The organism is Mucilaginibacter sp. SG564 (assembly GCF_013149275.1).
Taxonomy (GTDB): domain Bacteria; phylum Bacteroidota; class Bacteroidia; order Sphingobacteriales; family Sphingobacteriaceae; genus Mucilaginibacter.
This window is the reverse complement of sequence record NZ_JABGNA010000006.1, coordinates 403,699-461,369: the sequence shown is the minus strand read 5'-3', so window position 1 is coordinate 461,369 and position 57,671 is coordinate 403,699. Positions and strand designations below refer to the sequence as shown.

Annotated in this window: 44 protein-coding genes (1 of these 44 running past the window's edge); 16 read left to right on the top strand and 28 right to left on the bottom strand. The window is 43.0% G+C overall.

Translation table 11 applies throughout. The features are described from left to right. From FHW89_RS16470 to FHW89_RS16445, 6 genes are all read right to left on the bottom strand, one after another. Positions 1–412: the 5' portion of a carotenoid biosynthesis protein gene (locus FHW89_RS16470; RefSeq protein WP_172336145.1), read on the bottom strand. The gene continues 263 nt to the left of window position 1, outside the view; only the first 412 of its 675 coding nucleotides appear in the window; its start codon is at positions 410–412; the stop codon falls past the left edge of the window. Then, entirely contained in the window at positions 391–1,479 is a 1,089-nt protein-coding gene (locus FHW89_RS16465) for a glycosyltransferase (RefSeq protein ID WP_172336144.1), read from the bottom strand. Before FHW89_RS16465 ends, FHW89_RS16470 begins: the two co-directional genes overlap by 22 nt. Before the next feature lies 1 nt (position 1,480). Continuing rightward, the gene (locus FHW89_RS16460; protein ID WP_172336143.1) at positions 1,481–2,107 is read right to left on the bottom strand and encodes a lysophospholipid acyltransferase family protein; all 627 of its coding nucleotides are present in this window, start codon (positions 2,105–2,107) and stop codon (positions 1,481–1,483) included. A 133-nt stretch (positions 2,108–2,240) separates the two neighbouring features. Continuing rightward, positions 2,241–2,864, bottom strand: coding sequence for a lysophospholipid acyltransferase family protein (locus FHW89_RS16455; RefSeq protein WP_172336142.1), 624 nt, complete (start codon positions 2,862–2,864; stop codon positions 2,241–2,243). Positions 2,865–2,867: 3 nt separating this feature from the next. After that, positions 2,868–3,677 (bottom strand): alpha/beta fold hydrolase, encoded by an 810-nt coding sequence (locus tag FHW89_RS16450; RefSeq protein WP_172336141.1) that lies wholly within the window; start codon positions 3,675–3,677, stop codon positions 2,868–2,870. A 122-nt stretch (positions 3,678–3,799) separates the two neighbouring features. Beyond that, complete coding sequence (locus tag FHW89_RS16445; RefSeq protein ID WP_172336140.1) at positions 3,800–5,128, bottom strand: glycosyltransferase N-terminal domain-containing protein; 1,329 nt, start codon at positions 5,126–5,128, stop codon at positions 3,800–3,802. Between the two features lie 169 nt (positions 5,129–5,297). On the opposite strand from FHW89_RS16445, the gene FHW89_RS16440 reads away from it, so the two are divergent. From FHW89_RS16440 to FHW89_RS16425, 4 genes are all read left to right on the top strand, one after another. Then, positions 5,298–6,284, top strand: a complete 987-nt coding sequence (locus tag FHW89_RS16440; RefSeq protein ID WP_172336139.1) for a UDP-glucuronic acid decarboxylase family protein — start codon at positions 5,298–5,300, stop codon at positions 6,282–6,284. 15 nt (positions 6,285–6,299) lie between these two features. Next, a complete protein-coding gene (gene galE, locus FHW89_RS16435) occupies positions 6,300–7,319 on the top strand; it encodes a UDP-glucose 4-epimerase GalE (RefSeq protein ID WP_172336138.1) in 1,020 nt (339 codons plus the stop codon). Between the two features lie 122 nt (positions 7,320–7,441). Then, positions 7,442–8,494 carry a dTDP-glucose 4,6-dehydratase gene (rfbB, locus tag FHW89_RS16430; protein ID WP_172336137.1) on the top strand — a complete coding sequence of 351 codons (1,053 nt, stop codon included), beginning with the start codon at positions 7,442–7,444 and terminating at the stop codon, positions 8,492–8,494. 51 nt (positions 8,495–8,545) lie between these two features. Further along, positions 8,546–9,286, top strand: a complete 741-nt coding sequence (locus FHW89_RS16425) for a tyrosine-protein phosphatase (protein WP_172336136.1) — start codon at positions 8,546–8,548, stop codon at positions 9,284–9,286. An 82-nt stretch (positions 9,287–9,368) separates the two neighbouring features. Here FHW89_RS16425 and FHW89_RS16420 read toward each other — a convergent pair whose 3' ends face one another. Together FHW89_RS16420 and FHW89_RS16415 are read right to left on the bottom strand one after the other, a co-directional pair. Beyond that, positions 9,369–10,607 carry an ABC transporter permease gene (locus FHW89_RS16420; RefSeq protein WP_172336135.1) on the bottom strand — a complete coding sequence of 413 codons (1,239 nt, stop codon included), beginning with the start codon at positions 10,605–10,607 and terminating at the stop codon, positions 9,369–9,371. Positions 10,608–10,796: 189 nt separating this feature from the next. Beyond that, positions 10,797–11,144 (bottom strand): iron-sulfur cluster assembly accessory protein, encoded by a 348-nt coding sequence (locus FHW89_RS16415; RefSeq protein WP_166092793.1) that lies wholly within the window; start codon positions 11,142–11,144, stop codon positions 10,797–10,799. A gap of 92 nt (positions 11,145–11,236) precedes the next feature. Here FHW89_RS16415 and FHW89_RS16410 point away from each other — a divergent pair, with 92 nt between their 5' ends. Continuing rightward, complete coding sequence (locus tag FHW89_RS16410) at positions 11,237–11,767, top strand: hypothetical protein (protein ID WP_172336134.1); 531 nt, start codon at positions 11,237–11,239, stop codon at positions 11,765–11,767. 495 nt (positions 11,768–12,262) lie between these two features. Continuing rightward, complete coding sequence (gene dnaA / locus FHW89_RS16405; protein WP_076371801.1) at positions 12,263–13,687, top strand: chromosomal replication initiator protein DnaA; 1,425 nt, start codon at positions 12,263–12,265, stop codon at positions 13,685–13,687. A gap of 392 nt (positions 13,688–14,079) precedes the next feature. Here dnaA and FHW89_RS16400 read toward each other — a convergent pair whose 3' ends face one another. From FHW89_RS16400 to recJ, 3 genes are all read right to left on the bottom strand, one after another. Next, complete coding sequence (locus FHW89_RS16400; RefSeq protein WP_172336133.1) at positions 14,080–15,603, bottom strand: GH3 auxin-responsive promoter family protein; 1,524 nt, start codon at positions 15,601–15,603, stop codon at positions 14,080–14,082. A 159-nt stretch (positions 15,604–15,762) separates the two neighbouring features. Next, positions 15,763–16,503, bottom strand: coding sequence for an LPS export ABC transporter ATP-binding protein (gene lptB, locus FHW89_RS16395; RefSeq protein WP_172336132.1), 741 nt, complete (start codon positions 16,501–16,503; stop codon positions 15,763–15,765). A 124-nt stretch (positions 16,504–16,627) separates the two neighbouring features. Then, the gene (gene recJ, locus FHW89_RS16390; protein WP_172336131.1) at positions 16,628–18,325 is read right to left on the bottom strand and encodes a single-stranded-DNA-specific exonuclease RecJ; all 1,698 of its coding nucleotides are present in this window, start codon (positions 18,323–18,325) and stop codon (positions 16,628–16,630) included. A 134-nt stretch (positions 18,326–18,459) separates the two neighbouring features. Here recJ and FHW89_RS16385 point away from each other — a divergent pair, with 134 nt between their 5' ends. After that, positions 18,460–19,227, top strand: a complete 768-nt coding sequence (locus tag FHW89_RS16385; protein WP_172336130.1) for an MBL fold metallo-hydrolase — start codon at positions 18,460–18,462, stop codon at positions 19,225–19,227. Here the strand turns inward: FHW89_RS16385 and FHW89_RS16380 are convergent. Then, a complete protein-coding gene (locus tag FHW89_RS16380; RefSeq protein WP_371742461.1) occupies positions 19,224–19,622 on the bottom strand; it encodes a response regulator in 399 nt (132 codons plus the stop codon). The genes FHW89_RS16385 and FHW89_RS16380 overlap by 4 nt on opposite strands. Positions 19,623–20,274: 652 nt before the next feature. After that, a complete protein-coding gene (gene gcvP, locus FHW89_RS16375; RefSeq protein WP_172336128.1) occupies positions 20,275–23,166 on the bottom strand; it encodes an aminomethyl-transferring glycine dehydrogenase in 2,892 nt (963 codons plus the stop codon). Between the two features lie 334 nt (positions 23,167–23,500). Between gcvP and FHW89_RS16370 the strand changes: the two genes are divergently transcribed. Continuing rightward, positions 23,501–24,061 carry an N-acetyltransferase gene (locus tag FHW89_RS16370; protein WP_172336127.1) on the top strand — a complete coding sequence of 187 codons (561 nt, stop codon included), beginning with the start codon at positions 23,501–23,503 and terminating at the stop codon, positions 24,059–24,061. 167 nt (positions 24,062–24,228) lie between these two features. On the opposite strand, the gene FHW89_RS16365 is transcribed toward FHW89_RS16370, so the two are convergent. Further along, positions 24,229–24,963, bottom strand: coding sequence for a pyridoxine 5'-phosphate synthase (locus FHW89_RS16365; protein WP_172336126.1), 735 nt, complete (start codon positions 24,961–24,963; stop codon positions 24,229–24,231). A gap of 71 nt (positions 24,964–25,034) precedes the next feature. On the opposite strand from FHW89_RS16365, the gene FHW89_RS16360 reads away from it, so the two are divergent. The 3 genes from FHW89_RS16360 (at position 25,035) to FHW89_RS16350 (ending at position 28,831) form a co-directional block, all read left to right on the top strand. Continuing rightward, entirely contained in the window at positions 25,035–25,571 is a 537-nt protein-coding gene (locus FHW89_RS16360; protein WP_172336125.1) for a hypothetical protein, read from the top strand. Continuing rightward, entirely contained in the window at positions 25,552–26,550 is a 999-nt protein-coding gene (locus tag FHW89_RS16355; protein WP_172336124.1) for a polysaccharide deacetylase, read from the top strand. Before FHW89_RS16360 ends, FHW89_RS16355 begins: the two co-directional genes overlap by 20 nt. Positions 26,551–27,100: 550 nt before the next feature. Continuing rightward, a complete protein-coding gene (locus FHW89_RS16350; protein ID WP_172336123.1) occupies positions 27,101–28,831 on the top strand; it encodes an amidohydrolase family protein in 1,731 nt (576 codons plus the stop codon). A 12-nt stretch (positions 28,832–28,843) separates the two neighbouring features. Here FHW89_RS16350 and FHW89_RS16345 read toward each other — a convergent pair whose 3' ends face one another. After that, the gene (locus FHW89_RS16345; RefSeq protein ID WP_172336122.1) at positions 28,844–29,839 is read right to left on the bottom strand and encodes a serine hydrolase; all 996 of its coding nucleotides are present in this window, start codon (positions 29,837–29,839) and stop codon (positions 28,844–28,846) included. 190 nt (positions 29,840–30,029) lie between these two features. On the opposite strand from FHW89_RS16345, the gene FHW89_RS16340 reads away from it, so the two are divergent. The 3 genes from FHW89_RS16340 to FHW89_RS16330 are packed head-to-tail and all read left to right on the top strand — an operon-like array spanning position 30,030 to position 31,447. Then, positions 30,030–30,617, top strand: a complete 588-nt coding sequence (locus FHW89_RS16340; RefSeq protein WP_172336121.1) for a TetR/AcrR family transcriptional regulator — start codon at positions 30,030–30,032, stop codon at positions 30,615–30,617. A 50-nt stretch (positions 30,618–30,667) separates the two neighbouring features. After that, entirely contained in the window at positions 30,668–31,129 is a 462-nt protein-coding gene (locus FHW89_RS16335; RefSeq protein WP_172336120.1) for a hypothetical protein, read from the top strand. A gap of 9 nt (positions 31,130–31,138) precedes the next feature. Continuing rightward, positions 31,139–31,447: a DUF3817 domain-containing protein gene (locus FHW89_RS16330; RefSeq protein WP_172336119.1), complete on the top strand. Its 309-nt coding sequence runs from the start codon at positions 31,139–31,141 to the stop codon at positions 31,445–31,447. Positions 31,448–31,803: 356 nt separating this feature from the next. Here FHW89_RS16330 and ahcY read toward each other — a convergent pair whose 3' ends face one another. The 3 genes from ahcY to FHW89_RS29060 form a co-directional block, all read right to left on the bottom strand. Beyond that, a complete protein-coding gene (ahcY, locus tag FHW89_RS16325; protein WP_172336118.1) occupies positions 31,804–33,120 on the bottom strand; it encodes an adenosylhomocysteinase in 1,317 nt (438 codons plus the stop codon). Between the two features lie 173 nt (positions 33,121–33,293). Beyond that, positions 33,294–33,674, bottom strand: a complete 381-nt coding sequence (locus FHW89_RS16320) for a polymer-forming cytoskeletal protein (RefSeq protein ID WP_172336117.1) — start codon at positions 33,672–33,674, stop codon at positions 33,294–33,296. Positions 33,675–33,763: 89 nt separating this feature from the next. Continuing rightward, positions 33,764–34,627 (bottom strand): M23 family metallopeptidase, encoded by an 864-nt coding sequence (locus FHW89_RS29060; RefSeq protein ID WP_172336116.1) that lies wholly within the window; start codon positions 34,625–34,627, stop codon positions 33,764–33,766. Between the two features lie 212 nt (positions 34,628–34,839). Between FHW89_RS29060 and FHW89_RS16310 the strand changes: the two genes are divergently transcribed. Then, the gene (locus FHW89_RS16310) at positions 34,840–35,250 is read left to right on the top strand and encodes a BrxA/BrxB family bacilliredoxin (protein ID WP_166092758.1); all 411 of its coding nucleotides are present in this window, start codon (positions 34,840–34,842) and stop codon (positions 35,248–35,250) included. Positions 35,251–35,367: 117 nt separating this feature from the next. Here the strand turns inward: FHW89_RS16310 and FHW89_RS16305 are convergent, their stop codons facing one another. The 7 genes from FHW89_RS16305 to FHW89_RS16275 all read right to left on the bottom strand — a co-directional run bounded on the left by FHW89_RS16305 (position 35,368) and on the right by FHW89_RS16275 (position 51,655). Continuing rightward, positions 35,368–36,894: an alpha/beta hydrolase-fold protein gene (locus FHW89_RS16305; RefSeq protein WP_172336115.1), complete on the bottom strand. Its 1,527-nt coding sequence runs from the start codon at positions 36,892–36,894 to the stop codon at positions 35,368–35,370. Positions 36,895–36,905: 11 nt separating this feature from the next. After that, positions 36,906–39,266, bottom strand: a complete 2,361-nt coding sequence (locus FHW89_RS16300) for an ABC transporter permease (protein ID WP_172336114.1) — start codon at positions 39,264–39,266, stop codon at positions 36,906–36,908. Between the two features lie 83 nt (positions 39,267–39,349). After that, positions 39,350–41,725 (bottom strand): ABC transporter permease, encoded by a 2,376-nt coding sequence (locus tag FHW89_RS16295; protein ID WP_172336113.1) that lies wholly within the window; start codon positions 41,723–41,725, stop codon positions 39,350–39,352. An 88-nt stretch (positions 41,726–41,813) separates the two neighbouring features. Further along, on the bottom strand, positions 41,814–44,186 hold the full coding sequence (locus tag FHW89_RS16290; protein ID WP_172336112.1) for an ABC transporter permease: 2,373 nt from the start codon (positions 44,184–44,186) through the stop codon (positions 41,814–41,816). A 96-nt stretch (positions 44,187–44,282) separates the two neighbouring features. Continuing rightward, positions 44,283–46,664, bottom strand: coding sequence for an ABC transporter permease (locus FHW89_RS16285; RefSeq protein WP_172336111.1), 2,382 nt, complete (start codon positions 46,662–46,664; stop codon positions 44,283–44,285). Between the two features lie 120 nt (positions 46,665–46,784). Beyond that, positions 46,785–49,214, bottom strand: a complete 2,430-nt coding sequence (locus tag FHW89_RS16280) for an ABC transporter permease (protein WP_172336110.1) — start codon at positions 49,212–49,214, stop codon at positions 46,785–46,787. 68 nt (positions 49,215–49,282) lie between these two features. Continuing rightward, entirely contained in the window at positions 49,283–51,655 is a 2,373-nt protein-coding gene (locus FHW89_RS16275) for an ABC transporter permease (protein ID WP_172336109.1), read from the bottom strand. Between the two features lie 295 nt (positions 51,656–51,950). Between FHW89_RS16275 and FHW89_RS16270 the strand changes: the two genes are divergently transcribed. Beyond that, on the top strand, positions 51,951–54,452 hold the full coding sequence (locus FHW89_RS16270) for a M1 family metallopeptidase (protein ID WP_172336108.1): 2,502 nt from the start codon (positions 51,951–51,953) through the stop codon (positions 54,450–54,452). A 99-nt stretch (positions 54,453–54,551) separates the two neighbouring features. Here FHW89_RS16270 and pyrH read toward each other — a convergent pair whose 3' ends face one another. From pyrH to tsf, 3 genes are all read right to left on the bottom strand, one after another. Further along, positions 54,552–55,256: a UMP kinase gene (gene pyrH, locus FHW89_RS16265; protein ID WP_172336107.1), complete on the bottom strand. Its 705-nt coding sequence runs from the start codon at positions 55,254–55,256 to the stop codon at positions 54,552–54,554. Between the two features lie 270 nt (positions 55,257–55,526). Beyond that, positions 55,527–56,642, bottom strand: coding sequence for an N-acetylglucosamine-6-phosphate deacetylase (nagA, locus tag FHW89_RS16260; RefSeq protein WP_172336106.1), 1,116 nt, complete (start codon positions 56,640–56,642; stop codon positions 55,527–55,529). Positions 56,643–56,818: 176 nt separating this feature from the next. Continuing rightward, positions 56,819–57,670, bottom strand: coding sequence for a translation elongation factor Ts (tsf, locus tag FHW89_RS16255; RefSeq protein ID WP_172336105.1), 852 nt, complete (start codon positions 57,668–57,670; stop codon positions 56,819–56,821). Between the last annotated feature and the right edge of the window lies 1 nt (position 57,671).

Here is a 57,671-nt window from a genome sequence, read left to right as displayed (position 1 = left end):
TGATGCGGCTTCGTTGCAGCAATATTCCTGTGGAGTAGATGAGCAAAAACCAGTTTATGCCTATCATCACGGGTATTTGAAAAAGCTTAAAGCCCAGGGTTTCGCCATAAGTATAATTACCAAACAACCGGCCCGTATGCACACCTATCCATTCGGCCGCAAAACCAATAGCAAAAACCAGCAGAACAAAAAGGAAAAACCGACTTTCCAATTGATGGTGATTGTATACGATTACAATGGTCATGAGCAACAAATGCCAGGGCACCAGTTTTAAAAACAACACATCGGTTGCCGGCAATGAACAGCCTATTAAACCCACTGCATGAAATAATATAATGATGATAATAGATACGCGCTGTGGCCGTGTAGTGGCCGCCTTTAGTGGATTTTTCAAATCCTGCGCCCTTTCCATACCGTTGTTTTGGTGAGGTATTTTTGTATGGATAAAACCGCGATGACGAGCATATTGAACATTTGCACCGGATGCATGATGATGTTGCTTACCGGGTTCTGATCTGACAGCAGCGAGATCATAATGCGGCTCAAGGCTATCAGTCCCAGCATAAACAACAACAGGGGCAAATTCAGGGTCATGGCCACGATCATCGGTCCGCCGATGATGAGTACGATATAAATTAAAAAGCCGATGATACTATAATTAAACGCCGCCAGGAAGTTTTTACTAAACCCGTTGATGGCTTCATTATAGCTTTTGTACATACGGCAGCTGATCATCCCGTTGGCCAACAGAGCTTCGCCATTATAAGCATTGGCTTTAATGAGCCGCATAATCTCTACATCCTCTACCACCTTATTTTTTGCAGCCTGGTGCCATTGGTGCTGGTGGTAAGTGGCGGCATCAAACAGCATAAACTGACCGCTGGCTGCGGCTACCGAAGCATTTTTCACCAGGTATATGAGTCGTACAGGCAACAGGTTTAACAATATAAAATGCATGAGCGGCACTACGGCTCTTTCGCCGGGAGTTTTCATCTGCTGATTGGTAAACAGGCTCAATAAACCCAACTGATGCAGATGCATGCGGTGTACAGCGCTATTGATCAACCCCGGTTTTACCTCTTCATCGGCATCCAAAAAGAGCAGGTATTTACCAGCAGCCTGCTGGGCCAGTTGATGGCAGGCATAGTTTTTGCCTATCCAGCCATCGGGCAATTTGTCGCCCTTGATCACCCGGAAACGGGGATGGTTTTCGGCAAAAGCCTCACAAACCGCATACGTATCATCGGTTGATTCATCATCCAGAATGATCACCTCATAATTTTGATACTCCTGCTGATGGATAGATTGTAGCAGCAAAAGAATATTATCAGCCTCATTACGGGCCGGGATGAGGATGGATACCTTATCCTGATAGGCCTTGCCCACCCGGTGCAATTTAGGGTTGGAAATAAAATTAAACAGGGTTACTGTAAAACGCAGAATAATAAAAAAGAGGGTTATTGATATGGCAATGATCACTTTATAATATTATTTCGGTTTCACGTTGTTTTGCTGAATCATAATGCTGCTGATAGGCCTGTGCCAGTTCATCTATATTTTTGCAAGCCAAACTTTCGTCTATCCCCTTTAAGTAAACGGTAGCCGTAGGCTTTTTGTGTTTTAAGTACTGAATAAATGTTGCAGAAAATACGAGCCTGAACTTATCCTGCGCTTGCTCCATTATCCGCAAAACTCCTTTTTCAAAATTCACCTTGTCAACAAAATTGGAGTACAATTTCCCCTGCGGAAATATCAGTACCAGGTTTTGCGGATCATGAAGCAGCTCTGCAGCGTAATTTATGGTTTGTATGATATCCCTGGAATTTTTATTGATCGAAAAAGCGCCCATATATTTAAAAAAAGATACCCGGCGTACGGTATCTTCCAATATCATGATATGGAATTTTTTACCTATCAGCTTATGGTTTAAATAATACATTAAAAAGCCATCCCACCAGCTAAAATGATTGGCCAGCAGCAAAACTGCTTTGTCACCAGGTACAGATAACCGGTCAAACTGAACCGCATGAAAATTACGCCCGATTATCCGCAGGATATAATGATGAAAAAACCAATGTATCAACTTGTTTTTTTGCGGATAAACCATTGTTATAGTATCAAGTAGTTAGTATCAGGTATCAAGACTGTAGCAACAGTTAAAATGTAAAGATAACTCATATACAAGTGTCAAAATTATCTTATCAAAAATCTTGATACTTGATACTAACTACTTGATACCATCAATGTTCCATATTAGCCTGTTTTTGTAAAGCCTGCTGATGAAAATTGTTAATACGTTGTTTCAGTTCCTCGAACCGCACTTCTCCCGCAACACCACAGTCAAAATGATGGATGTAGGCCCGCGGTTTCAGGCTCTCAAAATAATCTATCAACGTACATTGGTAAATTATCTGGCATGGACCTTTGATCTGTTTGATCAATCGTTCAATACCGTTCTCCACATGAATATAAGTTTCATGATTAGAATATAAAGCTCCCTGCGGAAATATAGTGACCAGGTTTTCCGGATTGTTAAGCAAGCCGGCCGAATAGGTGAGCGACTCCAACATTTCGCGCGAACTTTTTTTCATAGAGAAAGCGCCCAGGTATTTAAAATACCAATGCTTTAAAAAATGATCATGCTGCATCATAATGTAAAGGCGACGCTTTAAGTTATTAAACGCGGCATAGTTTGCAAAAAAACCATCCCACCAGCTAAAGTGGTTGGTAAGCAATAGGATGGAATGCCCGGCGCGCGGCTCAAATGGCTGTATGTTGATCTCCTTAAAATTACGCCCCATCCACCAGCGCATAAAGCGGTAAAACATTCGGCTTAAAGTATCATTCTGGCGCGATGGCAACATAATTTATCGTACTAAATATTCATCCAATGCTTTAATAACCAGCCAATGCCCCAAGGCCAGCTCGTGTACCTCTGCATTATCCAGTTTTTCAATAAAAGGCATCGCTGCCGATTTGGGGAACAACTTATCGTCCTTACCAAATATCAGTTGGCAATTTATTTTATACTGATTGATCCGGGCCGCTATTTTCTCCACATCGGGTTTCAGCAAACGGATCAAATTTAAGGTATAATACGTATCCAGCCGCTTTTGTTCGGTATCAATTTCATTATAAGCAATCTGGTACAGATTCTGGTCTATCAGGCCCGTCCGTTTCACGATTTTCAATACAAAAGGGGCCAGCCATTTACTTTTGGTTACCCTCCGGAACATGAATTTACCCAGCGGGTTGTGCAACAAAAAATGAAACCCTTTATATACCGACAAGCCATCCGGCGCCATTAATATCACATCGTCAATTAAATGAGCATATTCTTCCAATAATATCAGAGCCAGGTTGGCGCCAATGGAATAGCCCATCACCGAGAACCGTTGCTCGCCATACATTTTAAACCACTCATGCATGTAAGTATGTACCATGTTTTTGGGCATGCCCGCGGTGATCTGCTCTTCTGTCCAGCCTTCGAGCTTGCTGCCGCCATGAAAAAAGTGATCGAAGCCGTAAATGTGGTATTTGGGTAGGATAGAGCGCTCCAACACCTGAAACTGTTTCCCCGTCATGCCATAACCATGAAAAGCCAGCAGTGGTTTCTGGCCGGTACCATATTCATGAAAATGCGCTTTACCCAAACCAGGCAGATGTAAAAAACCCATAATTTTTTGATGTGCAGATATGCGGATGTGCAAATGTGCAGATTTCAAATGTGCAAATTTTGTTAATTCGTAAATTCTGTTAATTCCGGTTCAGACAAAAAGCATCCGCACATCTATAATCCTCACATCTGCACATCTATATGGCTCATGATCATTTCCGTGGCACCGGTATGTTCCTGTACGTAATTGTATATCTTTCTGCTGGTTGTGCTGTAAAATGCCTCGTCGCTGATCAAAGTATCTACAATTCCTTTTATTTGTGCTTCATCGCTAATACTAAAACCTGCTTTCAGCGCTATCAGTTCCCGTGCTTCGTTAAACTTTAAATAATTCGGGCCAAATATCACGGGTAAACCGAAGGCCGCGGCTTCGAGCGTATTATGGATACCCACACCAAACCCACCGCCAATATAAGCTATATCGCCATAGGCATATAAAGACGACAGCATACCAATGTTATCTATGATGAGGACTGGGGGATATTCAGGAGCGGGGTGCGGGGTGCGGGGTAAAGGTAGGTCCGATACCTCTTTTGAGTTTTTCACCAGTTGTTCTTCTTCTGTGGTGTTCAAGAGCGCTGCGCGGTTTTGAATTTTAAATTTTGAATTATCTCCCAGTTGTGAGTATTTTACGGTTGAGCCTGGGGGCAACAGACCTATGAGGTTGTTTACTTTTTCTTCACCAATCTCATGCGGGGCAAAAATAAACTTCCAGTCGGGATACAAAGCGGGTAGGGTGGCCAGCAATTTTTCATCTTCGGGCCAGGTGCTGCCTGCTATAAAAAGTTTTTTCCCGTTCTTAAATTCACTTACGCCTGCTATTTCCTTCGGATTTTGCGCGTTGGCCCATACCCGGTCAAAACGGGTGTCGCCGCTTACGGTTACGTTGTTAATTCCAACCTCGCTGAGTAATTGTTTGGAGCTTTCGTCCTGCAAAAAAAAATGTGTTACAAAACTCAGCATTTTACGGTGCAAACCGCCATACCATCTAAAAAACACCTGTCCCGGCCTGAATATCCCGGAGACAATATATAATGGAATGCTGCGCCGGTTAAGCTCTTTAAAATAATGATACCAGTACTCATATTTAGTAAATACAACCATATCCGGCTTTATGGTATCAATAAAATCACGGGCGTTGTTTTTTGTATCCAAAGGCAGGTAATAAACCGCATTGGCAAGGGGGGTGTTTTTCCTGATTTCGTAGCCCGAGGGCGAAAAAAAAGTAACCACAATGCTTTTGCCGGGATATTGCTGGCGCACAGCTTCCAAAATTGGCCGGCCCTGTTCAAATTCACCAAGTGAAGCAAAATGGAACCAGATACTACTATTAAATGGTGCTATTTTTTGTTGCCGGCGCCCGTTTATCCATAAACCAGCCTTGGTGTTAAAAAACGAAACAAGCCATACAGCGAAGTAATATAATTTGATTCCAATGTTATATAAAAACATCAATTTAAGTATGAATGATTATCTTAGCCGGGCATAAAAGTAATAACAATAATTACAATATGAGGAGAGTAGTTGATTGAGTGAGTAGTTGATTAAGTTTATAACTGTTTCTATTTAACCATTCACCTACTCACTCAATCAACCACTCACCCGTAATAACGGAACAAGTATGTCAAATCGTAAAAGGATATTAATAACCGGGGCCGCCGGCTTTCTGGGTTCGCATTTGTGCGACAGGTTCATCAAAGAAGATTACCATGTTATAGGCATGGATAACCTGATCACTGGTGACCTGCGTAACATTGAACACCTGTTTAAACTGGAAAACTTTGAGTTTTACAACCACGATGTATCCAAGTTTGTACACGTTCCTGGCGAATTGCATTACATACTGCACTTTGCTTCACCGGCAAGTCCTATTGATTATTTAAAAATACCTATCCAAACCCTAAAAGTGGGTTCGCTGGGTACGCATAACCTGTTGGGGCTGGCCCGTGCCAAAGGCTCCCGGATGCTGATCGCTTCAACATCCGAAGTTTATGGTGATCCTAATGTAAACCCGCAGCCCGAAGAATACTGGGGTAATGTAAACCCAGTAGGCCCGCGCGGCGTTTATGACGAGGCTAAACGTTTCCAGGAAGCCATTACCATGGCTTACCATACTTTCCACGGACTGGAAACCCGCATCGTACGTATCTTTAATACCTATGGCCCACGTATGCGACTGAACGATGGTCGTGTATTACCCGCTTTTATCGGTCAGGCTTTAAGGGGCGAATCATTAACCATGTTTGGCGATGGCTCACAAACCCGCTCGTTTTGTTACGTAGATGACCTGGTTGAAGGTATTTACCGCCTGCTTCACAGTGATTACGCGCAACCGATGAACATTGGCAACCCCGATGAGATCACTATCAGACAATTTGGCGAGGAGATCATCAGGTTAACCGGAACTGATCAAAAATTGATCAGTCTGCCATTGCCGGTTGATGACCCAAAACAGCGCCGTCCGGATATTACCAAGGCCAAAGCTATTTTAGGCTGGGAGCCCAAAGTATCCCGCAGCGAGGGTTTAAAAATCACACTTGATTATTTTAAATCGCTGCCCGAAAAAGAAATAAACCACAAGGATTTTACGTACTATAATAAACATTAATATACACTGCTTAAAATGAAGATATTAGTAACCGGCGGTTTGGGTTTTATAGGCTCGCATACCGTTGTTGAATTGGTAAATGCAGGTTATGAACCTGTTATAGTTGACGACCTGTCAAACTCAGATCCTAAAATACTGGATCAGATAGCGCGGATAATAGGCTACAAACCTGTTTTTCATAAGCTTGACCTCAGCAACGAACACAGTGTAAAAGAACTTGCCGTTAACGAGCCCGATATTGATGGCATTATTCATTTTGCTGCTTTTAAAGCTGTTGGCGAATCGGTACAAAAACCACTAAAATACTACCGTAATAATTTTTACTCCCTGATTAACTTATTGGATGCTTATTACGGCAAGCCACTGAATTTCATTTTTTCATCAAGCTGTACCGTTTACGGTCAGCCAGATATATTACCCGTTACCGAAAGCGCACCAGTAAAACCTGCGGAATCGCCTTATGGCAATACCAAACAAATTGCCGAAGAGATATTGAGAGATACTATAGCCTCGGGCAGTAACTATAAAGTAATAGCACTAAGATATTTTAACCCGGTTGGTGCTCATGAAACCGGGCTTATAGGCGAACTACCTATTGGTGTACCACAAAACCTGGTACCTTTTATTACACAAACCGCTATCGGTAAACGTGAAAAATTAACCGTATTTGGCAACGACTACGACACCGTGGACGGTAGCTGTGTTCGTGATTATATACATGTGGTTGACCTGGCCAAGGCACACGTGGCGGCGCTGAAACTGGCCGAAAAGGAAAGCTTTACCGGGTACGATGTATTTAATATTGGCACAGGTAATGGCAGCACCGTATTAGAAGTGATACACGCCTTTGAACGCGCTACCGGTGTAAAATTAAACTACCAGATTGGCCCGCGCCGTGCGGGTGACGTAGAAAAGGTTTGGGGTGATGTAACTAAATCAACCAACAAACTAGGCTGGAAAGCCGAACTGGGTGTTGATACCATGATGCTATCGGCCTGGGAATGGGAAAAATACATATCACAAAATCCTTTATAAAAAACAAACACGAATTGCTCGAATTTTATCGAACTTCTCTAATTGAACATTTTTGATCGGTACGATTTGATTCGTGTAATTCGATAAAATTCATGTAATTCGTGTCCATTAACATTCTACCGATGAAAAAAATAATTATTACGGGTGGTGCAGGTTTTATAGGATCACATGTAGTGCGTCGTTTTGTAAAAAACTATCCCGACTATACCATTATCAATTTAGATAAACTGACCTATGCCGGCAACCTGGCTAACCTTGTTGATATTGAGCATTCACCCAACTATCGTTTTGTAAAAGGAGATATTGTTGATATAGCTTTTATTAACGAACTGTTTGCCACCGAACAACCCGACGCGGTGATACACCTGGCTGCAGAATCACATGTGGATCGTTCTATTGTAAGCCCGCTGGAGTTTGTGATGACCAATGTTGTGGGTACCGTTAACCTGCTTAATGCCGCGCGCGAAAACTGGAAAGGCCGTTATGACCAAACCCGTTTTTATCATGTATCAACCGACGAGGTTTATGGTACCCTGGGCGATGAAGGTATGTTTACAGAAACAACAGCCTACGATCCGCATTCACCATATTCGGCATCAAAAGCCAGCTCAGATCACTTTGTGCGCGCCTACCAGGATACCTATGGAATGAACACTGTATTATCCAACTGCTCCAACAATTATGGCTCGTATCATTTCCCGGAAAAACTGATACCTTTAGCCATCAATAATATTAAACAAAGCAAACCTGTACCCGTATACGGCAAAGGCGAAAACATTCGCGACTGGCTGTGGGTTGAAGATCACGCCCGTGCTATCGACCTTATTTTTCATAAGGCAAAAGCCGGCTCAACCTATAACATAGGCGGGCATAACGAGTGGAAGAACATTGACCTTATCCAGTTGTTATGCACTATACTGGATAAAAAACTGGGCAGACCCAAAGGGGAATCGGCTAAACTGATCACTTTTGTAACAGACAGAGCCGGTCACGATCTAAGATATGCCATAGACGCCTCTAAACTTAAAAATGAATTAGGTTGGGTACCCGGAATAACCTTTGAAGAAGGTCTGGAAAAAACCGTCGATTGGTACCTGGCTAATGAAGAATGGTTGGAAAACGTCACCTCGGGTCATTACCAGCAATATTATAGTGAACAGTATGCTAACCGATAAGGGTACTATGCTTAGGAGCGTCAGGGAAATAATTATTAACTGCGAATAATTATGTTTGGGTTATTTAAAAAGAAACCGGAAAAAAGGCATACGAACTTTAACTATGATTCCATCATGGTAGATATGCACTCGCATGTGCTGCCAGGAATTGATGATGGTGCCAAAACACCGCAGGACTCTGTTATCCTGATCCGTAAGATGATGGACCTGGGTATAAAAAAGGTGATCGCTACTCCGCATATCATGGTTGATTTTTACAGGAATACTCCCGAAACCATCAATAACGCGCTTAATATATTAAAAGCCGAGCTGGTAAAGGAAAACATTGATATACCTGTTGAAGCAGCCGCTGAACACTATTTCGACGAAACTTTTGAAACCCGGGTAGATGAGGGTAAACTTCTTACTATGGGCGATAATTATGCCCTATTTGAATTTTCGTTCATCAATAAACCACCAAACGCCATAACGGTTATCCAAAAGATGAATGACATGGGCTACAAGCCAATTTTGGCCCACCCCGAAAGATATCCTTACATGGATCTGGAACAGTTTAAAAACCTGCATACCTGGGGCTGTAACTTTCAGTTAAACACCATTTCGCTAACCGGGTATTATGGCCGGGAATCAAAAAAAATGGCCGAAAGTCTGATCGATAATGAACTGATCGATTTTATATCGAGCGATATGCACCATACCAAACACGCCGCGGCGCTAAAGGATGCCCTGCGTACCACTTACATCGAGAAGTTACTTTTTGATTATCCGCTGAAAAATACGTTGCTGCTGTAATTTAAGTGTCAAGTAGTTAGTATCAAGTATCAAGACTTTTTTATTTAGAAATTCAGAAATCTTGATACTTGATACTAAATTCCTATTCATATCTCAAGGCCTCTACCGGGTCAAGCCTCGACGCTTTTTTGGCTGGGTAATAGCCTGATATCAGACCAATAAAAGTACATAGTACCACAGCAAAAAACAGCCATGCCCAGGGCACTACAAACGTTCCGCTGATTTGAACGGCTATCAGGTTACCTATCGCCATTCCTAACAATATGCCTGCAGCCCCGCCTATAAGGCATATCACAATAGCTTCAATTAAAAACTGCTTGCGTATAACCGCGGGTGTTGCTCCAATAGCCTTACGCACACCTATTTCACGGGTACGCTCTGTAACCGATACCAGCATAATATTCATGAGCCCGATGGCCGCTCCTATTAGGGTAATAATACCTATGGCAAAACCCGCAATGGTAATGCCCAGCAATTGGCTCGAAAGTTCTTTCTGTACAGAATCACTCCGGGTGATATCAAAATTAGTAGTGTTAGCGATATTGAGCCCCCTGATATTGCGGAATAAAGAGGTGGCCTCACCTATAGATGCATCAAGTGCACCGGGCGTAGCCACTTTAATAGTTATAGTATATGACACATTGCGCGCCGTATCTATCTGCTTGGCTTTTAATATAGGTATAATACAAAACTTATCTCCACCAAAGGAGCTTGAACCTTTTGACGCTATTACACCAACTACACGGTATTTGTTGCCCCCTATAAAAAGCGACTTATTTACGGGATCTTCCTTTTTAAATAGCTTTGTTTTGATCTCGTCTCCAATAAGCACCACATTGGCGCCATGCTCCAGTTCGGACGAAGAAAAGTTACGCCCAAAGGATAATTTTTTACCGGTGGTAGCCAGATAATTTTCATTGGAGCCCGAAATAGAAATATTAGGGTTTGTTTTTTGATTACCGTACTTGGCCACCGCCGTGCCTGTAACATCCAGATTGATGGCGGTTAAAACCGGTAATTTAAATGTTTTTTTAAAGCGTTCGGCCTGTTCATAAGTAACTGCCGGGTAAGCCTTATGGTTTCCACCGTTGCCAAAGTTTAACCCCTCCCCGCGGTTTTGAATAGTGAACGAGTTGGCTCCCAGATCGGCAAAAGCATCATTGGTAAATTGCCGTATCCCCTCAATAGCGGTTAAAATACCCACCAGGGCCATAATACCTATAGCGATAATTAACGAAGTTAGCGAGGTACGCAGCCTGTTGCCGGCTATAGACTGTAATGCAATAGAGATGTTTTCTTTGTAGGAGGTTTTTACCGGCATGGTATAAAAATAAAAAAACTTTGCGGTTTGACTGTGTACCGCATCATTTTGTTACAGCAAACTCAACCGTTAAACTAAATAAAAATGCATATCAATTAACATGACCATTCACCCGGCATGCAAACACTATAGCAAATAAAAAAAGGCAACCCATAGGCTGCCTTTTTTATAATATCTTCAATCCGGAGGTTATACTGAAAATGAGGTACCGCAGCCACAAGTACTGGCAGCGTTAGGATTATTAAAAGTAAATCCACGGGCATTCAAGCCATCCTGAAAATCAATTTGCATACCTGCCAGGTATAAACCATGGGCCTTGTGCATAAATACTCTTATACCGTCGATATCATATTCCTGGTCGCCATCCTTTTTCTGATCAAAGCCAAGCACATAATTCATGCCCGAACAGCCCCCACCTTCAACGCCAACACGCAGGCCAAAATCATCGCCTATCTCTTGCTGGTCCTTCAATTTAAAAAGTTCTTTAACGGCTCCCGGAGTAAAGGTTACCGGTGCAATTTCAACAGCAGTGCTCATCTTATTTTTATTTAACTATACAAATATAATGTAAAATGTAGATTTTTGTTGCAACCGGTATTTTATGACCTCAGTTTAACATTTTATAAAACATGCAAACATTACCCTATATACTTGATATTTTAAAATACACCGTTGCCGGCATTGGGGTAGTGTGGGTGGCCCTTTATTTATTTAAGCCCTACCTGGATAAAGCCGAACAAATACAGGTGCTCGAATTAAAAAGGGCGGTCAGCAGTCAAACTTTACCGCTGCGGCTGCAGGCTTATGAGCGCGTTATCCTGTTTATTGAACGGGTAAATCCGGCCAGCATGCTTATCCGCCTTAATGCATCGGGCCTTTCGGCAGCCGAGCTGCACATGATGGTGGTTTCCGAGATCCGGAATGAGTTTCAGCATAATGTTACCCAGCAAATTTATGTAAGCGTTAGGGTATGGAACGTAGTAAAAAGAGTAAAGGACGATACGCTTGCTTTGGTTAATAATACCATGAAGGCATTGCCGCCAGATGCTTCGGCCACAGAGATGAGCAAAACCATACTAATCCATCTGAGCCGCCAGGAGCAGGATCCTTATGAAATAGCTACCAGTTTGGTAAGACAGGATATAGAAGAGTTATTTTAATCTCCTCCTGCCCAACTGTAGAAATCGCTGGTCAATTTTGCACACTCTTGGTAAATAGGAATACAGTGTGTAATTTTTAACAGACGATGATTATAACCCGATGTTGATAAATAAACCTAAGGCATTTTTTTATTTGTCAGTATACCAGAACATTAATTTTTAACTGTTGTGCTGGCACCAAATTGGCTCAACTATTGTGGAAAGCCATCGTATAAAAAATAATTATCCCCCTGGTAATTATTCTGATTTTTTATTAAATTAATCGGTTCATATTAATTGGGACTAACGGAAATATAATTGCAATTTTTGCTGTAAAAATCAATATTTAATGAGTTTTTTTCATTAAAAAGCTGATTATCATGCCAGAAATTTATTTGCCAAAAAAGTGAAAATTTAATTTTTTTATAAGCTTTTTTTGGCAATATTCGATGTTCCGTAGCAGGCCCAAAAATTGTTTCGCTGGGGGTTGGAAATCAATATATTACTAATATCTATATGGAAAAAACCTGTACTACTGTTTGGAATAGCTGCCTCCAGATCATAAAAGATAACATCCCAGCACAAAGCTTTAAAACTTGGTTCGAGCCAATAAAAGCTTTACGCATGGAAGGAAGCGTTCTGACGATACAGGTACCAAGTTTATTCTTCTATGAGTGGCTCGAGGAGCACTATGTAGGTTTACTGCGCAAAACAATCAAAAAACAATTAGGCGACGAAGGACGTTTAGAGTATAATATAGTTGTTGAGCAATCATCAAGTAAACCATACACCACTAATATGCCTTCGAACGGAAATGGTGCCGAGTCCAAAAATCAGTCAATGCCGATCCCGATCTCCATCAACAAGGACATCAAAAATCCGTTTGTGATCCCCGGCTTGAAAAAATTAAATGTTGATCCGCAGCTGAACAGGAATTACACCTTTGAAAACTTTGTTGAAGGTGATTGCAACCGTTTAGCCCGCTCTGCCGGTTATGCCGTTGCTGCAAAACCAGGCGGTACTTCTTTTAATCCTTTAATGATATACGGCGGTGTTGGTTTAGGTAAAACCCACCTGGCCCAGGCCATTGGTAACGAAATAAAGCGCTCCCTGCCCGATAAACTGGTACTTTATGTATCGTGCGAAAAATTTACCCAACAATTTGTTGACGCGCTTAAACATAACAACATTAATGATTTTGTGAACTTTTACCAGGCTATTGATGTACTGATCATGGATGATGTGCACAACTTTGCCGGTAAAGAAAAAACACAGGATTTCTTCTTCCACATCTTTAACCATCTACATCAATCGGGCAAACAGCTGATCATCACTTCAGATAAAGCGCCTAAAGATCTGGCTGGTTTAGAGGAACGTTTGCTTTCGCGGTTTAAATGGGGCCTGTCTGCCGACTTGCAGATCCCTGATCTGGAAACCCGCATGGCTATCCTCAAAAACAAAATTTATCAGGACGGCATTGAGCTTTCAAATGATGTAATTGAGTATGTAGCGCATAACATTGACAACAATGTACGTGAGCTGGAAGGCGCCATGGTATCCCTGCTGGCACAGTCGACCCTGAACCGCAAGGAGATTGACCTGAACCTGGCCAAGCAAATGCTCAAGAACTTTGTGAAAAACTCATCTAAAGAAATTTCGATGGAGTATATCCAAAGCCTGGTTTGCGAGTACTTTGAAGTGCCTATTGAAATGGTAAAATCACAAACCCGCAAACGCGAAATTGTACAGGCCCGTCAAATATCCATGTACCTGGCCAAAGCCCATACCAAAAGTTCATTAAAATCAATCGGTCACTTCTTTGGCGGCCGCGACCACTCTACCGTAATTTACGCCTGCCAAACCGTTGAAGACCTTATTGATACCGATAAGAAGTTTAAAGGTTATGTTGCCGACATTCAAAAGAAACTCAAAATGTCGTAACTGACCTATTATCATATTACTATGGGCCCTGTATATTGTTTATGCAGGGCTTTTTTTGTGTTTTTGCTATCGGCCGGAGGCCGGGTAATATCGGTCACTCGGCTGGAGCCGAGCGACAGCACATCATATCATGAAACAAAAAAGCGCAAGCAATCGCTCGGCTCCAGCCCACAGGTGTTGGGAAGACATAAATTTATACCAAACGTTGTCATTTCGATGAGCAGAAGCGCTGAGGTCTGGGCAGGAGGGCGAAGAGAAATCTTGTACGATTTGCTTATCTCGACGTATAAGATTTCTCCTCGTACCTCGTCGAAATGACAACTTTTTCTTCTTCCCAACACCTGTGGGCTCCTGCCGAGTGACAGTTATAACCCGGCCTCCGGCCGACGAATCTAACTCCCCACCGGTTCCATCATTTTCAAAATGGCGTCAATGTATTCGCGGTTGTTGGCCAGGCGGGGTACTTTATGCTGACCACCCAATTTACCCTTTTCTTTCATCCAGTTGAAGAAAGTGCCTTCGGGGGCACGACGAACAATAGGTCGGCGCAGGGCCATGTCTTTAAAACGTTTGGCGTCATAGTCGGAGTTGATGCGGCGCAGGGTTTCATCCAGCAGATCTACAAAACGTTCAAACTCGGCGGGTTTCTTTTCAAATTCAATGATCCATTCGTGCGCCCCGCAGTCGTTACCATTAAAATAAACCGGTGCCGCTGTGTATTCTTTAATGATGGCGCCGGTTTGGCGGCAGGCCTCTTCCAGGGCGCGCTCGGCATTGTCAATGATCACCTCTTCGCCAAAGGCATTGATGTAATGTTTGGTGCGCCCGGTTACCTGGATGCGGAAGGGGGAAAGTGACGAAAATTTAATGGTATCACCGATCATATATCGCCACAAACCGGCGTTGGTAGTTATAATAAGCGCGTAGTTCTTATCAAGCTCTACCTCGTCCAGTGTAAGCGTCTTAGGATACTCGTCGTGCAGGTTTTCCAGTGGCAAAAACTCGTAGAATATACCATAATCCAGCATCAGCAGCATATCACCCGGCTCTTTAGTATCCTGAATGCCAAAGAAGCCCTCTGAGGCATTATAGTTCTCCAGGTAATACATGTCATCACTCGGGATCAGCGTTTTAAACTGCTCGCGATATGGGGTAAAATTAACCGCCCCATGAAAGTACATCTCCAGGTTTGGCCATACTTCGAGCAGGTTTTTTTTGCCGGTAATTTCCAGTATACGTTTAAACAGCACCAGGTTCCAGGTAGGCACCCCGCTGATGCTGGTTACATTTACATCCTTGGTGGCCTGAGCTATCTTTTCAATTTTTTCTTCAAAGTTTTCCAGCAGGGCTATGTCCAGGTCGGGCGTGCGGTGAAACTCGGCCCAAAGGGGCAGGTTTTTCATAATCACGGCCGAAAGATCGCCAAATGAAGTATCGGCACTCAGCTGGCTCATCTGGTGACTGCCGCCCAATGTCAATATCTTCCCGGTGAACATGCGGGCATTGGGCTGGTTATTAAAATAAATAGTAAGCAAATCCTTACCGCCTTTAAAATGGCATTCTTCCAGCGCTTCCTCACTCACGGGGATAAACTTGCTCCTGTCGTTAGTAGTTCCCGATGACTTGGCAAACCAGCGGATCTCTGAGGGCCACAATACATTTTTTTCGCCCATAAGCATACGCTCGATATAAGGCTTAAGCGTATCATAGTTCTGTATGGGTACCCGTTCTTTAAACTGATTGAGGTTTTCGATACTTTTATACTGGTATTTGCGGCCCCATTCGGTGCTTTCGGCGCCCGATATTAGTTGTTCAAACCACTCCTCCTGCACCTCATTAGGGTACTTCATAAAAAGCTCTATCTGGTGGATACGCTTTTTCATGAACCAGGTAAATACGGAGTTAAAGATCGTCATAGATAGGGAGAATCAAGATATAAGAATCAAGAGTCAAGATAGGAAAAAAATAAAACAATTTTAGAGGCAAGATAGTAAGAGTCAAGAATCAAGACGAGAAAAACTCTTACTAAGCGTATTATTATTTTCCTGATTCTTGGCTCTTGATTCCTGACTCTATCATTGAGGGAATACTTTTCTTTTCAAAACAAAATTTGCACCCAGATATACCTTACGTACCATTTCATTTTCGGCCAATACTTCCGGAACGCCCGATTCCAGTATCTTACCTTCAAAAAGCAGGTAAGCACGGTCGGTGATGGATAGGGTTTCCTGTACGTTGTGGTCGGTGATGAGGATACCTATGTTGCGGTGCTTTAACTTGGCTACCATCGACTGGATCTCTTCAACCGCAATCGGATCCACACCGGCAAAGGGTTCATCCAGTAAAATAAAGTTGGGCTCAGCAGCCAGGGCTCGGGCAATTTCGGTACGGCGGCGTTCACCGCCCGATAACAGGTCGCCCCTGTTTTTGCGCACCTTATGTAAACTGAACTCATCAATCAGTTCTTCCAGTTTATCGCGTTGGCGCTCCGTGGTCATTTTACCCATTTCCAGTACCGCCTTGATATTGTCTTCAACAGAAAGCTTCCGGAATACCGAGGCCTCCTGTGCCAGGTAACCGATACCCTTTTGTGCCCGGCGGTACATAGGGTCCTGGGTGATATCCTGATCATCCAGGTGAATAACACCCTCGTTAGGTTTTATCAAACCCACGATCATATAAAACGATGTGGTTTTACCCGCACCATTAGGCCCAAGCAAACCTACAATTTCGCCCTGTGATACCTCAAACGATACATCGTTAACAACCGTGCGCTGCTTATATTTTTTTACTAAATGGTCTGCTCTTAATATCATGTTGTAAATTCAAAAGTCAAAAGTCAAAAGTCAAAAAACACGTTTCCAACTTAAGCTTCAACTTACATGTACACTCCAAAAGCCGATCAATTTTTGACTTTTGAATTTTTAATTTTGACTTAACTTAAACCCTTATTCCTTTTATATTCAATTGTATAGTACGTCTTTCGCGCCACACGTTTTCTTCAATGGTATAGCAAATATCAAATTGCACGCCCGGCTTTAACTGCGACAGATATTCGCCATGGTTAAAGGCGATGCAATCAAAAGCGGCCGAGCCTTCCTGCATTACCGACATTTTGATATGAGCCGAACCTACCAGTGCGGCATTGCCGTTAACATACACATTTTTACTGATAAAAACCGGCGCCATATTTTCGGGCCCGAACGGTGCAAACTGGTTCAGGATCCGGAAAAATTTGGGTTCTATCTGGCTTAAACGTAATTCGGCGTCAATTTGTATCTGCTGTATCAATTGTTCGGGCGATATGGTAGCGCTCACCACTTCTTCAAAGCGCGCTTTAAAAGCTTCCACGTTTTCGGGCTCCATAGTTAAGCCAGCTGCATATTTGTGGCCGCCAAATTGTATCAGCAGATCCTTACATTCGCAAAGTGCCTCATAAAGATCATATCCCAATACCGACCGGGCCGAGCCTGCTACATACCCGTTGGAGCGGGTAAGCACAATGGTTGGCCGGTAATATTTTTCGGTAAGACGCGATGCTACAATACCGATAACCCCTTTATGCCAATGCTCGTTAAAAACCACGGTTGATTTACGGCTGATCAGTTCTGCATCACTATCGATCATATTTAAAGCCTCGCCGGTAATATCCACGTCGTGCCCTTTACGTTCGGCGTTATGGGTATTGATCATCATACCTTTCTCGCGGGCCAGTTTTTCGTCGCAGGCTATCAATAGTTCAACCGCGTGTTTGGCGTCATCTATCCGCCCGGCGGCATTAATACGGGGGCCCAACAAAAACACCACATCTGATATGGTCAGGCTGCCTGTTCTGCCGGCAATCTCCACCAGGGTTTTTACACCCATGCACGGATCGGTATTGATCTTTTGCAGGCCAAAATGGGCCAGTGTACGGTTTTCGCCGGTGATGTGTACAATATCGCAGGATATGCTGATAGCCACCAGGTCAAGATAACGGGCGACCTCTTCAAAGGGTATATCATGTGTTTCGGCATAAGCCTGTATCAGCTTAAAGCCAATACCGCAGCCCGAAAGCTCTTTATAAGGGTACTCGCAATCATTCCGCTTAGGATCAAGTATGGCTACGGCTGCAGGTAGTTCGGCACCCGGAAGGTGGTGATCACAGATAATGAAATCAACTCCCCGGGTATTGGCATACTCAATTTTATCAACCGATTTAATACCGCAGTCGAGCGCTATGATGAGGGTAAAACCATTATCGGCCGCATAATCAATGCCCTGGGTTGAAATCCCATAACCTTCTTTATAACGATCGGGGATATAATACTCCAGGTTTTCGTAACGATCCTTAAAAAAGCTATATACCGTAGCAACGGCAGTGGTGCCATCCACATCATAATCACCAAACACCAGTATTTTTTCGCCGGCGGCTATGGCATCTTCAATACGTTCTATAGCTTTTTCCATATCCTTCATCAGGAATGGGTCATGCAGGTGCAGGATATCGGGCCTGAAAAAGTAACGGGCTTCATCAAATGTGCTTATACCCCTGTTAACCAGCAGGGTACTCAAAACGGCATCAATATTCAGGTCGGCAGCTAATTTTTTGACTACTTCATGATCAGCGTTATCCCTTACCGTCCAGCGTTTATTCATACATTTGCAAATAAAAACAGTAAAGATAACTATAGTTAGTATCAAGTAGCGAGTATCAGGTATCAAGATTTTTGAATACTTGAAAAAAGATTTTGTCGTGATACTTGATACTGGCTACTTGATACTATTTCACTATGGAAATTTTCGCGTTAGGTGAGGGCTCTTATTCGGTTGATGCTACCAAAAAATTTATTCCTTTTGACCCGCAAACCGACAATCCCAAAGATCGCCCCGCATCACTATTTATCCACGTTAACCCCTTCCTGATCAAAACTGACAATGACCTGATTGTGCTGGATACCGGGCTGGGTTTTAAAGATACACGCGATGAATTACTGCTGCACCAAAATATACGCAATGCAGGTTTTGACCCGGAGGATGTTACCCTGGTGTTGATGTCGCACCTGCATTATGACCACTCCGGTGGTTTGGTTGTAGAGCGGGCTGGCAAATTGGAGCCCAGCTTTCCGCAGGCAAAGCACGTGATACAACGCCAGGAATGGGAAACCGGTCTGGCGGGCAAATCCTCATCCTATCATAAAGAAATATTCGAGGCGCTCCGCGGAGTCAATATTGCTTTTGTGGAAGGCAGCGGCGAATTACAGCCCGGCATCAGGTATGAGCACTCGGGCGGGCACTGCCCTTATCACCAGGTTTTCTGGATTGAACTGGAAGGTAAAAAAGTGCTTTTTGGAGGTGATGAACTGCCCGAACCTGAGCAGCTGATCAGAAAGTTTATCGCTAAATATGATATGGATGGCCGTAAGGCGATGCAGTTACGCGAAGAGTATGGAAAAAAGGCAGCCGCTGAAGGATGGATCTGCCTGTTTTATCATGCTAAATCATTCGCTATGGGTAAGGTAACGCGTAATGATGAACATTTTAAAGTTGAGCCCGCTTAATTGTGGTTCCTTACTTCAAAAAGTTCTTTTATTTTTTCGACGTTGAGGGGTTTTGATATAAAATCTTTTACCAACGGGTATGATTTTGCCTTATTGATATCATTACTAAACACTGATGACGAAATGATATAAATTTTGCTTTTACCTTGCGGGTCGATATTCAGGCGTTTATATTCGTCCAAAAATTCCCAACCGTTCATAATAGGCATGTTAATGTCCAGCAAAATATAATCGGGCATCTTTTCCGGATCTTTCCGTTGTATATCCGATAACTGCTCAATGGCAAACTTTCCGTTTAAACATGCCATGATCTCGGTATTAAGCAACGCTTTTTTTATTAACTTAATGGAGATGAAATTATTTATCTCATCATCATCAATTAATAATACACTCACAGGTTTATCATTAATGGTCATAAGGCATTTAAAATAGATGTGCTTTTTATAGATGTATTTATACGCTACGTGAAATTAAAAAGTTATATTCCTATAAGTTGTTAACGCCGGGATTGTTTTAACCGGGTGTATTAATAACCTCAAAGTGGTATGTTTATTTTATACCCACCCACTTTTCTCAGCAAAAACATCAGGCTAAAGTGTATCGGATTTTCCCAGTAAAGCTTTAGTAAATTTCTTCTCCAACAATAAAAATACTGTTAAAAAAGCTAAAAATCAAATATTTAAAGCTCCGGTATCGCATTTTAATTGCAAAAGAAAAGATTATTGGTGTATTGAAATTTTAAAATACATACAAATAATACCAGAAAAAAAATCAGTGAATGAAATGACCAATAAAAGAGTAAATGACTAAAAAGAAGAGAAACTATTATAAATGTGCAGATATGCAAATGTGCGGATGTGCAGATGATACAAAGATGTACAGATTATAGATATTGGGATATGTAAATGAGATTTCACGGGTATAAAAACTCCCTAATTCAGTCATTAATAAAAATGAGCAGATGGTTTTTAAACCACCTGCTCATTTTAATATTCAACAGCAGATTTCATTTGCACATCCGCACATCTGAAATCTGCACATCTATTTTTACTCAATCACACTTTCTTCAAAAGCGTAATCTTCCAGCGGTGGGCATGAACAGATCAGCGTCCGGTCGCCGTGGGTATCATTAACCCGGCCTACAGATGGCCAGAATTTATAAGCGGCCACATAAGGCAGCGGGAATGCCGCTTTCTGGCGGGTATAGCTATGCTCCCATTCGTTGCCGGTAATTACGGCAGCGGTATGCGGGGCATTTTTTAAAGGGTTATCGGCTTTATCCGATACACCTTCGGCTACATCAGCAATCTCATGACGGATGGCGATCATCGCGTCACAAAAACGATCCAACTCGTGCTTAGGCTCCGATTCAGTAGGCTCCACCATTACCGTACCCGCAACCGGGAACGATACGGTTGGCGCGTGGAAACCATAATCCATCAAACGCTTAGCGATATCAGTCACCTCAATACCAAAAGATTTAAATGAGCGGCAATCCAATATCATTTCATGCGCGCAACGGCCATTGGCTCCAGTGTATAATACCGGGTAATGATCCTGCAGGCGTGCTTTGATATAGTTGGCGTTCAAAATAGCGTAACGTGTGGCATTGGTTAAACCATCGCCGCCCATCATCGCTATATAAGCATGTGATATGATCAGGATGGAAGCCGAACCCCATGGAGCTGCAGATACAGCATGGATAGATTTACCCCTGTCGATATCAACCACAGCATGTCCCGGTAAATAAGGAACCAGGTGTTTAGCCACACCGATAGGACCCATACCAGGGCCGCCGCCACCATGTGGTATACAGAAGGTTTTGTGCAGGTTAAGGTGGCAAACATCCGCACCGATATTGGCCGGACTTGTTAAGCCTACCTGCGCGTTCATGTTGGCGCCATCCATATAAACCTGGCCGCCATTCTGGTGTATAATATCGCAGATCTCGATGATCGACTCTTCAAATACCCCGTGAGTAGATGGGTAAGTAACCATTAAGCAGGACAGTTCGTCTTTGTATTGCTCGGCACGGGCTTTCATATCAGCCACATCGATGTTACCGTTATCGTCGCATTTTACCACCACGATCTTCATACCGGCCATAGCTGCCGAGGCAGGGTTAGTACCGTGTGCTGATGATGGAATTAAAGCGATGTTACGGTGATGATCTCCACGGTCATGGTGATAAGCGCGAATAACCATTAAACCAGCGTATTCGCCCTGTGCTCCAGCGTTTGGCTGTAAGCTCATGGCGGCAAAACCGGTGATCTCGCTCAGCCAGTTGTTGATCTCATCAAACAGCTGCATATAACCGCCTACCTGGTCGGCAGGGGCAAATGGATGGATCTTGCTGAATTCGGCCCAGGTAACCGGCACCATCTCGGTGGTAGCGTTCAGTTTCATGGTACATGAACCCAAAGCGATCATGGAATGACAAAGCGAAAGATCTTTGGTTTCCAATGATTTGATATAACGCAGCATTTCATGCTCTGAATGGTGCGTGTTGAATATGGCATGGGTTAAGTAAGCCGACTGACGTTGCAGATCAGCTGGAATAACTGTTTGCAGGTTAGCTTTCAGCTCGTCGATATTCACATCGGTAAGCGATTTACCTTTTACTTTGGCAAAAAATCTAACCAGGGTTTTAACATCTTCAACAGAAGTAGTTTCATCAAGCGAAATGGTCACTACCGAACCGTTATAGCTCAGGTTCATTTCGTTATTTAACGCCTCTGAATGGATAGGACCAGCTAAATGAGCAACATCAAACTTCAAAGTATCAAAGTACGATTCGTTCAGTTGCTCGTAACCTAATTCGCCAAGAGCTTTCGCCAATAGCACGGTTAAGCCGTGGATACGTTCGGCAATTAATTTAACCCCTTGCGGACCATGATACACGGCATACATACCGGCCATAATAGCCAGCAAAGCCTGCGCTGTACAGATATTTGAAGTCGCTTTATCACGGCGGATATGCTGCTCGCGGGTTTGCAGCGCCATACGCAGCGCGTAATTACCGGCGCTATCAATAGTAACACCGATTATACGGCCCGGAATAGAGCGCTTATACTCTTCTTTAGTAGCAAAAAACGCGGCATGCGGACCACCAAAGCCCATTGGTACACCAAAACGTTGTGAAGAACCAACCACAATATCGGCACCCCATTCGCCCGGAGGGGTTAACAGCACCAGGCTCATGATGTCGGCAACAACGGTTAGTTTAATACCTTTTTCATGTCCCTTAGCGGCAAAGTCGGCATAGTTATAAACCGCGCCGTTACCGGCAGGGTATTGTACAATAGCGCCGAACATTTTTTCGGTTAATTCAACCGTACGGTGATCACCTATTTGCAGTTCGATACCATAAGGTTCCGAACGTGTTTTTAAAATATCAATAGTTTGCGGGAACAGTTCCTCAGATACGAAGAACACATTGGCGTCGCTGTTTTTACGCAGACTGTACTGCATAAACATCGCTTCGGCAGCGGCAGTACCTTCGTCCAGCAACGAGGCATTGGCAATTTCCATTCCGGTAAGATCAACCACCATGGTCTGGAAGTTGAGCAGTGCCTGTAAACGGCCCTGGGCAATCTCGGCCTGGTATGGCGTGTACTGCGTGTACCATCCTGGGTTTTCCAGGATATTGCGCTGAATTACTCCGGGTACAATCACATCGTAATAACCTTTACCGATGTACGATTTGAAAACTTTGTTTTTAGAAGCGGTTTGCTTTAAAGTGTTCAGATAATCAAATTCGCTTTTGGCGGGTGGTAAATTAAGCGGTGCTTTCAAACGGATCCTGTCGGGCACGGTTTGCGCTATAAGCTCATCCAATGATTTTACCCCGATGGTTTTTAACATTTTAGCCGTATCGGCCTCATTTGGAGCAATATGTCTCGACTGAAACTTCTCCTGGTAGTCTGCGTTCAACATCATGAATCAAGTGTCCCTCTAAATTTACCGCAAAGGTACAGTTTTACAACATGAGTAACAATTGTCTAATATATTATTGACAAAGGGTTTACAGGGAGGGAGGGGGATTTCGGAATTTGGGATGTGGGATTTAGTTTCTTTTATCTGAACCTTGATTCATAGGATTATAAGATCACCTTGATTCATATCCACAAAAATCCTTTAATCCTATCATCAGGAAAATCAAGGTTCAGATCTCATTATTCAACATTCGATATTGCGTATTGGATATTCCTTCCAACCTAATATTAAGAATTCGGCCTATCTTTAGATAAGAATTGAATACCTACAGTAAACCATGATAACAATAAAAACACTAAAAGAATTTACTTTGGCCGACCAACATTCTTTTGGCTTTAGCGGTTATCATGCTCATGAGATATACCAGCTCAGCAGAACTCAGCATGAAAATGAGTTTACTATTAAATTAACCAGGGTAAAACTGGAGCAGCCTTATATTAAACGCTGGACTTATACCCAGGAGGACACAGATCATTACGCCGAATTAATTACCGAAAAACTTTCCCTGGGTGCTTTTGAAAACGACCGGCTGATTGGGGTTGCCATTGCCCAAAAACGCGCATGGAATAATTCGCTGTGGGTAGATTATATTGAAGTTGCTGATAGCCATAGAAAAATGGGCATTGGAACATTGCTGTTAAACAGAATGACACTTACAGCTACAGAACAAAAGATACGGCTTATAGAACTGGAAACACAAAGCACCAATACACCTGCAATTGATTTTTATCTTAAAAATGGATTTGAAATTTGCGGTGTCCACTCATTCCTGTACGATCCCGAAACAGTGCCCGAGCAAGAAAAAGCGATATTATTGGGAAAGCTGATGGATGGATAACATGATTTGGGAACTCGGATGTTCGATTCGGATTTGAAATTTTCTCTGAACCTTGATTTTCCTGATTATTGGATTTAAGGATTTTCTGTAAATAGAATCAAGGCAATCTTGTAATCCTATAAATCAAGGTTCAGATAAATCCCACATCCCAAATCCGAATTCCCAAATCACAAATCCGTCTCTGCCGGGACCAGTTGCCGCAGGTATTGCTGAATGGTATTTTCCAGGCCGTAATAAAGGGCGTCGCTGATAAGCGCGTGGCCTATGCTTACTTCCTGCAAACCGGGAACATGCTCGGCAAAGTACCTCAGGTTGTGCAGATCAAGATCATGCCCGCCGTTGATACCCAGGCCCGCAGCCTGCGCCGCTTCGGCAGCTTCAATGTAGGGTGCTATAGCCAGTTCGCGGCCCTGGTGGTAATGCGTGGCATAGCCTTCGGTGTATAGCTCAATACGGTCGGTACCGGTTTTGGCAGCGCCCTCTACCATTTTGGCTATCGGATCAACAAATATGGATACGCGGATACCGGCTTCCTTAAAAACCGCTATCATATCTTTTAAATAATGATAATTGGTGATGGTATCCCAGCCGTGGTTGGAGGTGATCTGTCCCAATACATCAGGTACCAGGGTCACCTGCTCGGGTTTGTTGGCCAGTACCAGGTCGATAAATTTTTGTTCCTGGCAGTTGCCCTCGATGTTGAACTCGGTGGTTACGATCTTTTTCAGTTCAAAAACATCGTTGTAGCGGATGTGCCTTTCATCGGGGCGGGGATGTACGGTGATGCCCTGGGCGCCAAAACGTTCACAATCTTTGGCTACTTGTATCAGGTCGGGGTTATTACCGCCGCGCGAGTTGCGCAGGGTAGCTATTTTGTTGATATTGACAGATAAGCGGGTCATGGTTCAAAGTTAATACATCATTTATACAATACTAAACCTAATCTTATTTACTAAGTTTTTATCTTTAAGTTATGAAACTTAAACCCATTATCACCGAAGTTATTATTCTAATTGTTATTTATATAGCAACATGGTTATTGGTTTCTATATTGACAGGCAATAACTTGGGGAGCAACGCCAGTTTGGATATTAATATGCATGATACCTATATTGTAATAGCACCGTTTTCTATTACTACGTCTTTTTTTCTAATGTTAGTTACTTTAATTTACATCGTTAAAGAAGGATTTAAAAACTACAAAAGAAATTTCCAGAACCTGATACTCATTACTACTACCTTTTTGTTTCTTGTAAAAATATATTTCCTATCCATATTTGTAAATAGTTTACTTCAACAGGGCTGGATTACCTCTCCACGACGCTTCTATAATTCTCCCAATGCAACACCAATACCTTACCCTAAATTTGGTCAATACGCCGATATCATTAAACACTTTAAGCAAATTACTCCTGCTATTTTTATAGTTTTTATGCTGATATTGGTAATAACCGCTATACTTACCGGCAAAAACTGGAATTCGAATAAAAATGAACAAACCCCTGCTTAAATACCTGCTCGCAATATTAATTTTAAGTGGTTTACAATACAAAGCCGCCGCGCAAGCCAACTATCGTAAAATAGAAAACTACAAACCTTTTTACGGCTGGGCGCATCATGCCCCGCAGGATTGGATGATACTGCGCCAGTTTGAAAACGAAGGCAAAACCTATTACCTGTTGGTGAACCCGCAAACGCTGGTGACCAAAATTGATGAACCCGGCTTTTACCAGGTGAAACCCATGACCATTACCGAGGCGCGCGACTTTTTCAAAAGCACACCTTACCAGAAAGCGCTGCGCAAAGCCGAAAAACAATCCGTAGCCCTGCAAGACGCGGGCATTGAAAGCGGTATCCCCAAAGAAACAGGTATTAGTTTAACCGCTGATCTTTGCCCTTCACACCGCCCGCTCGACAGGCGCATATTTACCGACATTTTTACGGAATTTCAGAAAGTGGAGCGGCCGGCGCCCATCGCCCTCTCGGTTACCGGCGTGTGGATGCGGCAGCACCCGCAGGACCTGGAATGGCTCAAGCAAATGCAGGCCAAACGCGAGATCTATATCACCTGGATCAACCATTCTTTCAATCACCGGGTAAGTGCCAAAGCCCCGCTCAAAGAAAACTTTTTGCTGGAACCCGGTACCGATATGAACTACGAGATACTGGAAACCGAAAAGGCCATGCTCAAAAACGGTTTGCTGCCGTCGGTATTTTTCAGGTTCCCGGGTTTGGTATCCGATCAGCAACTGGTGTATAAACTCACCGATTATGGCCTCATCCCCATTGGCACCGATGCCTGGCTGGCCAAAGGGCAGCAACCACAAGCCGGCAGTATTGTACTCATCCACGGCAATGGCAACGAACCCACCGGCGTAAATGATTTTATCAAACTATTGAAATCCGAAGCCGGCTCCATCGCCAAAAAACAATGGCTGCTGTATGATTTAAGAGAGAGTGTGGAGGAGGAGTTTGAGGGGAGTAATTGAAAATTAGCCACACCGCCTATTTTAAAAAACGCGTCATTGCGAGGAGGAACAACGTGGCAATCCCCAATTGGCAGAGCGTCTCTATAAGTCGGGGATTGCCACGCTACGCAATGACGCCCGAACTTCATCCTCTTCGTTCAACAACGCAAAGCCCCGTCACCAAACCTTACCCCAATTTTCCGTACATTTATATCAACCAACAGCCCGGTCTCCTTTCATCAGGAAACCGGGCTGTTTGGTTTAAGAGAAAAACAGCTCAAAAACCGACTACTTGACATAGAGTTATTTGACAATCAATTATTTCTTACTTTTTAAAGTTTTAAAAACCCATCAAAAATTTGTTAAAAAGTGTTAAAATGGCGTTAAAATTTAGTTAAAATGGTCAAAAGCGAATCGTTTTCACCCTGTTTTTTACTAAAAAAGTGTTAAAATTTGAGGTTTAAAAAGTTTTTTAACAGCCTCCCTCCGGGTAATTCCGTCACCCGTTACTACATCTGTTTTATAAATATTAAATTAGCATCTGCCATCTATCTTACCTAAATAAAAACCTATGAAAATCAAATTCGCTCTGTTCTGCATTGCATGTATTTGGGCCCTGCCCGGATTTTGCCAAACCTATATTACAAATGTAACCCTGGTTGATGTTACTCAAAATAAACTGCTACCTGCACGAACGGTAACCATCACCGGCGATATCATTTCGGGTATCTACCCGGCAACCGTAAAAATTCCCGGAACCGCTACCGTGATCAATGGCGAAGGAAAATTCCTGATACCAGGATTGACCGACTCGCATGTGCATTTTTTCCAAAGCGGCGGCCTGTATGCCCGCCCAGATGCCCTCGCCCTGCAAAAATATACGCCCTATGATCAGGAAATAGCCTGGACTCACCAGCACATGGAAGATTTTCTGCGCCGCTATACCCGTGCCGGCATCACCACCGTTATTGATCCCGGAGCCAATTTTAGCTACCTGGCCCAGCGCGATACTTTCGCTAATAAAAGTTACGCCCCGGCTATCTACATGGCCGGACCATTGCTAACCACCTACGAGCCGGAAGTATACAAGAACTTAAAAAACGAGGAACCATTTAACCTGTTTACCAATGCTACCGAGGCCACTAATTTGCTGGAAGGCCAACTACCTCACCGGCCCGATTTTATCAAGATATGGTATATCGTACTGGGCAAAAACAAAGAGGAAGAAGCAAAAAAATACCAGCCTGCCGTAAAAGCCATTATTGACGAAGCACATAAAAATCACCTCCGGGTTGCTGTGCACGCTACCGAAAGATTAACAGCTCAGCTGGCCGTTGAGAGTGGCTGCGATTACCTGGTTCATGAGATAGAAGACGAAGTGGTATCTACCGATTTCATCAACCTGCTCAAGAAAAACAAAGTAGTGCTTTGCCCCACACTCATTGTGATGGATGGCTACTTCGGTACCTATGCGCAAAAAAAGGATTATTCTTATGCCGAGCTCACCCAGGCCAATCCTAAACAAATTGGCTCTATAAGCGATCTGAAACATTTAGGTGATACCGTTTTGACCGGTCGTTATAAAGCAGTGGGAATAGCCCGAGCAAAAGCCGCCGCGACAACCGATTCTATCCGGATGGTGAACCTCAAAAAAATGGCCGATGCAGGCGTCATCATCGCGGCCGGTACCGACGCGGGTAATATTGGCACCCAACATGCCTCTTCGCTTTTTACGGAGTTAAAGACTATGCAACAGGCAGGTATGAGCAACTGGCAGGTAATCCAGTCGGCTACGATCAACGGCGCCAAAGCTATTGGTAAAGACAAAGAATTTGGCAGTATAGAGAAAGGCAAAAAAGCCGATTTGGTATTATTGAACGGCAACCCTGCTGATCAACTGGACAACCTGCAGAAAATAAGCCTGGTGATCAACAAAGGTCATGTCATTTCGCCGGATACCTTGATCAAAGAAACCCCACTGGCCCTGGTGCAGCGCCAGTTAAACGCCTACAACGTGAGAAATGTTGATGCTTTTTTAGAGCCCTATGCTGATGATGTGGAGCTATATACCTTTCCGGATAAACTTATAGGAAAAGGGAAAGAAAACATGCGCAAACAATACTCTGCGTTTTTTGAACGTGTACCGGCCCTCCATTGCGAAATACAAAACCGGATTATAAAAGGGAACACCATAATTGATCACGAACGCGTAACTGGCTTTGGCAAAGGCAAACAACTGGATGCCATTGCCATTTATCATATTGAAAACAATAAGATAAAGAAGGTTTATTTTATAGAGTAATTGCGAGCTTGGTTAGTTTTTTAACTGTTTCAATAATTCTGGTAAAAGCTTCCCGGTGATTAAGGCTGCTTGCTTAATAGCTGTAGCGTCGGCCACGCTGGAGTTGGTCATGATGACTACTTTTAGGGAAGGGATCACAAACATAAACTGTCCGCCCCAGCCCAGGGCATAGACTATTTCTGTACCCTCGTAATCAGCATGGTACCAGCATAGGCCATACAGGGAGTTATCCAGTCCCCAGGGTGTTTTGTAGGTAACTTCGGGGTTGATGATGGAAGCTATCCATTTAGCCGGGACAATTTGACGGCTATGATATTTACCATTATTTAAAACCAGGTTACCCAATTTCAGCATATCAACCGAGCGCAGGCGGATGCTCAGCAGTCCGCAGCCATCGTAGTAACCGTCGTTCATTTTTTTCCAGTCGAAACGGGTGATACCCAATGGATCAAACAGGGATTTTCTGGCGAATGCGCGGGTATCCATCCCCGTGCTTTTAGTAAGGATGACCGATAGCAAATGCGTAGCCGCGTTATTGTAGCGGAATACTTTTCCTGGCTCGGATACCAGCGGTGCTTTGATCACATAGCCCGATGGATCGGGAATATTCAACAAGGCACCTACATTGATGCCTTCGTGATAAAAACCGGAGGCCTGATTCATAACCTGCCTAATGGTGATATCCTGTTTTCGTTTATCGGTATCGAATTTTAGCTCGGGGAAAAAGTCGGCCACCTTTTCATCTACCGATTTGATGTAACCCTTGTCAATAGCAATACCAATGAGCAAAGCGGTAACACTCTTGGTAAGCGACTGGTCATTAAATAAGGTAGTGCTATCCTGCCCGTTAAAATACTGCTGATGGATAATCTTATTGTTCTTGGAAATAACCAGGGAGTAAATGAGTGGATTGTTTTTGATGTATCCAACAGTATCAACATGTACCTGAGCAAAGCTTTGAACATAGCTGATAAAACACAGAACCAGGAAGAGCGCGATTCTTTTCATAGATTAAAGATAAGCAGTGATTCCCGAAAGTAACATCACGTTTTGACCAATGGGATCAGGGTTTTGACGACTGACGTTTGTATAGGTTTTACACTGGCTAAAGTCATTTAAATGTCCTGAATAAAAATCGCCCTTGTAATTTTCGTACTACTTAGTATGTTTGCGTAAAACATACCAAGTAGTATCTTTTATGACTAAAGCAGAAAACACCCGATCAGGTATATTGCGAAGAGCATTTAGCCTGATATACCAAAAGGGCTATCAGGCTACCAGTATTGATGATATACTTGTTGATAGCCCGGTTACCAAGGGGGCTTTCTTTTACCATTTTAAAAATAAAGAAGAAATGGGCCTGGCTATGATTCAGGAGATCATGTACCCCGGGATGTACGACGTTTTGGTAACTCCGCTTAACAACTCGACCAATCCTGTTGAGGAGCTTTATTTAATGATGCATAATCTGCTTTTAAAATCACCTTTTTTTCAGGTCAAATATGGCTGCCCGGCGGTAAACCTGATTGAGGAAATGGCTCCCTTAAATGAGGCTTTTAAACAGGCCTTATCAAAGCTCATATTACAATGGCAAAAAGCAATTATAACCAATGTTAACAATGGCAAGAATACAGGTAGTATTAAACCAGATGTAAATGCCGAACAGGTAGCTTGTTTTATAACCGCGGGCTACGGCGGGGTACGCAACATAGGCAAGCTCTTAGGCACCGCGTGTTATCATTCCTATCTCCATGAACTAAAAAAATACTTAAATCAACTACAGTAAAAATTTTTATCTCAAAACATACCATTTAGTATGTTTTAGTTTATCTCCTTATGAATACACTCCTTTTTTTCCATTCCTTATTCCGTTGGCTTGTTTTGGGCAGTTTATTATACGCCATTTACAGATCGTACCGTGGATATTTTAAACACAGTCCGTTTACCAAAACAGATGATCTGGTAAGGCACTGGACAGCCACCATAGCCCACATTCAACTATTGTTAGGTATTGTTTTATATACCCAGAGCGATACGGTTAAAGCCTTATTCAGGGCACCGGGCAGTGGTGGCCGCATCACAGAACCGGTTTTCTTTGGCATCATTCATATCAGCTTAATGCTAACTGCCATTGTTGTGGTCACCATTGGCTCGGCCAAAGCTAAACGGGTTTTATTTGCCCATGAAAAGTTCAGGATAATGCTTATTAGTTTCAGCATAGCCCTGCTCCTTATTTTCATGGCTATTCCCTGGCCATTTTCACCGCTTGCCCTCCGTCCGTATTTAAGATCATTTTAATTATTCCGTATGAAAAACTTACTCCAATCAAACACCGGCCGCCTACGTATCATTGCTTTTATGGAAGGCATATCACTGCTCATCCTTATTTTTATAGCTGTGCCCTTAAAGTATTTTGGACATGATCCTTCCCTAGTGAAGGCTATGGGCCCTATACATGGCGCTTTATTTTTGCTTTTTGTATTTAACACCCTAAGTGTTGGCGTTGAGCAGCAATGGAAGTTTAAAACAACCACCTGGAAAGTGCTCATTGCCTGCATTATCCCCTTCGGAACATTTTATATCGACAGTAGGATTTTGAGGAAAATAGAAAAGTAAAAATCGGGCCGTGCTAATTCAATTACGCGTTTGTTCCTTTACCGATTGGCTGATTGCACCTATCACAACTACAATAAATAATAGCAAAATGTGTAATATGGTTATTAATATTAACATGAAGCCTTGCCCTCCGGCACCCATGCATGTCCACCCGATCAAGTTATAAACAACCATTACGATTACGTTTATTAAACAAAACCGCCAAAGCCATTTCCCCTTATGGGCAAATCTGGCCAAGAGCAAACAAATTATCAACATCGTGATAGCTATGAGCAGCATATTTAAAGTTAAGGTAAACAAAAAAGGCATGATCCTAAAACCATGCCCTTTTTGACTTTTGAATTTTAACTTTTGACTTAATAACGGTAGTACTCCGGTTTAAACGGACCTTCAACAGTTACACCAATGTACTCGGCCTGATCCTGATCAAGTACTTCCAGCTCCACTCCAATTTTAGCCAGGTGTAAGCGGGCAACTTTTTCGTCCAGGTGTTTTGGCAGGGTGTATACTTTGTTTTCGTAAGCGGCACCATTTGTCCAAAGCTCTAATTGAGCTAAGGTTTGGTTGGTGAACGAGTTACTCATTACAAAGCTTGGGTGACCGGTTGCACAACCCAGGTTCACTAATCTGCCTTCGGCCAGGATGATCACATCTTTACCGTTGATGGTATATTTATCAACCTGTGGTTTAATTTCAATTTTGGTATTGCCGTAAGCGCTGTTTAACCAGGCCATATCGATCTCGTTGTCAAAGTGACCAATGTTACAAACAATAGCTTTATCTTTCAATGCACGAAAATGTTGCTCACGAACGATGTTCTTGTTACCGGTACAGGTAACCACAATATCAGCCTCGGCAATAGCGGTTGACAATTTTTTCACTTCAAAACCTTCCATAGCAGCCTGTAAAGCACAGATAGGGTCAATTTCGGTTACAATAACACGCACACCTGAATTGCGTAATGAATCGGCAGAGCCTTTACCTACGTCGCCATAACCGCAAACAACAGCTACTTTACCAGCCATCATCACATCAGTAGCACGGCGGATAGCGTCAACCAATGATTCGCGGCAGCCGTATTTGTTATCAAATTTTGATTTGGTAACCGAATCGTTCACGTTGATAGCAGGCATTGGCAAGGTGCCGTTTTTCATACGCTCATATAAACGGTGTACACCGGTAGTGGTTTCTTCTGAAAGACCTCTGATCTCAGCAATCAGCTCAGGATATTTATCCAGTACCATGTTGGTTAAATCGCCGCCATCATCCAATATCATGTTCAATGGTTTGCGGTCTTCGCCAAAATACAGGGTTTGCTCAATACACCAGTCAAACTCTTCGGCATTCATACCTTTCCAGGCATAAACAGAGATACCGGCAGCAGCGATAGCGGCAGCGGCATGATCCTGGGTGGAGAATATGTTACATGACGACCAGGTAACGTCGGCGCCAAGGGCAACTAAGGTTTCAATTAAAACAGCGGTTTGGATGGTCATGTGCAAACAGCCTGCAATACGCGCACCTTTTAAAGGTTGTGACGGGCCGTATTCTTTACGCAGAGCCATCAGGCCAGGCATTTCAGCTTCGGCCAGCTCAATTTCTTTGCGGCCCCAATCGGCCAGTGAAAGGTCTTTTACTTTGTATTTAACGAATGCAGTTTCTACTGATGACATAACATTTCGGGTTTTTATGAGGTACAAAAATAAACCATAAAAACATCAAAATGAAATGAAGCGCCTGGCCGGCTTAATTAGTTGCCATAGGATAATTTTACGTTATACGTGGACGTTGTACGTAATACGTTTGGGTTAAGCATGATAACATATAACGTATCACGTACAACCTATTACGCTCCCAAAAGCTTTTTATCGCCTTGTTGCATGGTGAGCTTGCCGTTGTACACTCCTCCGGTTTCAACCAGCAGCGTTTGTGTAGTTATTTCGCCGGTAATTTTGCCGGTGGCTTTTATTTCGAGCGATTCCGTTTGAATATCGCCCTTAACAGTTCCGTAAACTACTATTTCTTTGGTATGGATGTTCCCGGTGATCAATCCTTTTTCGCCCAGTATCAGGCCCTCATCAATGGTTACATCGCCGTTTACTTGTCCATCGATACGAACAAAAGCCGGAGCTTTAAGGTTACCATCTAAAATGCCGCCATCACCAATCAGCGTGGAGATAGCCTGAAGATCAAGCGCAACTTTATCTTTTTTTCCGAAAATAGCCATTTGGTGTTGTATGAATTGGTGAGTAGCGAGTGGTGAATAGTGAGTAGTTAAGAAAACCATTCACTACTCTCTATTCACCACTTACCAATTTATTTATTGAGTGTTAAAAAGTTAACCGGATTGATAGGTTTGCCATTTTTACGTACCTCATAATGCAGGTGCGCACCGGTGGAATGACCGGTTGAACCCACGAGGCCTATTTCGTCCCCAACACTTACTTCCTGGCCTACTTTTACTTTGATCTTTGACAGGTGACCGTACACGGTCTCCAGGTTATTGATATGCGCTATGCGGATGCAATTGCCATAGCCACCGCTCCAACCTGCAAAAACCACTTTGCCGCTGGCTGTGCATTTTACCTCATCACCTTTGTGGCCTTTAAAATCGATGCCCGGATGAAACTCGGCATGGCCATCATCAAAGGGATCATTACGGTAGCCAAAAAATGAAGTAAAGGAGCTGATACGCGGATATCCCATTGGTGTAAACGCTATGGTACCTACCAAACGGTTCAGATAATCGTTATATAAGGAATACACTTCCTTATCGCTTAATTTTTTTCCCTCGGCATCATTATCACCGCCAACACCATTGGTTGCAAAGCCTTTTAGGCCCCGGCGTTTTAAATAATTGTTAATAGTTTTTAACTTTCCCTCAATAGCCTGAATGTATGATTGGGCGCTGCCTTCTTTACCCTGAACAGATACCACCGGAACGGCTCCTTTCAATTTTACTATCTGTGCAAGTAACTGTTGCTTTTCTTGTTCCTGCCTGGAATTTTGCGCTCTTAAATAAATCACCAAACCTACCAACGCCAACACAACACCCAGTGTACTATATATATAGTGCCGTATTCTGTTTAAATGCTTGGTTTTTATTTGTACCGATTTAGTATGCTGCTGGTTCTTGCTAATGATAACAACCGTGCTAATTTCAGAAGGTTTTTTATTCATCCAATTCATTACTTAGGGGTGCGCAATATACTTATTACAATTTATAAATCAACCCCTGTTTTCAATAAAACAATAACTAATAAGCAATTAGCTGTTGAGGTTTTAGCGAGCTCCATCGTCAGCAAAGTGTTATTATTGTGTTTTTTACATACAAGCTGATAATCATTTATTATTTTTGTTTGAAGTAAATTTTAGTATTAACAAAAAACATTATGTATCCGGAATATTTAGTTGCCCCAATGCGGGAAGATTTGACAAGAGTTGGCTTTGAGGAGCTTAAGGATGCCGATGCTGTAAAGCATGCTATTGAAAGCGAAGGCACTGTATTTGTAATGGTAAATTCGGTTTGTGGTTGTGCAGCGGCTAACGCGCGCCCTGCAGCAAGAATAGCGGCAGCAAATGAAAAACACCCTGATAAATTGGTAACTGTTTTTGCAGGTATGGAAAAAGAAGCTGTTGATGCTGCCCGTAACTATATGTTGCCATATCCTCCATCATCACCAGCGATGGCTTTGTTTAAAGATGGCAAACTGGTACATATCATCGAGCGTCACCAAATTGAAGGCCGTCCGGCTCAAATGATCGCTGATAATCTGATTGGCGCGTTTGAAGAATATTGCTAATTAGGCCGAAGGCTTAAAGCAAAAAGCTGAAAGCCAGTTGGTCAATAAATAAAAAATCCGACATCGAGTGATATCGGATTTTTTTGTCGGGCATATTCCGCGCCATATCCGAGACATTTAGTTATGTCCGTATTGTAGCTCAAAGGGAATCATTACAGGCTTTTTGGCATCCATGATAGCGGGCGTCATGTACCTCAGAAATAGCTTTCGGTCGCCCTGTTTGTGGATGTACTCAAACCTGAAGGGATAAAATCCTTTGGCTAATGGCAATATAAATGATTTTCGCTGCGTGTGTATACTATCACTTTGTATCAATAGCTTGTTGCCCAGATATAATTTTGAACCTGGGTCGGCATCCAGCAAGAAAAAGTAATAGCCATCCTCTTTTGTTTCCAGTTGTCCGCTAATAAGTAGGGCGAAATTATCTTGCCGGGGCAGTTTATTGATATCAAGTGTTTTGGTGCTCCCGGTTTGTATTGGTGTTAGTTTTTTAAAATCGGGTAGGCTATCCCATTTCCCCTCATAATAAGCGTAATCAAAACCACCTGGCTTTAAATCTTTTTGCTGCGGAGCCAGGCGCAAAGTTTTCCCGATTATAAAATCGCCCGTGGTAACTTTATTATAACGGCTCCGGGAAGCAAAATACTTATTGGTGACCCTGACAGCGCCGGTCAGCGTAATCTCGGACCGCATTTTTGCCGACGAAATTGTTGGCTCGGTTCCATCAAGGGTATAATATACCTTGGTGGTATCATTAAAATACCGTATTTTAATTGGTTTGTCTTTTAAAACAATGCCATTCATGGGATGAAATTCAATATTCCTGTTAAAACCTGAATAGGTAAATTTTAGACCATCGTAAGTGCTTTTTAAGCGTACCGAACCATGTGTTTCATCAGAATAGGCAACACTCTTCCAAACCAGGCCTGCTGGAGCTAATTTTTTCAGGATAGCATCCATCGTATCTATTTTCATCTCCTTAACACCCTGGCCTTCGCGCCCGCTTATAAACAGGCTTGCATTTAAATCGGTCAGCGCAGGTAATTTATCGCCAGCGATTTTGGGGAGATAACTTTTATCCCACCAAAAACTGGGATCTACCGCGATATATGATTTAAAAACTCTTGGTTCATTTAACAACGCGTACATTACAAACACCCCCCCAAATGAATGCCCCCACAATGTGTTATCGCCATCAGAAGGATAGGTTTTTTCAACATAAGGAATCAGCTCATTCTTAATAAAGCTCAGGAATTTATCGGCCCCGCCAGATGTTTTCAAATCGTCTGTATGCGTTGGGGTAAGATCCTTATTACGATCGATACCCAAAACACTGACGATGATAGTTGGTGGCATATATCCATCCCCCTCTAAAAGGTGCTGAAGATCGATGATCAACCCTGTATTCCAGTTACCGCCATCAAGCACGTACAACGCATTATATTTATCGGTGCTCCCGGGTTTATAACCAGGCGGAGTGAACACCTGTATCAACCTTTTTTGCTTTAGTATAGCTGAGTTTATGGAATCGAGCTTACCGTGATAGTTTTTCGTGACAACGGTGTCTTGTGCCTTGGCTACGTTAAGCAAACCGACAATTAAGATTATCGACAGTAATAAAAAAAGGCGAAGCTTATTTTTCATTTTAGAGATCGTTACTCTGTTTTTAAACTTTTTACCGGATTGGCCATTGCAGCTTTAATGGCCTGGAAACTGACGGTAATTAGGGTAATGCTAATAGCCCCTACCCCAGCACATACAAATATCCACCAGGATATGGTAATACGGTACTGATAACCCAGCAACCAGCGCCGCATAAAGTAGTAAGTTAAAGGCGCAGCTATCAATATAGATATCACCACCAGTATCACAAACTCGGCAGAGAGCAGGCGCCACAGGTTAGCCACTGATGCACCCAATACCTTGCGTACCCCAATCTCTTTTGTACGCTGTTCGGCCACAAAGGATGCAAGCCCGAACAGGCCCAGGCATGAGATAAAAATTGCAAGCGTGGCAAATACAGAAGCCAGGTTGCCAATTCGTTCTTCCTCAGAAAATTTGCGGGCATACACATCGTCATTAAATTTATACTCAAATGGGCTGCCTGGGTTAAACTTTTTAAATACGGGTTCAATTTTAAGCAAAGCGTCATGTATAGGCATGGTGGGCTTTATACGCAGAGTTATCAGGTTGGCCCAATCTGGTTTCATCATAAAAACGGTAGCTACCGTTTTGTTGTAGGGTGATTCCATGACCATATCTTTAACAATACCGGTAATGACATGATCTTTACCATTCCAATACATTGTTTTGCCAATAGGGTTTTTGATACCGCTCATTTTTAATGCCGACTCATTGAGTATAAAGGCATCCGTATCTGTAGGGAAGCTTCGGGAAAAATCGCGCCCATTAACTACTTTCCAGCCAACGGTATGGCCAAAATCATAGGTTATAGCAATACATCCAAATATGGGGTTAAAAGCCGCCGGTTTTCCGGCCCAGTTAAAACCAAAGTTATTTGACCGTATTTGTGTGGTGGTGCTGTTTGATTCGGCCATATCTTCAACGGCCCCCGTTTGTATCAGGTCACGCCGCAGTGCCTCATAATGCCCGAATATATCTGGTGTATTCATTTCAACAGTGATCAACCCCTCACGCGAATAACCGACGGGGCGGTTTTTAGCATATTGTATCTGCCGTAAAACAATTATAGTACCTATAATTAAAATAATGGATACGGTAAACTGCACCACTACCAGCACCTTGCGCGGAATTGAAGCTAAACGCCCAACTTTGAAAGTTCCCTTTAATACTTTTACCGGATTAAATGCTGATAAATAAAATGCCGGGTAGCTCCCCGAAACCAGGCCGGTAAAAACCGCAAAGCTTAAAGTAAACAACCAAAATAGTGGGTTACCCCACGGGATATCTACTTCCTTATCAGCCAAATGGTTAAAGTAAGGGATAGCCCATAAAGTTAAAACAATGGTTAACAGCAAGGCCAGAAACACCACAAGTAATGATTCGCTCAGGAACTGCCCGATCAACTGGCCGCGAACGGAACCAATAGCTTTGCGGATACCAACCTCTTTGGCCCGCTTCTCGCTCCTGGCGGTACTTAAATTCATGAAATTGATGCAGGCCAGTAACAATACAAACAAGCCAATAACGCCAAATAGCCAAACAAACTGAATGCGCCCGCCAACAGCTGTCCCATTCTGAAAATCGCTGTATAAATGCCATTTGCTCATGGGATGCACCTGCATGGTTTCGTTATTGAGTTTAAAGTACGGCCTGGTAATGTTTCGTATTTTGGCCGATACTGCTTTAAAATCGGCATGATCATTCATCAGCACAAAAAGATGGCAATCATGATTATCCCATGCTGTTTTTTGGGTTGCCCACCAGTTTGCAGGATTATTCCAGGGCAGCATGAACTTAGTGGCATAAAAGGTAGTGTTGTGCGGCAGGTCCTGGTAAATGCCCGTTACCTTCATATCGGTTTTATTATCAATGCGCACTACTTTATTGATAGGATCGGCATCGCCAAACAAAGCTTTAGCAACCGACTGTGCCATCACCATAGACGAAGGATCATTAAAATTGCTATAGCTGCCCTTCACCATGTTTAGTGAAAGTATAGCAGGCATACCCGGCTCTGTCCACATACCATTTTGTGATATCTTTTTATCGCCAACGGCCAATATATGCGTGCCCTCCGAGGTTAAGGCCACCAGTTTAAAATCACCCGCATATTTTGTGCGGAGCTCATTACTTAAGGGCACAACGGTTGAAGGAAATGTACCAGTTTCGCCATTTGCCGTTTGGGTTGTCATCAATTGCCCAATGTGATCATAGTGCCGATGATATTTATTAAAAGAAAGTTCGTCGCCTATCCAAAGACCAATAAGCATAGCTATGGTCATGCCAACAGACAAACCGATCACGTTAATGGCGGAGTGTGCCTTGTTTTTGATAAGGTTTCTCCAGGCGATTTTTAAATAGTTCCTGATCATGATATTTAAAATCTAAATGATAAAACCTAAACTCTAAATCGGAAAACGGCGAAGCCCTCTATGGCGTTAATCCAAAATCAAACTTACTCACTTCGTAAACTCTTTATCGGGTTGATCAATGCCGCCTTAACCGACTGGAAACTTACCGTAATCAGGGCAATGAAAACTATGATAACTCCCGACAGTGCAAACATCCACCATTGTACCGGTGTACGATAGGCAAAGCCCTGCAGCCATTTACCTGTAGCATACCACGCAATGGGCGATGCAATAAGCAGGGCGATAACTACCAATATCAAAAACTCTGATGACAGTAAAGTAAATAATGAGCTTATACTGGCACCCAGCACTTTACGGATACCTATCTCCTTAACCCGCTGCTCAGCTGTAAACATGGCCAGGCCAAGCAAACCTAAACAAGAAATAAATACGGCGAGAAAAGCAAACCCATTGGATAGTTTGCCAACTATCTGTTCATTTTGGTATAGCTTCTGATATTCCTGATCCGAAAAATTATAGGTAAACGGGAATGCCGGGTTTAGCTGGTGGCACAGATGTTCCATACTGGCCAGCGCCGCACGGGTTTTACCGGGCTCGGTTCTTACCAGTATACTCCCATACGTTTCGTGTTCTCTTAATCTTAATATCAGTGGTCGTATTTCATCATGCATCGAGTTGAAGTGGAAATCTTTTATCAAACCCACTATCTTTCCCCGTTTTCCCCAAAAGGTGAGGGGCTGCCCGATGGGATCTTTATAACCTATTCTTTTCAAGGCGGCCTCGTTCAGTATATAACCCACCGAATCTGTTGGATATTCCTTTGAAAAATCGCGGCCCGAAAGCACCTGCAGTTTCATGGTTTTCACAAAATCATATCCTACAGAAGCCTGCGTAAACTGAATATTAACCGTGGTATCTTTCCCTATCCAATTTACTCCACCTGTACCATTTTGGATGTTAGTGGGTTCGGTGCTGATACGGGTTACCGACTGTATGCCGGGCATCCGTAAAGCCTCTTCCTTAAATAAGTTGTATTTAGGTAGCAGATCTCCTTCAAGTGGTACGTAGATCATGTTTTCGCGATCGTAGCCCAGGTTTTTTGATTGGATATAGTTCATCTGGCGCGAAATAACTATAGTTCCGGTGATGAGTATAACCGACAATACAAACTGAAATACAACCAGCCCTTTGCGAAAAAGCGTAGTGCCTGCATCCAGTGTCAATGTGCCCTTTAAAACTTTTACGGGGTTAAATGAGGATAAAAACAAAGCCGGATAGCTGCCAGATACCAAACCGGTTACCAAAGTGATGAAACCTAATTTAATCCAGAATGAAGCCTGGTTAAAGGGCAGTTCTATTTGTTTTTGCGTTACCTGGTTAAATACAGGAAGCAATACAACCAACAATAGCAAAGCTATACCCACCGAAAGGGTAGTGGTCAGCAACGACTCGCTGATAAATTGCCGAATTAAAACCCAGCGCTCGGCGCCAACCACTTTGCGTACACCAATTTCTTTAGCCCGCTTAACCGAACGGGCTGTAGTTAGGTTCATAAAATTGATGCAGGCTATCAACAAAATAAATATGGCTACAATACTAAAAATACGTACATATTCAATACGGCCTCCTACAAATTTATCACCTTCAAAAGTGCCATGCAGGTATCCTTCATCGTAACGCTGAATACCCAGATCGATAATAAAGGTTGATGTTTTACGATTGGTTCCGTTATAGGGATCTAAGAAATGGGCTATCTTTTTTTCGAATGCTAAAGGGTCAACATTGGGTTTTAACATAATGAAGGTAGCGGGCCCCTGGTTACCCCATTCCCGAGCCCAGCCGTTTTCATCCAAAAAGGCGTACCAGTTAATCAGATAATCAAATTTTTGCGACGAGTTTGTGGGCATATCCTCAAATACCGCGGTTACTGAGAAGTTTTTGCTGTTTTCATAACGGATAGTTTTACCTATCGCCTCCTGGGGGCTTCCAAAAAACGCGACAGCCATTTTACGCGAGATAGCTAAACTCACCGGGGTATTTAATGCGCTTTTGGCGCTCCCCTGCAAAAGTTTATAGCTGAATACGGAAAAATAATCGGCGCTGGCGGCCGATCCGCTTTGCTTCAGGATCTTATCACCTACCTGGAAGGTATTTGTTTGATCGAAGCCGGCACTGGTTGCGTACTCCACTTCGGGCAAAACCTTTTTCATCTGTTCGGCGGTTGGCCCAGGGTTATTATATGAACCATGCATTTTATGGTCATAGTTCTGGTGCTCATATACCGAATACAAACGGGAGCTGTTTTTAAGAAAACCATCTATGCTCAATTCATTTTGTACCCACAATAAAATAAGCAGGCTGCATACCAAACCCACCGACAAACCGGCCACATTAATAAACGTGTGCACCTTGTTTCTGGCAATATTTCTCCAGGCAATTTTTAAATAGCTTTTGATCATGATTCTTTAAAATTCTAAAACCTAAATACTTAAATTTTAAACCCTAATTTCTAAATTCGAATTCAAACATCCGAACTCCAATATCTCCTTACTCGCTCCGTAAACTCTTTATTGGATTAACAAGGGCCGCTTTTACAGCCTGGAAACTAACCGTTAACATAGCTACAATAACAATAATACCACCAGCCATGCCAAACATCCACCATTGCATTGGTGTACGATAAGCAAATGCCTGCAGCCATTTACTCATACCATACCACGAAACCGGTAAAGCCACCAATAAAGCAATAACAACCAGCACCAAAAACTCCATGGACAATAAAGTAAGCAGCGAACCTACGCTGGCGCCCAGCACTTTGCGGATACCGATCTCTTTTAACCGTTGCTCTGCCGTAAACATGGCCAAACCTAACAGCCCCAAACATGATATAAATATGGCCAGGAATGCAAACGCGTTTGACAGTTGGGTTACGATCTGTTCATTCTGATACAATTTCTGATACTCCTGATCTGAGAAATTATAGGTAAACGGAAATGCCGGATTAATTTGCTTAGTCAGGGTTTCCAACCCAGCCAGCGCCTCGCGGGTTTTACCGGGTTGTGTTTTTACCAGTACGCTACCATATTTTTCATCCTCCTTAAGCCGTATTACTAATGGTTTGATCTGATCATGCATAGAAGCAAAATGAAAATCCTTGATCACGCCAACAATCGTCCCTTTTTTATCCCAGAAAGTGAGCGGCTTGCCAATAGGATCGGTGTATTTTATCCTCTTTAAGGCCGCCTCATTGATCAGGTATCCAACCGAATCAGTCGGGAAAGCTTTTGAAAAGTCCCGCCCGGCCAGCATCCTCAGTTTCATGGTTTTCGCAAAATCATACCCAACAGAAACCTGTGTAAACTGAATAATTACATTTGGATCTTTACCAATCCAGCTAACATCACCTGTCCAGTTTTGAATATTGGTGGGGTTATTGGTGATACGGGTAACCGATTGTATGCCAGGCAAGCCGGAGGCTTCATCCTTAAAGGTGCTATATTTGGTTATAAGCTCCCCATTCATCGGGATGTAGATCAGGTTCTCGCGGTCGTACCCCAGGTTTTTTGACTGAATGTAAGCCATCTGCCGCGAAACAATAATGGTGGCGGTTATCAGAATTACCGACAGCGCAAATTGAAATATAACCAGCCCTTTGCGAAACAATGTGGAACTCGTGTCCAATTTTAAAGCCCCCTTTAACACCTTAACCGGATTAAACGACGACAGGAACAAAGCCGGATAACTTCCCGATACCAATCCCGTAATTAAGGTAATACCGGCCAGTTTGAGCCAGAACAAAGGTTGATCGAATGGTAATTCTATTTCTTTATGGGTAATCTGGTTAAATACCGGTAACAGCAGTGTTAACAACACTAACGCAACAATTACCGCCAGCGAAGTAACCAGTAATGACTCGCCGATGAATTGTTTGATTAAAACTGAACGTACCGCACCCACCACTTTCCGCACGCCAATTTCGCGGGCGCGCTTAACCGACCGGGCTGTAGTAAGGTTCATGAAATTGATACAGGCTATCAGTAAAATAAAAATAGCTACAATAGTAAACAAACGAACATATTCCATACGCCCACCCTGCGGTTTCCCATGTTCAAAATTGCCCTGCAGGTAGCCGTCGCCAAACCTTTGCAACCCTAATTCTTCGGTAAAGGTTCCTTTCTTCTGGCTTTTGTTTAAGTTATCTAAAAAGTGAGTTATCTTTTTTTCAACCAGTCCCGCATCCGCATCGGGACGTAACATAATAACTGTTGCAGGCCCGTTATTACCCCAGCTTTTTACCCATTGATTCTCCTCTACATAATTGTACCAGTTCATGAGGTAATCATATTTTTGAGAAGAGGTATTGGGCAGATCTTCGTATACACCGGTGATGGTAAAATTCTTCCGGTTATCATAGCGGATAGTTTTACCGATAGCGGCCTCCGGACTGCCAAAAAATGCCCTGGCCATTTTACGGGATATAGACAGACTTACGGGCGAATTTAAAGCTGTTTGTGCATTCCCCTGCAGTAGTGGGATACTAAACATTTTAAAATAATCGGCACTGGCATCGCTGCCATTCATTTTTAATACTTTATCACCAACCTGGAAAGTATTTTCTTCCCCGTTAATGATTCCGGTGCTGGCTTCAATTTCGGGTATTTGTTTTTTCAGTTCTTCTGGCAGCAGCCCCGGTGTGCTGTACTGCCCCTCTATCTTATTATCAACATATTGCGTTTCATAAACCGAATATAAGCGCTTGCCATTGGTATGATACTGATCCATACTCAGCTCATTTTGTACCCATAATAAAATGAGCAGACTACAAGCCAGCCCTACCGATAAGCCCGCTATATTAATAAAGCTATGCGCCTTATTTTTGATCAGATTACGCCACGCGATTTTTAAATAGTTCTTTAACATGTTGTACGTTTTAAGCTTAAAGCTAAGGCACAAAGCCTAAAGCTTTTTATTATCTTACTTATTACTTTAAGCATTAAGCCTTTGGCTTTTTGCTTATTATTCGCTCCTTAAACTTTTTACCGGGTTAGCCAGCGCCGCTCTGATGCTCTGATAGCTTATGGTGAGCAGTGTTATAACAATGGCTCCCGCACCGGTTATAGCAAAAATCCACCAGGAAAGTTCGGCCCGGTAAGTATAGTGTTGCAGCCAACCATGCATAAAGTAGTAGGCAACCGGCGTAGCTATAAACAAGGCGATAATCACCAGCAATACAAAATCCGTCGACATTAAGCGCCAAAGACCAAATACACTAGCACCCAATACTTTACGCACACCTATTTCCTTTACCCTTTGTTCAGCTACAAAAGATGCCATGCCAAACAAGCCCAGGCAGCTGATAAAAATAGCCAGCAGGGCAAATGAGCTTGCCAGCTTGCCTATCCGTTCTTCGGTGGCAAATTTCCGGGCATAGGCTTCGTCAGCAAAGCGGTACGAAAACGGAACCGACGGCGAATAGGTTTTACACACGGTTTCGATCTTACTGAGCGCATCATGAGTGCTCATATTCGGGTTAATTTTAATGAGGATGTCATCCATAACATCACGGCCAATACGGAAGATGGTTTGCTTAACCGGTTCATAAGGCGACTCCATCACCATGTCTTTCACTACACCAATTACAGTCATATCCCATTTTCCAATACGTACTATTTCACCGATAGGCTTTTTCAGTCCCATATACTTTACGGCAGCCTCATTCAGCACAATCGCTGTAGAATCGGCAACAGACCGGCTTGAAAAATCGCGGCCATTTGTAAACTGCCAGCCCACCGTTTTTCCATAGTTGGTGTTAACCATAATATTACCAAAAAATGAGGTCATGGATGGATCTTTTCCTTTCCAGGAAATATCACCCCGATGATTGTTTATCCCGGTTGTGGAGCTGGATGATTCCGAAATTTCGGCTATGGCTCCCGATTGAAGCAGATCGGCTCGTAGGGCCTCAAAATGTTTATGCAGATCATCGTTGGTTACTTCGATGGCAATAAGGCCGTCACGGCTGTACCCCACCGGGCGGTTCTTGGCAAATTGCACCTGTTTAAAAACTATAATAGTCCCGATGATGAGAATAACAGATACCGTAAACTGAGTTACCACCAAAACCTTACGCGGCAATGCGGCAAACCGGCCCGCTTTAAAAGTGCCCTTCAATACTTTAACCGGATTAAATGACGAAAGATATAAGGCCGGGTAAAGCCCAGAGATTGTACCGGTAAATAATGTAAATCCAATACCAGCTGCCCAAAAGAGCGGGTTGCTCCATAAAATAGTTATTTGCTTATTGGCCACCTCATTAAACCAGGGCAGCGCCAGCCAAACCAGTAATAACGATAAACCGAAGGCCAGCGCAGCGATCAGGAACGATTCGGAGAAGAATTGCCCGATCAGCTGCCCGCGTAATGAGCCTACTGCTTTACGTATCCCCACTTCCTTGGCCCTCTTTTCGCTGCGGGCCGTGCTCAGGTTCATAAAATTAATACAGGCCAATAGCAATACAAATACCCCAATGATACCGAAAAGCCACACATACTGAATAGCCCCCCCGGTATTAACACCGTTTTTAAATTCGGCATATAAATGCCATTTGCTCATAGGCTGAAGAAATAACTGGGGGTTGAACTTTCTATCTTCCCGTTCCAGCTTATTGAGCTTAACATTTTTTATTTTTTCAGATATTTTGGCCATATCCGCATGATCGGCTATCTGCACATACATGAACAGCGAATTATCGCCCCAATCAGTTGGCGACCGGTCATTACCCGGCGCATGGATATAATATTCCCACGGGCCGATAAAAGCGACATCGTGCAAAGTGGTGTTACCCGGCAAATCCTCATAAACGCCCGAAACCTTAAAACTTTCGTTATTATCCAGCCTGATTATCTTGTTCATCGCGTCGGCATCACCAAACAATGCCTTGGCTACCGATTGCGAGATGAGGATAGACGAACGATCTGTCAATCCGGCACGCGATCCCTGCAGCATCCTGAGCGAAAATATCTCGGGGGCCTCGGCACCCATAAAATTCCCTTTAAAGGAAAGCTTTTTATCGGCAACGTTTAGAATATGGCTGTTTGTCCATGACGATAGGGCCAGGTGTTTAAAATCGCTCCCATAGCTTTTGCGCAGCTCCGCATCCAAAGGCAGGGGGATTGGTTCGCCTGTGTTGATCGTGCCATTAAAAACTTCGTTTTGCATTACTATGGCTACACGGTCATAGTTTTCATGATATTTATCAAACGATAGCTCATCATATATCCACAACCCGATGAGCACAGCCACTGCCATACCCACGGCCAGGCCACCAACATTGATAAAGGACGAAGCCTTATTTTTAATCAGGTTTCTCCAGGCGATCTTTAAATAGTTCTTGATCATGATGTCTTTAAATACTAAATCCTAAAACATAAATTCTAAATCCGAAACGTCGAAGACCTCTTGAACACCATTAAAAACAATTAATAGTGAAAATTCGAACATCCCAATTCCGAAATCGCATTATTCGCTCTTTAAACTTTTTACCGGGTTCATCAACGCGGCTTTAACGGCCTGGAAACTTACCGTAAACAAGGCTATAAGCACCGCCAGCGATCCGGCTAAGGCAAACATCCACCAGCTTATATTGATGCGGTATACAAAGGCTTGCAGCCATTTACTCATACCCCACCAGGCTATTGGCGTGGCAATTACCAGGGCTACTACAACCAGTTTTAAAAAGTCTTTTGATAGTAAAGCCACTATACCTGATACACTAGCCCCCAATACTTTACGAATACCGATTTCCTTACTCCGCTGCTCGGCGCTAAAAGCCGCCAAACCAAACAACCCCAAACACGAAATAACAATAGCTACCAATGTAAATGAATTGATGATCTGCGACAGGGTAGCCTCATTTTCATATTGCTTTTGCACCTCTGTATCCAGGAATGAATATTCAAATGGAACTTCAGGAAGATCCTTATGCCATATGGCCTCCATTTTTTTGAGCATAGCTTTATAGTTTGAACTGTTTGCTGAAACTACAATGCAGTTAAGCTCGTTTTGATGGCCATCATAAACCAGCATAAAAGGTTTCACTTCGCTGTGCAGGGAATTATAATTAAAATCCTTCATCACGCCGGCCACTTCAACAAACGTTACCGGATCGGGATCGTATTGGGTATATAACCGGGTACCGGGTGCGGTTTGTGGATTTAATCCTAAACGTTTAGCCAGTGTTTCATTGATGAGTACCCGGCTCGAATCACCGTGCCTGAAATCGCGCCCGGCTATCAGTTTGATGCCATTTGCTTTGGCAAAGTTTTCATCGGTATTTATATTTTGTGCATCTATAGCCGTTGCCATATTACCACCGGCCAGGTAAACACCATGATCATGTGGCACAAACTGGCCCAGGTAGTTATCGGCATTACTAACGGCCTTTACCTCGGCCATTTGTTTCAGGTCGTTTGTAAAAACGGGCATCTTGGCCTGGGTGCCGTTGGTATAAAAATTAAAGATCAATTTTTGGTTCTTATCAAAACCAAGGTCCTTATTTTTAATATAATTGAGCTGCGTGTATATAACAATGATACCGGTAACCAGCACAATGGACAAAACAAACTGAAACACCACCAGCGACCGGCGGATGCCCGCAGCCGAAATATGACTGGTAAAATTGCCCTTGATCACTTTTATAGCCTTAAAGGCCGATAAATAAAATGCGGGATAACTGCCGGCCACCAAACCGGTAATGGTTACCAGGCTTAACAGCATTATCCAAAGTTTGTAATTGGTAAAAAATGACGGGTGTATATCTGACCGGGTTATCTGGTTTAAATAAGGCAACAGCAAGATAAGTAATGGCAATGCGATAGCTACCCCTATCAAGGCCAATAAAAACGACTCGCCCAGGAACTGTTTGATCAGATCGGCCTGGCCGGCGCCAATTACCTTACGTACACCTACTTCCTTGGCTCGTTTGGAGGCGCGGGCGGTGGATAGGTTCATGAAATTGATGCAGGCTATTACCTGTATCAGTACGGCTATCAATATTAATATGTACAGGAAGGATGGATCAAGTGTTTTGGTAAGCTCATGCTCAAACCCGGGTGTTGTATGGATAGTTGATACCTGTTGCAGATGCAGCACTTTTTTCATGCCTATCTCTCTAAATTGCGCGGCGCCATATTTATTTAAAAAATCGGGCAGTTTTTTTTCCAGCGTAGTTACATTAGTGTTGGGCTTTAGTTTAATATAGGCATACAAAAAATTGTTTCCCGCCCAGGTATTGTTTTGCCTGATATATTGGCCTAAGCCTCCGCTATTCATAGCGAGGAACATATTGGCATGGATATGCGTTTTCCCGGCACTTTCATCAACCACACCGGTCACCTTAAAATCATGCTTGCCGAATGAATTATCAATAGATACCATTTTACCCACCGGATCTTCGGTACCAAAAAGTTTATCAGCAACAGGTTTTAAAAGCACAAGCGAATAAGGCTCGGCCAATGCTTTTAGCGCATTACCAGCAACAAAATGATAGCTGAACATATCAAAAAAGGTAGAGTCGACATAAACAGCCTCCTGCTGATAAAATGATTTTTCTTTATAACGCAGCAAATGTTGTTTAGCGCCAAACCCCTCGGTGTTGGCCACCCGGGTAAATTGCTGCACTTCGGCAAAATCATTTTTCATGGCCGGAGTTATGGGCGGCGAACTTGTTGCCGTATGATGCTTATCGCCGGTCAACTCCAGGTCGGTGGTAACACGGTATATGCTGCTTACATCCTGATGATGCTGATCATAACTATACTGATCCTGTACATACAGCAAAATATACAGGCAGCATAAGGTGCCCGTAGCTAAACCAATAATGTTTATAAAGCTGAATGTCTTGTTCTTCAGCAAAAACCGCCACGCCGTTTTTAAATAACTTTTTATCATGACTCTTAAAATTCTAAAAACTAAATTCTAAACCCGAAATCGAACCTCCAAGATTCGAAATTCAATGGTTACTCGCTCCTTAAACTTTTCACCGGGTTTATGAGCGCTGTTTTAGCAGCCTGGAAACTTACCGTCGCCAGGGCTATCAGGATGATCATACCACCGGATAGGGCGAACATCCACCATTGGATACTGGCATGGTAGGCAAATCCCTGTAGCCATTTGTCCATAGCATACCAGGCTATTGGCGAAGCAATGAGCAGGGCAATTACTACCAGCACCAAAAATTCGGACGATAACAGGTTGAAGAGCGAACCAACGCTGGCTCCCAGCACCTTGCGTATGCCAATCTCTTTCACCCGTTGCTCGGCGGTGAACATAGCCAGGCCTAACAGCCCCAAACACGAAATAAAAATAGCCAGCAGCGCAAATACATTAGCCAGCTTGCCCACTATCTGCTCGCTTTGATATAGGTTCTGATATTCTTCGTCAGAAAAAGTATACGTAAATGAAAATGCGGGATTAATTTGTTTGCTTAAAGATTCCAAACTGGCCAAAGCCTCCTTCGTTTTACCAGCCTCTGTCCGAATCAATAGATTGTCGAAATTTTCTGCTTTTCCAGACCACAGGATCAGCGGATTTATTTGCTCATGCATAGAGTTGAGGTGAAAATCTTTAACCACCCCAATAATCTTACCTTTTTGCCCCCATAAACTTAAAGGCTGCCCAATGGGGTTAGTGTAACCCATCCTTTTCGCGGCTGTTTCATTAATGATGTAACCGGAGGTATCTGTAGGGAAATCTTTAGAAAAATCGCGACCGGCAAGCAGCTTTAATTTCAGGGTGCTTATAAAATCAAACCCAATGGGAGTTTGTACAAACCTGATGCTAACGTTAGGGTCTTTCCCTGTCCACTCCACACCAACAGTACCATTATCAATTATAGTAGGGTTTGAACCCGAAATGGTTACCGATTTGATTCCCGGCATCTTTAAAGCTTCGGTCTTGAAAACTTCATAGGCCGAGCTGAGGGTTCCATTTACAGGCATGTATACCAGGTTGTCGCGATCATAACCCAGGTTGCGGGATTGGATAAAGTTCATCTGCCGGGCAACAACAATAGTTCCGATGATCATAACAACCGATAGTACAAATTGAAATACCACCAAACCTTTACGGAATAATGTTGTACCGGAATCTAACTTAAGGGTACCTTTTAAAACTTTAACCGGGTTAAATGACGACAAGAACAGCGCCGGATAGCTACCCGATACCAAACCAGTTATTAGTGTGATGCTGATTAATTTTAACCAAAAACCAACCTGCTCAAATGGCAGCCCGATATGTTTTTGGGTTAGCTGATTAAACAGCGGCAACAGCAACATCAACAATACTAAAGACACTATGACGGCCAGCGCAGTTACCAATAACGATTCGCCAATAAATTGTTTGATCAGCACAGAACGTACAGCGCCTACAACCTTGCGTACACCTATTTCGCGTGCCCGTTTAACAGAGCGTGCCGTGGTGAGGTTCATAAAGTTGATACAGGCTATCAATAAAATAAAAACTGCTACTATGCTAAACAGGTGAACATATTCAATTCGCCCGCTATTAAAAGTAGTACCCGAGAAATTACCATACAGATATTTTTGATCGTAACGCTGTATATCAAGATCTGTAGTAAAAATCCCCTTTTTTTGGCCGGTCTGATAATTATTCAGAAAGTGGGTTATCTTTTTTCTAAACACCTCAGGGTTGGCATTAGCTTTTAGCATTACAGTGGTGCGCGGCCAATTGTTATCCCATTGTTTAGCTCCGGGATGTTCTATCTGAAAAGCATCCCAATTAATGATATATTCAAATTTTTCTAATGTATTGGCTTGTAGGTTTTCAAATACAGCACTTATTTTAAAATCTTTTTTGTTTTCAAAACGAATGGTTTTGCCGATAGCTGCCTGCGTGCTGCCATAAAAGTCCTCGGCCATTTTACGTGATATAGCTATGCTTAATGGCGAACTTAACGCAGTTTGCACGTTACCCTGAAGAAGCGGAAAACTAAACATTTTAAAGAAATCAGGACTTGCCGCACCTCCTCTAAGTCTGATTATCTTATCCCCCACCATGAAGGTATTGTTATCATTATATACCCCATTTATGGCATACTCTATCTCTGGAAACACCTTTTTCATTTCAGCTGCGAGTATTCCCGGGGTATTATACTGTCCAGAAATTTTATGATCAAAGTACCGGCGCTCATAAACATTATACAAACGCGCTTTATTTTTATGAAAAGCATCAACGCTTAGCTCATTTTGCACCCAAAGCATAATAAGCAGGCTGCAGGCCAAACCAATGGACAAACCAGCTATGTTTATAAACGTATGCACCTTGTTCTTTACCAAATTGCGCCAGGCGATTTTTAAATAGTTTTTGATCATACAGCAAGCTTATAATATTAGGTACCCCTACTCAGGATAAAATATTGTGCCACATATTTAAAATACTAATAATCAAATATTTAAACAATAAAATCTACTCAAACTGTTCGAATCCGTACAGGTGGTGTTCGCTTTTACGCGGTATATGTTAAAATAAATTATATCTGTCGTAACATATAGTACGCTTAAAACGTCATAGCAACTTTGAGCTAATTTGTTTAAACTGATGGTGTGCTAAATTCACTATTGTGCCTTCGGTTTGTATTTATTGAGTACAAAATACTAATATTGTTATATGACTGATCTGAAACCAATTTCAACGTTGCTGTTATCGTGCGCGCTAACGGCAGCCCTTACCTCATCGTATGCGCAACAGGCGCCAAAACCGGACGATCCGGAAATGAAAATTTACCGTGCGGTACCCACCAAGGTTAACGACCTGATACACACCAAGCTCGATGTTCGCTTTGATTATAAGAAGCGTTACCTGTACGGTAAAGAATGGGTTACCTTAAAACCTCACTTTTACCCAACCGACAGTTTAAGACTGGATGCCAAAGGCATGGATCTTAAAAATATATCCGTGGTGAAAAACGGTAAAAACATTCCTTTGAAATTTACTTACCAGGACAGCCTTTCGGTAGCTATCAAACTGGATAAGGTTTACCATAACAACGAAAATTATACCATTTACATTGATTACACCGCTAAGCCAAACGAATTAAAAGCCAAAGGCAGCGCTGCTATCAACGATGCTAAAGGTTTATATTTTATTAACCCCGATGGTACCGAAAAGGATAAACCAACCCAGATCTGGACACAAGGCGAAACCGAAAGCTCATCGGCCTGGTTCCCGACCATTGATAAGCCAAGCCAAAAAACTACCGAAGAGATCACCATGACTGTGCCTTCCAAGTACGTAACGTTATCCAACGGCAAACTGGTTTCGCAAAAAACCAATGCCGATGGTACCCGTACCGATTACTGGAAAATGGATCTGCCGCACTCTCCATATTTGTTCATGATGGCCGTGGGCGATTTCAAGATCTATAAAGACAAATGGCGCGATAAAGAGGTAAACTATTACCTGGAGCCCAAATACGCCCCTTACGCCAAAGAAATATTCGGGTTTACACCCGAGGCGATCGAGTTTTACTCCAAAACCCTGGGTGTTGATTATCCATGGAACAAATACGCTCAGATTGTAGTGCGCGATTATGTAAGTGGCGCTATGGAAAATACCACAGCTACTTTACATGGCGAGTACGTGCAAGGCACTCACCGTGAACTGCTCGATGCTTACTATAACGACGGCCGCAGCACTATTGTGCATGAACTTTTCCATCAATGGTTTGGTGATTATGTAACCGCCGAAAGCTGGAGCAACCTCACCGTAAACGAATCATTTGCCAACTTTAGCGAAACCCTTTGGGCCGAACATAAATACGGTAAGGATGCTGGCGACGAGCATAACCATAACCAGATGCTGGAGTATTTAAGATCGCCCGACGCTAAAAATAAGGATCTGGTACGCTTTCATTATGACGATAGGGAAGATGTTTTTGATGTAGTTACTTACCAAAAGGGCGGTCGTATTTTAAATATGCTGCGTAACTATCTGGGTGATGCCGCCTTTTTTAAAGGACTAAATATCTACCTCAAAACAAACGCTTTCAAAAACGGTGAGGCCCAGCAACTGCGCCTGGCCCTGGAAGAAGCCAGCGGGCTCGATCTGAACTGGTTCTTTAACCAGTGGTACTATGGTGCCGGTCACCCGGTATTAAGCATCAGCTACAAATGGGATGATGCCACCAAAACCCAAACCGTTTACCTGCAGCAAAACCAGGATGGACAAACCTTTAAATTACCCATGGCTATTGATATTTATGCCGGCGGTAAAAAAGAACGTCATAAAGTTTGGATGAATGACAAGGCCGATACCTTAACCTTCCACGTAGCTACCAAACCCGACCTGGTGAATGTGGATGGCGATAAAATTTTGCTGGCTAAAAAAACCGATAATAAAAGCATAGAGGAGTTCTCTTACCAGTACTTCAACGCCCCTTTATATATGGACAGATACGAAGCTATTGAAGCTGCCGCTGCCAATCAAAAGGAAAAAGCCAATCAAAAAATTATCATAGCCGCCTTAAAGGATAAATACTATGGCCTGCGTATCAAAGCCATCAAAGCATTAAACCTTACTAATGATGATATCCGTACCGCGGCACAACCTATATTAGCATCGCTGGCCCAAACCGATGATAATACGCTGGCCAAAGCAGCGGCTATCTCCGCTTTAGGCAAGCTTAATGCCTCCGGCAATGCAACGCTGTTTAAACAAGCCATCAACAGCGAATCATACGCGGTGCAGGGAGCGGCTTTAACAGCACTTAGCCAGGTAGATGCTCCTGAAGCTTTAAAACAGGCCAAAGCTCTTGAAAAAGACAACAAAGGCGCCTTAACAACTGCCATATTTAGCCTGTACGCTACAAAAGGAGGCGTTGCCGAATGGCCCTATGTATATGATACTTTTAAAAATGCTACGGTTAACAACAAGTTCACCAGCATAAGAGTATTTGCCGATCTGACCGGCAGAGTTGAAAAACCGGAATACGCCCAACAGGGTATTGCCGAACTTAAAGAGTTTGGTATTAAATACAAAATGTACGGTGCCGATAAGTTTGTAGCTACTTTAATGCAAACTATCAAAACACAACGTACACAGTTAAATGATACCGCATCAGCCACAGCTGCAGATAACGTAGCCAAGGAGCTTGGTGGAGATGCCAAATAATTTTCACCATTATTTAAACAAAAAGGCCGCTATTTATAGCGGCCTTTTTGTTTTATCCCTTCCACTCGTCATTGCGAGAAGGAACTACGTGTGTGTATTTTAGTGTACCAATGTACCTACAGCTTCGCCCTGGGCTATTTTCATAAAGTTGCCAGACTCATTCATGTCAAATACAATGATAGGTAGTTTATTTTCGCGGCAAAGGGTTATGGCGGTCATGTCCATCACATTAAGGCCTTTGTCATAAACTTCCTGGAAGGATATCTCGTCATAACGGGTAGCTGATGGATCCTTCTCCGGATCGGCGGTATAAATACCATCAACACGGGTACCTTTCAGTACCACATCGGCTTTAATTTCAATAGCGCGTAGCGAAGCGGCTGTATCGGTAGTGAAATAAGGATTACCGGTACCGGCGCCAAATATCACAATTTTGCCTACCTCTAAATGGTGCATAGCACGGCGGCGGATATAGGGCTCGCAGATCTGCTCCATTTTGATGGCAGATTGCAGGCGGGTTTCCACCCCGATACTTTCCAGCGCGTTTTGCAGTGCCATGCAGTTAATTACGGTGGCCAGCATACCCATATAATCGGCCTGGGCACGTTCCATACCCGATTTCTCGGCACTTAATCCCCTGAAAATATTACCGCCGCCAACAACAATCGCAATTTCAATACCTGCATCATATACGTTTTTAATGTCATGGGCATATTGCAATACCTGGTTGTTATCAATACCGTATTGTCTTGCGCCCATCAGCGATTCGCCCGAAAGCTTGAGTAAGATTCTTTTATACTTCATCTGGTGTGGTTTGTTATGAATAGAAATAGATGTAATAGGAATAGACAGAACTTGCTTGCGTTTATATCATGAATTGATAAAGCTCTGTTCATATAATGGGTAGTCCGGCAAAAATAAAGAATAAAAGCCAGTGTTAAAATTTTATGTTGTCTTTGTTAAAAAAATAGGCACTAATGTGCGCTAATTGAATCGAATTCCCTGAATTACTTTCTTAATTTGTGAATTTCGCAAAAATTCGCACTGATTCGTGCTTATTAAAATTCGGTTCAATTAGTGCTTTAATAGTTCTCCCTTCAGTATAGTATCCTTTACTTCATAATCAGCGTTAAAAACAACCAAATCGGCATCAAAGTTTTTCTCAATTTTACCTTTTTTGGCTTGTTTAGCTAATTGTGCCGGATATAGGGATGCCATATTTACCGCTTCGGCAAGGTCAATACCTACCTTTTTTACACAGTTTTCAACCGCTTTGAGCATGGTTAGGGTTGAGCCAGACAGTGTGCCATCGGGCATAGTATACCTGTCACCCCTTAATTCATGCTGATAAGCGCCCTCTTTTGTGCTGGTAACCGCATCGGTTATTAAAAAAAGCTTATCCCCCAGTTCGCGTTTGGCCAAACGGATCATAGCAAAATCAACATGGACGCCATCGGCTACCACACTGGTATACGGCCGCTCTTCAAAAATAGCGGGGATATAGCCCGGTTCGCGGTGGTGCATTTGCGGCATGGCGTTAAACAAGTGGGTTACGGCCTGCACCGGTTTGTTCAAAAATGATTTTCCTTCGGCATAAGTGGCATTGCTGTGGCCCGATGAAATAATAATGCCCTGGTTAAACAGGTAATCGATCACTTCCTGATCCTGCAACTCAGGCGCAATGGTGATCATCTTGATCACACCATCGGCACGTTCCAACCAGCTTTTCACTTCAGCGAGCGTAGCTTTCTTGATAAACTTTTCGGGATGCGCGCCGCGTTTCGCCGGGTTCAGGTATGGCCCCTCCAGGTGCAACCCCCAAAAAGCGCCTTTACTTTGTGTGCGATATATTTTGGCGGCATCGATACCTGCTTCCACAATATCATTGGTATTGGTACCAATGGTAGCAAACACACCAATGGTGCCCTGGTTTAACAGGTCGTTTTCCAATTGTGCCAACGCTTCAACGGTTGGTTTACCAGCAAACAGCTGTCCGCCGCTGCCATATATCTGCAGATCAATAAATCCCGGGGCCAAATAATAACCCTGTAGATCCTTCTTTACAGCATCCTGTGGGATGGCCGTATCGGCAATAACATCAATGATCTGTCCGCCGGATATTAAAACGGCCTTACCTTCGGTGATCTGACCGTCAGAAATCAATTTAAGATTGTGAAGCGCTGTTATCATGGTAATAATATTTATAACGTCGTTCTGTGTCCCTGTGCAGGGCGGATGTCATGCTGAGCCTGTCGAAGCATGGCGGGGCGGGCCTCTGCGCGCGATCCTTCGACAAGCTCCGGATGACAGGCCCAAATAATATTGCAAAAAAAATCCCCCTCGTTAATACGAGGGGGATAAAATATTTAAGCTCCTAAAGCTACTCGCTTAAAGGCGGTTACTGTTAAGCCTTTTTCAATAGTGCTCAGGAACTGAGCAACACTTTTTGAAGAGTCTTTTACAAACTCCTGGTTTAACAGGGTTGAGTCTTTATAGAATTTGTTCAATTTGCCGGCAGCAATTTTTTCAACCATTTCTTCTGGCTTGCCTTCTGCACGGATCACATCTTTAGCAATTTCAAGCTCACGCTCAATTACTGATGCATCTACACCGTCTTTATCAACTGCGATAGGGTTCATAGCAGCAATTTGCATCGCTACGTCTTTACCAGCCTCGTCAGCACCAGCCGGGTTAGCATTTAAAGCAACCAATACACCTAAACGGAAGTTACCGTGGATGTAAGCGATAATTTTTTCGCCGGTGATCACTTCATATTTAGATACACCAATTTTTTCACCAATTTTACCGGTTTTGTCAATAACAGCTTCACCAATAGTAGTGGTAGCCGCATCAACATCTATAGAAAGGGCATAAAGCTCTTCAATAGTTTTTGGTTGAGCTTCAACCGCTTTGTTTGCAATTTCGTTAGCAAAAGCGATAAACTCAGCATTTTTAGCCACGAAATCAGTTTCGCAGTTTAGTTCAATGATCACACCGGTTTTACCATCAGCAGAAGTGCGTGAAATAACAACACCTTCGTTTGATTCTCTGTCCTGACGGCTTGCTGCAACTTTAGCACCTTTTTTTCTTAAAAAATCGATAGCTGCTTCAAAATCACCGTTAGTTTCGGTTAATGCTTTTTTGCAATCCATCATACCGGCACCAGTTTGCTGGCGCAGTTTGTTTACGTCGGCTGCAGATATTTGTACTGTAGACATG

Excerpts from the sequence above, each read along its gene's own strand:
- FHW89_RS16460 (WP_172336143.1), bottom strand. The coding sequence starts at position 2,107 with ATGGTTTATCCGCAAAAAAACAAGTTGATACATTGGTTTTTTCATCAT.
- FHW89_RS16455 (WP_172336142.1), bottom strand. The coding sequence starts at position 2,864 with ATGTTGCCATCGCGCCAGAATGATACTTTAAGCCGAATGTTTTACCGC.
- FHW89_RS16450 (WP_172336141.1), bottom strand. The coding sequence starts at position 3,677 with ATGGGTTTTTTACATCTGCCTGGTTTGGGTAAAGCGCATTTTCATGAA.
- FHW89_RS16445 (WP_172336140.1), bottom strand. The coding sequence starts at position 5,128 with ATGTTTTTATATAACATTGGAATCAAATTATATTACTTCGCTGTATGG.
- FHW89_RS16440 (WP_172336139.1), top strand. The coding sequence starts at position 5,298 with ATGTCAAATCGTAAAAGGATATTAATAACCGGGGCCGCCGGCTTTCTG.
- galE (WP_172336138.1), top strand. The coding sequence starts at position 6,300 with ATGAAGATATTAGTAACCGGCGGTTTGGGTTTTATAGGCTCGCATACC.
- rfbB (WP_172336137.1), top strand. The coding sequence starts at position 7,442 with ATGAAAAAAATAATTATTACGGGTGGTGCAGGTTTTATAGGATCACAT.
- FHW89_RS16425 (WP_172336136.1), top strand. The coding sequence starts at position 8,546 with ATGTTTGGGTTATTTAAAAAGAAACCGGAAAAAAGGCATACGAACTTT.
- FHW89_RS16420 (WP_172336135.1), bottom strand. The coding sequence starts at position 10,607 with ATGCCGGTAAAAACCTCCTACAAAGAAAACATCTCTATTGCATTACAG.
- FHW89_RS16415 (WP_166092793.1), bottom strand. The coding sequence starts at position 11,144 with ATGAGCACTGCTGTTGAAATTGCACCGGTAACCTTTACTCCGGGAGCC.
- FHW89_RS16410 (WP_172336134.1), top strand. The coding sequence starts at position 11,237 with ATGCAAACATTACCCTATATACTTGATATTTTAAAATACACCGTTGCC.
- dnaA (WP_076371801.1), top strand. The coding sequence starts at position 12,263 with ATGGAAAAAACCTGTACTACTGTTTGGAATAGCTGCCTCCAGATCATA.
- FHW89_RS16400 (WP_172336133.1), bottom strand. The coding sequence starts at position 15,603 with ATGACGATCTTTAACTCCGTATTTACCTGGTTCATGAAAAAGCGTATC.
- lptB (WP_172336132.1), bottom strand. The coding sequence starts at position 16,503 with ATGATATTAAGAGCAGACCATTTAGTAAAAAAATATAAGCAGCGCACG.
- recJ (WP_172336131.1), bottom strand. The coding sequence starts at position 18,325 with ATGAATAAACGCTGGACGGTAAGGGATAACGCTGATCATGAAGTAGTC.
- FHW89_RS16385 (WP_172336130.1), top strand. The coding sequence starts at position 18,460 with ATGGAAATTTTCGCGTTAGGTGAGGGCTCTTATTCGGTTGATGCTACC.
- gcvP (WP_172336128.1), bottom strand. The coding sequence starts at position 23,166 with ATGATGTTGAACGCAGACTACCAGGAGAAGTTTCAGTCGAGACATATT.
- FHW89_RS16370 (WP_172336127.1), top strand. The coding sequence starts at position 23,501 with ATGATAACAATAAAAACACTAAAAGAATTTACTTTGGCCGACCAACAT.
- FHW89_RS16365 (WP_172336126.1), bottom strand. The coding sequence starts at position 24,963 with ATGACCCGCTTATCTGTCAATATCAACAAAATAGCTACCCTGCGCAAC.
- FHW89_RS16360 (WP_172336125.1), top strand. The coding sequence starts at position 25,035 with ATGAAACTTAAACCCATTATCACCGAAGTTATTATTCTAATTGTTATT.
- FHW89_RS16355 (WP_172336124.1), top strand. The coding sequence starts at position 25,552 with ATGAACAAACCCCTGCTTAAATACCTGCTCGCAATATTAATTTTAAGT.
- FHW89_RS16350 (WP_172336123.1), top strand. The coding sequence starts at position 27,101 with ATGAAAATCAAATTCGCTCTGTTCTGCATTGCATGTATTTGGGCCCTG.
- FHW89_RS16345 (WP_172336122.1), bottom strand. The coding sequence starts at position 29,839 with ATGAAAAGAATCGCGCTCTTCCTGGTTCTGTGTTTTATCAGCTATGTT.
- FHW89_RS16340 (WP_172336121.1), top strand. The coding sequence starts at position 30,030 with ATGACTAAAGCAGAAAACACCCGATCAGGTATATTGCGAAGAGCATTT.
- FHW89_RS16335 (WP_172336120.1), top strand. The coding sequence starts at position 30,668 with ATGAATACACTCCTTTTTTTCCATTCCTTATTCCGTTGGCTTGTTTTG.
- FHW89_RS16330 (WP_172336119.1), top strand. The coding sequence starts at position 31,139 with ATGAAAAACTTACTCCAATCAAACACCGGCCGCCTACGTATCATTGCT.
- ahcY (WP_172336118.1), bottom strand. The coding sequence starts at position 33,120 with ATGTCATCAGTAGAAACTGCATTCGTTAAATACAAAGTAAAAGACCTT.
- FHW89_RS16320 (WP_172336117.1), bottom strand. The coding sequence starts at position 33,674 with ATGGCTATTTTCGGAAAAAAAGATAAAGTTGCGCTTGATCTTCAGGCT.
- FHW89_RS29060 (WP_172336116.1), bottom strand. The coding sequence starts at position 34,627 with ATGAATAAAAAACCTTCTGAAATTAGCACGGTTGTTATCATTAGCAAG.
- FHW89_RS16310 (WP_166092758.1), top strand. The coding sequence starts at position 34,840 with ATGTATCCGGAATATTTAGTTGCCCCAATGCGGGAAGATTTGACAAGA.
- FHW89_RS16305 (WP_172336115.1), bottom strand. The coding sequence starts at position 36,894 with ATGAAAAATAAGCTTCGCCTTTTTTTATTACTGTCGATAATCTTAATT.
- FHW89_RS16300 (WP_172336114.1), bottom strand. The coding sequence starts at position 39,266 with ATGATCAGGAACTATTTAAAAATCGCCTGGAGAAACCTTATCAAAAAC.
- FHW89_RS16295 (WP_172336113.1), bottom strand. The coding sequence starts at position 41,725 with ATGATCAAAAGCTATTTAAAAATTGCCTGGAGAAATATTGCCAGAAAC.
- FHW89_RS16290 (WP_172336112.1), bottom strand. The coding sequence starts at position 44,186 with ATGTTAAAGAACTATTTAAAAATCGCGTGGCGTAATCTGATCAAAAAT.
- FHW89_RS16285 (WP_172336111.1), bottom strand. The coding sequence starts at position 46,664 with ATGATCAAGAACTATTTAAAGATCGCCTGGAGAAACCTGATTAAAAAT.
- FHW89_RS16280 (WP_172336110.1), bottom strand. The coding sequence starts at position 49,214 with ATGATAAAAAGTTATTTAAAAACGGCGTGGCGGTTTTTGCTGAAGAAC.
- FHW89_RS16275 (WP_172336109.1), bottom strand. The coding sequence starts at position 51,655 with ATGATCAAAAACTATTTAAAAATCGCCTGGCGCAATTTGGTAAAGAAC.
- FHW89_RS16270 (WP_172336108.1), top strand. The coding sequence starts at position 51,951 with ATGACTGATCTGAAACCAATTTCAACGTTGCTGTTATCGTGCGCGCTA.
- pyrH (WP_172336107.1), bottom strand. The coding sequence starts at position 55,256 with ATGAAGTATAAAAGAATCTTACTCAAGCTTTCGGGCGAATCGCTGATG.
- nagA (WP_172336106.1), bottom strand. The coding sequence starts at position 56,642 with ATGATAACAGCGCTTCACAATCTTAAATTGATTTCTGACGGTCAGATC.
- tsf (WP_172336105.1), bottom strand. The coding sequence starts at position 57,670 with ATGTCTACAGTACAAATATCTGCAGCCGACGTAAACAAACTGCGCCAG.